Origin of the sequence: Pseudomonas sp. MIACH (assembly GCF_001269925.1) — a bacterium.
Classification (GTDB): domain Bacteria; phylum Pseudomonadota; class Gammaproteobacteria; order Pseudomonadales; family Pseudomonadaceae; genus Aquipseudomonas.
The window spans coordinates 226892-284562 of the sequence record NZ_LHVO01000063.1 but is presented as its reverse complement, the minus strand read 5'-3'; the positions used below and the strand labels follow the sequence as shown (position 1 = coordinate 284562).

General features: G+C 62.1%; 30 protein-coding genes and 1 pseudogene (2 of these 31 running past the window's edge). 13 read left to right on the top strand and 18 right to left on the bottom strand.

Going from position 1 to position 57671, the window contains the following annotated elements; all coding sequences use genetic code 11:
- From AD670_RS27975 to AD670_RS27965, 3 genes are all read right to left on the bottom strand, one after another.
- Nucleotides 1–532, bottom strand: the 5' portion of a protein-coding gene (locus AD670_RS27975; RefSeq protein WP_053139814.1) for a thioesterase II family protein. 230 nt of this gene lie to the left of the window's left edge; only the first 532 of its 762 coding nucleotides appear in the window; its start codon is at nucleotides 530–532; its stop codon lies off the left edge, out of view.
- Nucleotides 533–901: 369 nt separating this feature from the next.
- Entirely contained in the window at nucleotides 902–2095 is a 1194-nt protein-coding gene (locus AD670_RS27970) for an MFS transporter (RefSeq protein WP_053139813.1), read from the bottom strand.
- A 23-nt stretch (nucleotides 2096–2118) separates the two neighbouring features.
- On the bottom strand, nucleotides 2119–3672 hold the full coding sequence (locus tag AD670_RS27965) for an MFS transporter (RefSeq protein ID WP_053139812.1): 1554 nt from the start codon (nucleotides 3670–3672) through the stop codon (nucleotides 2119–2121).
- 95 nt (nucleotides 3673–3767) lie between these two features.
- Between AD670_RS27965 and AD670_RS27960 the strand changes: the two genes are divergently transcribed.
- The 3 genes from AD670_RS27960 to AD670_RS27950 all read left to right on the top strand — a co-directional run bounded on the left by AD670_RS27960 (nucleotide 3768) and on the right by AD670_RS27950 (nucleotide 6798).
- Entirely contained in the window at nucleotides 3768–4739 is a 972-nt protein-coding gene (locus AD670_RS27960) for a LysR substrate-binding domain-containing protein (RefSeq protein WP_053139811.1), read from the top strand.
- 238 nt (nucleotides 4740–4977) lie between these two features.
- A complete protein-coding gene (locus AD670_RS27955; protein ID WP_053139809.1) occupies nucleotides 4978–5496 on the top strand; it encodes an isochorismatase family protein in 519 nt (172 codons plus the stop codon).
- 117 nt (nucleotides 5497–5613) lie between these two features.
- On the top strand, nucleotides 5614–6798 hold the full coding sequence (locus AD670_RS27950; protein ID WP_053139807.1) for an MFS transporter: 1185 nt from the start codon (nucleotides 5614–5616) through the stop codon (nucleotides 6796–6798).
- Nucleotides 6799–6867: 69 nt separating this feature from the next.
- Here the strand turns inward: AD670_RS27950 and AD670_RS27945 are convergent, their stop codons facing one another.
- The 8 genes and pseudogenes from AD670_RS27945 to AD670_RS31560 form a co-directional block, all read right to left on the bottom strand.
- Entirely contained in the window at nucleotides 6868–7602 is a 735-nt protein-coding gene (locus AD670_RS27945; protein WP_053139805.1) for a UTRA domain-containing protein, read from the bottom strand.
- An 81-nt stretch (nucleotides 7603–7683) separates the two neighbouring features.
- Complete coding sequence (locus AD670_RS27940; RefSeq protein ID WP_053139803.1) at nucleotides 7684–9057, bottom strand: LLM class flavin-dependent oxidoreductase; 1374 nt, start codon at nucleotides 9055–9057, stop codon at nucleotides 7684–7686.
- Nucleotides 9058–9172: 115 nt separating this feature from the next.
- The gene (gene pnuC / locus AD670_RS27935; protein WP_053139802.1) at nucleotides 9173–9766 is read right to left on the bottom strand and encodes a nicotinamide riboside transporter PnuC; all 594 of its coding nucleotides are present in this window, start codon (nucleotides 9764–9766) and stop codon (nucleotides 9173–9175) included.
- A gap of 87 nt (nucleotides 9767–9853) precedes the next feature.
- Nucleotides 9854–12001 carry a TonB-dependent siderophore receptor gene (locus AD670_RS27930; RefSeq protein WP_053139801.1) on the bottom strand — a complete coding sequence of 716 codons (2148 nt, stop codon included), beginning with the start codon at nucleotides 11999–12001 and terminating at the stop codon, nucleotides 9854–9856.
- A gap of 127 nt (nucleotides 12002–12128) precedes the next feature.
- Nucleotides 12129–13001, bottom strand: a complete 873-nt coding sequence (locus AD670_RS27925; RefSeq protein ID WP_053139800.1) for a sulfurtransferase — start codon at nucleotides 12999–13001, stop codon at nucleotides 12129–12131.
- A complete protein-coding gene (locus AD670_RS27920) occupies nucleotides 12998–14110 on the bottom strand; it encodes a phosphotransferase (protein WP_053139799.1) in 1113 nt (370 codons plus the stop codon). The genes AD670_RS27925 and AD670_RS27920 overlap by 4 nt, the downstream gene beginning before the upstream one ends.
- The gene (locus tag AD670_RS27915; RefSeq protein ID WP_053139797.1) at nucleotides 14107–15027 is read right to left on the bottom strand and encodes an ABC transporter substrate-binding protein; all 921 of its coding nucleotides are present in this window, start codon (nucleotides 15025–15027) and stop codon (nucleotides 14107–14109) included. Before AD670_RS27915 ends, AD670_RS27920 begins: the two co-directional genes overlap by 4 nt.
- Nucleotides 15028–15266: 239 nt before the next feature.
- Nucleotides 15267–15440 (bottom strand): annotated as a pseudogene (locus tag AD670_RS31560) (XRE family transcriptional regulator); the annotation flags it as partial.
- Nucleotides 15441–15824: 384 nt separating this feature from the next.
- Here AD670_RS31560 and AD670_RS27905 point away from each other — a divergent pair.
- The 3 genes from AD670_RS27905 to AD670_RS27895 are packed head-to-tail and all read left to right on the top strand — an operon-like array spanning nucleotide 15825 to nucleotide 19806.
- A complete protein-coding gene (locus tag AD670_RS27905) occupies nucleotides 15825–17825 on the top strand; it encodes an ATP-binding cassette domain-containing protein (protein WP_156338326.1) in 2001 nt (666 codons plus the stop codon).
- A gap of 14 nt (nucleotides 17826–17839) precedes the next feature.
- Nucleotides 17840–18889, top strand: a complete 1050-nt coding sequence (locus AD670_RS27900) for a glycine betaine ABC transporter substrate-binding protein (protein ID WP_053139792.1) — start codon at nucleotides 17840–17842, stop codon at nucleotides 18887–18889.
- Nucleotides 18886–19806 carry a homocysteine S-methyltransferase family protein gene (locus AD670_RS27895; protein ID WP_053139791.1) on the top strand — a complete coding sequence of 307 codons (921 nt, stop codon included), beginning with the start codon at nucleotides 18886–18888 and terminating at the stop codon, nucleotides 19804–19806. Before AD670_RS27900 ends, AD670_RS27895 begins: the two co-directional genes overlap by 4 nt.
- 35 nt (nucleotides 19807–19841) lie before the next feature.
- On the opposite strand, the gene AD670_RS27890 is transcribed toward AD670_RS27895, so the two are convergent.
- Complete coding sequence (locus AD670_RS27890) at nucleotides 19842–20462, bottom strand: thioesterase family protein (RefSeq protein WP_082341060.1); 621 nt, start codon at nucleotides 20460–20462, stop codon at nucleotides 19842–19844.
- A gap of 392 nt (nucleotides 20463–20854) precedes the next feature.
- Nucleotides 20855–21589, bottom strand: a complete 735-nt coding sequence (locus AD670_RS27885) for an SDR family oxidoreductase (protein ID WP_053139788.1) — start codon at nucleotides 21587–21589, stop codon at nucleotides 20855–20857.
- Nucleotides 21590–21802: 213 nt separating this feature from the next.
- On the opposite strand from AD670_RS27885, the gene AD670_RS27880 reads away from it, so the two are divergent.
- The 6 genes from AD670_RS27880 (at nucleotide 21803) to AD670_RS27855 (ending at nucleotide 27960) form a co-directional block, all read left to right on the top strand.
- Nucleotides 21803–22720: an AraC family transcriptional regulator gene (locus AD670_RS27880; RefSeq protein ID WP_053139783.1), complete on the top strand. Its 918-nt coding sequence runs from the start codon at nucleotides 21803–21805 to the stop codon at nucleotides 22718–22720.
- 158 nt (nucleotides 22721–22878) lie between these two features.
- Nucleotides 22879–23790, top strand: a complete 912-nt coding sequence (locus AD670_RS27875; RefSeq protein WP_053139781.1) for a LysR family transcriptional regulator — start codon at nucleotides 22879–22881, stop codon at nucleotides 23788–23790.
- Between the two features lie 106 nt (nucleotides 23791–23896).
- On the top strand, nucleotides 23897–24826 hold the full coding sequence (locus tag AD670_RS27870; RefSeq protein WP_053139778.1) for a hydroxymethylglutaryl-CoA lyase: 930 nt from the start codon (nucleotides 23897–23899) through the stop codon (nucleotides 24824–24826).
- Nucleotides 24827–24850: 24 nt separating this feature from the next.
- Nucleotides 24851–26041: a CaiB/BaiF CoA-transferase family protein gene (locus tag AD670_RS27865; RefSeq protein WP_053139777.1), complete on the top strand. Its 1191-nt coding sequence runs from the start codon at nucleotides 24851–24853 to the stop codon at nucleotides 26039–26041.
- 12 nt (nucleotides 26042–26053) lie between these two features.
- Nucleotides 26054–26578, top strand: coding sequence for a gamma carbonic anhydrase family protein (locus AD670_RS27860; protein WP_053139775.1), 525 nt, complete (start codon nucleotides 26054–26056; stop codon nucleotides 26576–26578).
- A gap of 65 nt (nucleotides 26579–26643) precedes the next feature.
- Nucleotides 26644–27960 carry an MFS transporter gene (locus AD670_RS27855; protein WP_053139772.1) on the top strand — a complete coding sequence of 439 codons (1317 nt, stop codon included), beginning with the start codon at nucleotides 26644–26646 and terminating at the stop codon, nucleotides 27958–27960.
- Nucleotides 27961–28072: 112 nt separating this feature from the next.
- On the opposite strand, the gene AD670_RS27850 is transcribed toward AD670_RS27855, so the two are convergent.
- A complete protein-coding gene (locus tag AD670_RS27850) occupies nucleotides 28073–29776 on the bottom strand; it encodes an ABC transporter ATP-binding protein/permease (protein ID WP_053139769.1) in 1704 nt (567 codons plus the stop codon).
- Between the two features lie 221 nt (nucleotides 29777–29997).
- On the opposite strand from AD670_RS27850, the gene fhuF reads away from it, so the two are divergent.
- Nucleotides 29998–30663 carry a siderophore-iron reductase FhuF gene (gene fhuF, locus AD670_RS27845; protein WP_371263201.1) on the top strand — a complete coding sequence of 222 codons (666 nt, stop codon included), beginning with the start codon at nucleotides 29998–30000 and terminating at the stop codon, nucleotides 30661–30663.
- Nucleotides 30664–30713: 50 nt separating this feature from the next.
- Here fhuF and AD670_RS27840 read toward each other — a convergent pair whose 3' ends face one another.
- The 4 genes from AD670_RS27840 to AD670_RS27825 form a co-directional block, all read right to left on the bottom strand.
- Nucleotides 30714–32357 (bottom strand): cyclic peptide export ABC transporter, encoded by a 1644-nt coding sequence (locus tag AD670_RS27840; protein WP_053139767.1) that lies wholly within the window; start codon nucleotides 32355–32357, stop codon nucleotides 30714–30716.
- Entirely contained in the window at nucleotides 32354–36172 is a 3819-nt protein-coding gene (locus AD670_RS27835; RefSeq protein WP_053139765.1) for an amino acid adenylation domain-containing protein, read from the bottom strand. Before AD670_RS27835 ends, AD670_RS27840 begins: the two co-directional genes overlap by 4 nt.
- Nucleotides 36173–36212: 40 nt before the next feature.
- Complete coding sequence (locus tag AD670_RS27830; protein ID WP_053139762.1) at nucleotides 36213–45302, bottom strand: non-ribosomal peptide synthetase; 9090 nt, start codon at nucleotides 45300–45302, stop codon at nucleotides 36213–36215.
- Between the two features lie 87 nt (nucleotides 45303–45389).
- Nucleotides 45390–57671 carry the 3' portion of a non-ribosomal peptide synthase/polyketide synthase gene (locus AD670_RS27825; RefSeq protein ID WP_053139760.1) on the bottom strand. It continues 1653 nt past the right edge of the window, so the window shows 12282 of its 13935 coding nt (coding positions 1654–13935); the start codon falls outside the window, past its right edge; the stop codon is at nucleotides 45390–45392.

Genomic DNA, 57671 nt, shown 5'->3' with positions numbered 1-57671 from the left:
GAACCTCCACCGGGTCACCGGCAACGTGACGATATAAAGCGGCGGCCTGGAAGTCCTTGATAAGAGAGGGCAGCATGCGGTGCTTGGCCGCCGAGTGCTGGAGTACGAAATCCGGAACGGCACCAAACTTGGAAAGTGTTTGAATAAATTCCTCTTCAGAACCGTCAAGCGTCAATTGCGCGCAACTGAAAATGCGCGGAGCACGACAGGCTGCGACTACCAGCTTGCTCAGTCGTGGTCCAAATTCATGTTGGCGACGAGCAACTTCGTAGGCAACAATCGCACCCAGGCTATAACCAAAAAGAATGACCTCACGCGCCGCCAGGCCGTCGATAAGTGCAATGACTTCGTTCACCATGGCCTCGACAGTACCGGGGGCCTGCGTTAGATCTTTTTGATAACGACTTTTATAAGTAACGCCCACGACCGGCATGTGAGCGCTTACCGCACGCCGCAGGGTTTCAAAAGACAAACCACTGCCCCCGGCAAAGGGGACAAACACACACACTTTTTCAGAGTCGATGACAGTCATCGAAGACTCCTTGTTTGAGAGATCAAAAGAAGCCCAGAAACTAACGAACGCCCGGACCTTTCTGCCAAGTTGGAGCCTGCCTGATTTTTCCGAAAAATCTGTTTGCTGCGGGCAATTGTATTTCAGAGTATTTCAAAGCATTTGAGCGTTTTAGGCTCAACTGTCTGAACTATAAGTTCAAGGTCCAATCGTGCTAAATAAATCATTGCGCGCACGCCTCGGCGGGCGGACAGAAATACACATGACTTATTGAGTAAAAGGGAAGGAGCAGGCAGGACGAAACGAGTTGTACTGTGAACAACCAATACAACTAGTCAGTGCAGGAGGTGGATAACAAGTTACGAATGTGGCCGTTCAGTCATTCAATGATTAAACGGTGGCAAGTTGTTTGGGGCGAGGTCTAAGTATCGCCAACAAGGCGACCATTGCTAATACGGCGCACAGCAATCCCAGTAAGGCGCATCCGGTCCACCCGAAACGCTGCCAGAGATACCCTCCCATGGCACTGCCGAAGGCACCGCCACAAAAATTGCAGACCATATACACCGTGTTCAAACGGCTGCGACTGTCCGGGCTGAGGGAAAAAATACGCGTCTGGTTGGCCACCTGCCCCAACTGCAAGGCGAAGCTGAGCAGGTTGGCGCACGCCAGCAACACCAGAAAAGTGTTGGCCCAGGCCATCGACAAAGCGAAGCTCAGGCTACAGAGCACAATAGAGGTGAGGCTGATAGCGACTGTGCCGAAACGTTCACACAACTTACCGGCTGCGGGCGTCAGCAATGTGGCAAGAGCGCCCCATAAGCTGAACAGCCCGACATCGGCAGCATTCATGCTGTACGGCGACGCCATCAGCTTAAATGCGATGACCGACCAGAACGCACTGAATGCCGCAAAAACTGCTGCGCCCAGGGCGCAGGACAAACGCAGCAGCGGCTCATGCCAAAACAGATGCAGCATCGAGCTCAATAATCTGCCGTAGGCAACCGGCACTCCAGGCGCTTGGCGTCGGGGCAGAATGCTCGGCAGCGCCAGCGCACACATAAGCATGGCAGCCGCCGCCACCCAATAGACCGACTGCCAGCCGAGGTGGTCGGCCAACCATCCGGCAATGGCGCGCGACAGCAGGATGCCGGTGACCAGTCCCGTTTGCACCCAGGCAATGACACGACTGCGTTCTCCGGCTGTGGCCAGCCCGGCCAGGTAGGGCAGTAACACCTGGGGAATGCAGGTGCCCGTGCAGAGCAAGAAGCTGGCACCTGCCAGCATTGAAAGCAGGGTGGCCTGGCTGGCCAGCAGTAACAGGGCGGCCGTCCACACCAGCAATAAGCGACAGAGCCGCAAGGGCGCCACCCTGTCGCCCAACGGTACGATCAGCAACATTCCCAGGGCATACCCCATCTGCGATGCCGTAGCGATCCAACTGGTTTGCCCTGCATCCGCGTGTAAGGCCCCTGCAAAGACCGGCAGCAGCGCCTGGTTAAAGTAAACATTGGCCACCGACAAGCCGCACAGTAAAGCAATGCCCGCCAGAATCAGCGGCGTAAAGTGTGTATTGGGCGACATCAGGCATGGCTCCAGAGCGGCTCTCAGGTATCGGATGAAAAACGCACGGCATCGGGCGCGGATTCAACACCGGCCTCGCTTTGGCGCCCCAGGAACAGGAAGACCACGGCAGCAGTGAACAGCGTGAACATCGCCAATAGCTGCAACAAGGTGTTGAACCCCGAGGTATAAGCCGAGCGCAGCACCGCTAATGGAATTTGACCGGCGTCGGCGCTCGCGTGTTGGATATCACCCATTACCAGGCGTTGCGCGATACCCGAATAGTCGACAGCAGACAGTTTGACCGCGTCACTGAGACTCAGATGATGCGCCACCAGCGCCGTCAGCACCGCAACCGTAATTGCCAGGGCGACACCTTCGCTGGCCACCCGCGTCGTATTGAAAATACCCGCGGCCATCCCCGCTCGTTCCTTGGGAATAACACTGATCGACAAACCATCCATCAGGCCCCACGGCAAGCCGGTGCCGATACCGGTCAGCAGCATAGCCGCGATAATCTGCGCATGGGCGCCGACCGGAATCGTACTCAGCCAGTAGAGCCCGGCCGCCGCGATCACAAAGCCGATCGCGCAAAGTATCCCTGCCGACAGCCAGCGCGTCAGCGACGCGGCAGCCATCGGTACAATCAGCATTGGGGCAGAGAGTGCCAACATCATCAACCCCGCCTCAAACGCGCTGGCCCCTTCCACACCGATAAACCGAAATGGCAGCAAGACGATCAAGACGATGTAGCAGTAGCAGGTGCCGATCGGCAGGATCTGTACACCGACAAAGCGCGGAAACAGGAACAGCCCCAGTTCCAGCATCGGATGTTCCGCCCGATTTTCAACCATGATAAACAGCAGCAAAAACACCGCTGCCCCACCCAGCAACGCATGGATGATCGGCGAGCCCCACCCTTGCTCGGGTGCCAGGATCACCGCCGTGGTAAACAGGATCAGCAGGCCGGAAAACGTCAGCAAGCCGGGTGTATCCAGACGTCGTGCCTGCGGGTCGCGGCTTTCGCGCATTTTCGGCAGAGCAAAGATCAAGGAAAGGATGGCGATCAGGGCGGTGCAAAGGAAAATGGAGCGCCAGCCCATCAACTCGATCAATAACCCCGATAACAACGGACCGAAGGCCAGGCCAACCCCGAACGTGGTGCCCAAAAGGCTAAAAGCACGCGTGCGGTCATGCCCATCAAACTCCTGCGCCAGGGCCGCCGAACCACTGGCCAGGGCCGCGGCCGCAGCAATGCCCTGCACACCACGCAACAGGTCCAGCCAGATAATATCGGGGACCACCGCCAACAGGGTCGACACCAGTGCAAACAACGCCATCCCGCACATGAACAGACGCTTGCGTCCGTAGAGGTCAGCAAGCGTTCCCGCCGCCATCAAAAGGCTGCCGAAGCTGAGCATAAAAGCGTTAGTGATCCAGGCCAGTTCCGTGGGATGGGCAGCGAAGGTTTGGCCAATGAACGGCGTGGCCACTGCTCCGCCGGTAAAACTCATAGGCAACACCAAGGCTGCCAGGCAAATGGCAGCCAGGATGGAGTACCGGCCATGAGCCGGCAGCGGTTGGGTCGTTGCGTTCATTAGGTCATTCCCTGCATGTGTATGAAGTATCCGTGCCGGCCCGGCCGAGGCGCGCGAACGTTCACATACTCTAGTTAGGATACAATCGAAGATAAATGGGGTTTTATTCCACTTATAGTGAACCAAAAGGATGTAATAGATTTGTGGACAGTCTCAGTGGTGTGATCTCATTCGTAAAAACCGCCGAGGCGCTCAGTTTCATCAGCGCCTCCAGGACGTTGGGTATTTCTGCCTCGGCGGTGGGCAAAAACGTTGCCAAGCTCGAAGCTTCGCTGAATGTGCGGTTATTGCACCGCAGCACCCGCAAAGTCAGCCTGACCGCAGAGGGCCAGCTGTTTTATGAGCGCTGCCGAAAGGTCCTCGACGATCTTGAAGATGCCCGTGCAATGCTTTCCCATGCCACACAGCAACCCCGTGGAAAGTTACGCGTCAGCTTGCCTACTATCGGATATCGCTTTCTGTTGCCCCATATGGCGCGGTTCCGCAAAGCCTACCCGGAGATCGAACTGGAACTGGATTTCAACGACCAGTTGGTGGATGTGATCGATGAAGGCTTTGACGTGGTGATTCGCAGCGGCGGCCAGGTCGACTCCAAGCTGATGGCTCGAAAGTTGGGGCCTTTCAAGTTTGTCCTGTGCGCATCGCCCGACTATCTGCAGCGTAAGGGGCGCCCCGTCACGCTTATTGATCTTGAGCATCACGAGTGCCTGCGTTACCGATTCGTCACGACGGGTAAAATCATGGACTGGAGTATGTCTTCGGCGCCCCAGTTCACGCAGCTGCGCCTGCCCACCGCACTGACCTTGAACAACATGGAGGCCATGCTGATGGCCGTGGTGGATGGGCACGGCATCGCATTTGTCCCGGATTTCCTCGCGCGCGAAGCCATCGCCCAGGGGCGCCTGGAAACCGTGCTCGAGGGTTACAGTGAAGATCAGGGGCAGTTCTGGGCGCTGTGGCCGTCCAGTCGCCATCTTTCACCGAAAATTCGCGTATTCGTAGACTTTGCCGCCGAGCATCTATTTGCCACTCCCGGGGTAGACAATCCGGGAGCAACGCGTTTATGAAGCATTGTCGCCACCGTGCCGCCTAGGTCTCGGCCTTGTCAGCCCGCAACGATATTGCTAGTGTCGATTCATGACTCATTATTGCCTCACCTCGACAACCACCACCACGACCGCTGAAAGCGGAGCGTGCGAGGTGTCGTGAGCCAATAACAGACGAACACTTCAAAGGCCCGCCAGCGATGGACAGGGCCTTTTTTATGCCCTTGTGTCGCTGGTTCATACGCAAGGAGATGCACCTATGTACGCCCTGTTGATACTCGATATCCAAGTCGGACTCATCCACGGCCCGGAAAAACCATGGCGTTGCGACGAACTGTTGGAAACCCTGAATAGCCTGATGAACAAGGCACGCAGCGCAGGGGCACCGATTTTTATCGCACGCCACATCGGCCCCGCTGGCTCGCCAATCGAACAAGGCAGCCCGCTTACATTGGTTGCACAGGAACTGCAGTTGCTGGGTGGCGAAGTGGTGTTCGAAAAACGGCGGCCTAATGCGTTTGCGATGACCGACCTGGCTGACAATTTGCACGCCTGCGGCGCCACCGGCGTGGTAGTTACGGGGATGAAAACGCAATACTGCGTCGACAGCACCTGCCGTGCCGCGCGTGATCTTGGGTTCGATGCGGTGCTTATCGCCGACGGTCATACCTGTTCTGACACGCCCTTGATGAAAGCAGAGGCGATCGTGGCTCATCACAATGCCACGCTCAATGGGCCGTTCTGCCAGTTGGTGCGGGCGGAGGAGTGGAGCTTTTAGCAGCGTTTTCCGGCGTGTACCCAGGCATCATCTATGCCTTGTTTCACAAGCCTGAAGGTGAGCTTTGCGCGTGGCAGTTCGAACACTTTACCGCTGTCCAACCAAGGTCGCTCACGAATGGAAGATCCGAGTATTGAGTACACCGACAAGCAACGCTGGTGTGCGCTCACCAAGATAAACACCCTCTCGGCCCTGTCGCAGATCGTGCAGATCGGTACAGTCACTCCGTTGCTGTCGCTTTCGCTTGAGCAGCAAGGGGTCGAACCGGCAAAGATCGGGGTGATTGTCAGCGCCTCGTGGTTGGCGATCTTGCTGCTCTACAAATGGGTTCCGCGTTTGCTGGCCCATCTGGGGCTGGTCAAGACGAATATCCTCAGCGCAACGCTGACGATTGCTGCGCTGATCGGTATGACCCTGACAACCCATTTGGCACTGATTTTTTCGCTGAACTTCGTGCTCGGTATCGGCTTGATCCTGCGCTGGATCGCCTGCGATACGTGGATTGTCGCGGTTGCCTCGAAAGACGAGCGCGGTCGGGCGATCGGCGTACATGAGACCTTGATGGGCCTGGGTATTGCTATCGGCCCGCTGCTGTTGGTTGTATTCGGCGTCGGGAGCGCCGCGCCTTACTACGCCTGTGCCGTGATCGTGGTGTTGTCCGGCGCGCTGGCCTTAACCCTAAGGGACTACGATACGCGACCGCAAACCCCGGCAGAAAAACGCCATGGCAAGTTGTTCAGCATCATTCCAACGGCACTGTGTGGCGCGTTTATCGCAGGCTTTTCGGAAACCTCATCCGTATCGTTCCTTGCAGGCTACAGCCTCTCGGCTGGTTATCTGTTGACCGCCGCCACCCTGCTGATATCGACGTTCGGAATTGGCGGCACCCTCCTGCAACTGCCGATCGGCTGGATGGCCGACCGCACTTCGTACAAAGTCGGCCAATTAGTCTGCGGCTTGATACTGTTGCTGGGCACCCTGGCCATTCCGTTCAGCCAGCCGCTTCCTTGGCTGGCGACGATTGTCGTATTCCTCTGGGGCGGCGCCATTGGTGGCATGAACACCCTGGCGGTGATCGAGGCGGGAGACCGGGTCGGCGAACAGCAAGTGTCCACCGCCATGACGGCCATTGCGATGTTCTACACCTTGGGCAGCGTATTAGGTCCCATTGCCACGGGCGCCACAGTGTCCTATGTCAGCGAGCACGGATTGATGATCTCGGTGGGGATAGTCGGTGTGCTGTTCATCGCAATGTTGATTTTGCGCAGAGTCCCCATGCATGAACGTGCAGCACAGGATTGATGAGAGCTTGTGCGTGCACACGACCTGGTCCCTATCACGGGACTTGTCAGCGGCGTCTGTGTTGACGTCTCAGTGAGTTCCCGGATACCGAGTCTCCATCACAATCGACAACGCATCCGGGCGCCAGAATTCCTGGTCGAATTCCACCGGCCGGTTGTCCTCACCGAAATTCAAACGCTCCAGGTACACACTGGTGGAACCCGGCGACAGTTGTAGCAGCTCGGCCTGTTCTTCATTCACTGTGCCGATGTGCATCTCCAGCTCGCAACGCGATTGCACCCGTGCAAACCGCTCGCGCAGCAGTTGGGTCAGCGAGGTATTGAGGTCGGCTTCCAGCAGGCCTGGGCACCAACTGGCGAGCAGCGCGTTGAACTCCAGCAGCACCGGGCGACGATCGATCCAGCGGCGGCGTTGCAGGAAAAACATCGGTTCGTCCACCGAAGCCAAACCCATGCGCTTGGCCAGCCACGGGCCAGCCGGGCGCAGTTCGGCGTGCAGGCACTCGGTGCGCGGTGTGCGACCCTGGGCAGTGACGTAATCCATAAACCCGCTGATGCGCGTCGGGTCGTAGCGGATGCGCTGCGGGCTGACAAACCAGCCACGGCGATTTTCCCGATATACCAGGCCCTCGGCCTCCAGTTGCTGCAAAGCCTGGCGCAAGGTCACGCGAGTGCAGCCGAAGCGTTCGATCATGTCTCGTTCAGAGGGGAATTTCTCGTCGGCCTGGGGCCTACCTGCGGCGATGTCGTTGGCGATCTGTTCGCGGATACGCTGGTAGTGTGGGGAAATTGGGTCGAAAGGCATCCTGGGGTTCCGTGTGCAGGCATGACGTGGGGGTGACTCTACCGTTCCTGTTGGCGCAGGTCACCTGGTCCCACGCAGGCTTCAGGCAAAGCGGAACGAAGCGCCATGGGCCGAGCTTGGCAGGCGATCGCTGCCGTCGACGCTGAGGCGCGAGCGCAGTGTGCCGCTTTGCGCGTTGGTGCGGTACAGCCCGCGTTTTTGCAGGGCCGGGATCACCAGTTCGACGAAGTCATTCAACGAACCTGGGCTGATCAGCGGGTTGAGCATGTAGCCGCTGGTACCGGAGATGCGTGCGTGCTCCTCGATCTTTTCTGCGATCTGCTCCGGGGTGCCCACCAGGATCAGGTCGCTGCCACGGGTAACATTTGCAAAGCGTTGGCGCACCTCGCCTGCGGTCAATGGTTTGCCGCTGCCATCGGCTCGCATCACGTAAGAGGTCATGCCTTCGGTGTGGGTCGACAGCGCTTCGTTGTCGGCGTAGCGGTTGATGTCGATGCCGGTGTCGCCGGCATAGCTCACCAACTGTGCTTGCAGGTGATAGTTGCTTTGCAGGGTGTCGTATTTTTTCTGTGCCTCGATGGCGGTGGGAGCGGTGACGATACGCAGCACGGTCAGCGACTTCACATCGGCGGCCTGACGTCCACGGGCTTCGGCCTGGCGCCAGATATCTTCAAGGCCCTGGCGGATATCCAGCGGGTTGGACTTGGCGATAAACACCAGTTCCGCGTGCTTGGCCGCGAACTCCCGGCCGCGTGCCGACCAGCCGGCCTGGATCAGCAACGGCGTGCGCTGTGGCGATGGCGAGCTGAGGTGCGGGCCGGCGACGCGGTAATGTTCACCCGCGTGCTGGATCGGGCGCACCCGCGCGCCATTGGCGTAGGTCTGCGAGCGTTTGTCGGCAACCACGGCGTCATCGGCCCAGCTGCCTTCCCAAAGCTTGTAGACCACCTCCAGGAACTCTTCGGCGCGCTCGTAGCGGTCATCGTGCTTGATCATCTGCTCCAGGCCGAAATTGCGCGCGGCGCTGGACAGGTACGAAGTGACGATGTTCCAGCCGATGCGCCCATCGGACAAATGATCCAGCGTACTGAAGCGTCGGGCGTGGGTGAACGGGTGCTCGTAGCTGGTGGTGACGGTGACGCCAAACGCGAGTTTTTCGGTGAGGGCCACCAGCGCCGGAATGATCGTCAGCGGGTCGTTGGCGGGGGCTTCGACGGCCCATTTCAATGCCATCGCTTCAGAGCCGCCAAATACGTCGTAAAAGCCCAGCACATCGCCGAAGAACATCAAGTCCAGGTTGGCTTCATCCGCCGTGCGGGCCAGGTTCGACCAGTATTTGAGAGTGTTGATATTCAGCCGTTCATCGGCCGGGTGTGTCCACAGGCTGGGCGCGCCGCCGCAGCCGACACTGGCTTGTTCATAAAGGCCGAATAACAGCGGGGTGGGATCGGACATGGTGCTTCCTGCGGGCAAAAAGGTTGGGGGACACGCGGGGGGCGGGTCTGTTGCCTAAGAACAGCCGGGCGTTTGTTTATATTTAAACGTGATAAACGCTCTGTGTTTAATGATATTAAACGCTGTGAACCGACACTTTGGTTATATGCTCCTGCTGCTGCAGGTCACGTTGCCAGGCACGCAAACCGTAGGCTGCCAGCAGCACAAAACCGGCATACAGCGCAGCGGTCAGTTGCAGGTCCTTGTACAGGAACAAGCCCACGTAGGCCGCGTCCAGCACGATCCACAGCCACCAACTGACCACGTACTTGCGCGCCGCCCATAGGCTGGCGACCAGGCTGAAGGCCGTGAGCAGCGAATCCAGCCAGGGCAGGGCGGCGTCGGTGAAGTGGTGCATCACCGCACCCAGGGCCACGGCGCCGATCACGCCCGCGAGCACGTGCCGCCACGCTTCCTGAAGCGGCAGGCGTTCCACCCGCACCTTGCCGGCGTTAACGCGGCCGGTGCTCCAGCGCCACCATCCATAGCCTTGCAGCACGGCAAAGACCAGTTGCAGGAGCATGTCCGAATACAGCTTCACGTCGAAGAAGATCCAGGCATACAACACCACCGCGACCACGCTGACGGGCCAGCACCAGCGCACCCGTTGTGCGGTGAGCCAGACCCCGGCGATGTTGAAGAGTACGGCGACGATTTCGAGTGGCGACATAGGGTTCTCTCAAAAACCAATTTTCCAGGTGCAACGCCTGTTGCTTGAGCTGGCGCTTGCGTTGGTCGGCCAGGGTAACGCTCGGCCTTAAAAATTGACGGTGGCTGACAACCGCGCCGTGCGCGGCGCACCCAGGAACAGGTAGCCGTCGCCTGCGGATTCACCCACATCGCGCCAGTAGCGTTTGTCGAACAGGTTGTCGACAGTCAGGCGCAGCACAGTGGCGTAATCGCCCACCTTGGTGCTGTAGCGACCGCCCACATCGAACACCGCGTAGTCGTCGACCTTCACCGTGGCTTCGCGGTTGGCGTATTTGCTCGCGCTGTATTGCACCCCGCCGAGCAGCGCCAGCCCGGGGATGCCGGCAATGCTGTAGTCACCGTGGAGGCTGGCACGCAGCTTGGGCACGTTGATCGCCTGGTGACCGTCGTAGTCATCGGTGCCGCTGCCACTGACCCGGGCGCGGATCGCTGCAACGCTGGCCGACACTTGCAGGTCGGAGGTCACGTGGCCGTTGGCGGACAATTCGATGCCCACATTTTTCTGCTTGCCTTGCTGCACAAAGGTGGTAGTGCCGTCTTCGTTCGGTCGGTTGTATTGCAAATCCTGGGTGATCTGGAACAGCGCCGCGGTCAGGCTCAGGCGCTGGAAGTCACGCTTGATCCCGACCTCCAGCTGGCGCGAGGTGGTCGGCGGCAGCACCTCGTCGGCGTTGCTGCTGAACCACGCGGCCTCGCCACCCAGGGACAGGCCCTTGCTGTAGCTGGCGTACAACGAGGTGTCCGGGCGCGGTTTATAGATCAGCGCCACCTGGGGCAGGAACACGCTGCGCTGGGTGTGCCGAGTGGTGGCGCCGGCCTGGTTGTAAGTCTCTTCATCGAGGCGTACCTGGCGCCCGCCGAGGATGGTTTGCCACTGCTCGTTGAAGCTGATGCGGTCGCTGGCGAACAGGCCGTACTGGCGGCTGTCGAGGCGCCGGTAGGTGTGGCCAAGCGGGCCGTCGTAGGGTTCCAGTACCGGTGACGGCTGGTAGATATTGCCCTCGCCGATGTACGCGTTGACCGACGTGCGCCGGTCCACCAGGCGACGGAACGCGGTGGTGCCGAAGGTCAGGTCATGCTTGAGGAAACCAGTGTCGAACTGACCATTGAGCGCAGCCTGGGCCTCTTCGTTGCTGCGGGTGTCGTCCGGGCTGCGGTAGTCGGAAATGTCGTAGTCGCCCTCTGCGCTGAAGTGGTTGGGCACGGCGGTGCCCGCGCAACTTGTGGCGCCGTAGCAACCCCAGGCGAAGGTGCTGTAGTCGTCGATCACCACGCGGCTGCGGGAGGCGCTGAAGCTGGCCTTCCAGGCGTCGTTGAAGCGGTATTCGAACAACCCGTCGAGGTTCAGGGAACGGATGCCCACCGGGTTCGACCAGCTCTGGTACGCCAGCAGGTCCTTGGGCGAAACGTGATGCGGCACGTCGGTGCCACCGAGCAATTGATAGCCCGGCACCGAGCGCTGCTCGCGGTCCTGGTACTCGGCGTTGAGTTGCAGCAGGGCGCTGGGGCTGATGTTCCAATCCAGCGCCAAGGAGGCGAAGTCGCGCTTGCCATCGGCGTGGTCGACGTAGGAGCGGATGTCTTCGTGGGCCAGGTTGATGCGTACGCCCACCTGCTGCTCGGTGCCGAGCCAGCCGCCGATATCGGTGGCCAGGTAGCGCTCGCCCTGTTCGTTGGTAGACACCGTCACCGAGCGCACATTTTCCGGGCGCTTGCTCACGTAGTTGACCAGCCCACCGGGCTCGGAGACGCCACTTTGCAAACCGGCCAGGCCCTTGAGCACTTCCACTTGCTGCTTGTTCTCCAGCGCGACGTTCTGCTCGCCGGTGATGGTGCGGCCGTTGATTTTGTAGCTGCTGGCCGGGTTGAGGGCGAAGCCACGGATCACGAAATTCTCGTAGTAGCCGACCGGCGCGTAGCTGTCACCCACCGAGGCATCATTCTTCAACACCTCACTGAGCAGGCGCGCTTGCTGGTCTTTCAGGCGGGCTTCGGTGATCACTGCGACGGATGCCGGGGTGTCCAGCAACGGCGCGTTATCGAAGACGGCCACGGCGGCTTTTTTTGCCTGATAGTCGGTGGTTTCCTGGCCGACGACGGTGACGGTGTCCAGCGTCGCCTCCTGGGCATGGGCCGCCGCAGCGGCAAGGGTGATGCTCAGGGCGAGCAGCGTTTGACGATAAGGTGTAGCCATATAAAGAGCGCTCCAAAGGTCTGCCGGCCATTGCCGTACGCTTTTATCGGGCGCAAAGGGGCCCAGCGCTGCGCAACGGACGGGTTGCCAGTTCGTGATGAAAAAGCCGAATTCGCCGAAAGTGGCGTCAGGCCGGAGCTGCTCCGGTAGTCATTGGTAAACGTGCGTCGGCGGCCCATTCCTGCAAGGAACCGTCGTAGATCGCGATGTCCTGGCGACCCAGCAGGGTCAGGGCCAGCGCGTTGGCAGCCGCGGAGATACCGCCGCCGCAATACAGGATCAGTGGGCCTTCGCTGTGCAGCAGCGTGGGGCCAATCGCCAGGGCCAGGGCATCCTTGGGCAGGTAGCGGCCGTGGGCGTCGAACAGCAGGCGGGCCGGCAGGTTAAGGCTGCCGGGGATATGCCCGCGTCGGGCGTAGCGGGTGGCAGCGGTACCTTCAAAAAGGGCCGCGCCGAGGGCGCAGATCAGTTGTCCCCGTGCGTTGCCAGCGACGATTGCTTCTACGCCGCTGCGGTCAATCCACAGCTCTGGGCGTGGGTTGATTGACCAGGGTTGCACAGGCGTTATCGGCTTGGCAGGGCCGCTGTGTTCTGGCAGACCGGCTTTACGCCAGGCGTTGAAACCGCCATCCAGCACCCTGGCGTCGATACCTGTTCCACGCAGCATCCACCACAATCGTGCGGCCCAGAAGCCGTCGGCGCGGTCATAGATGACCACGGCTTTTCCTTCGCCGGCGCCAAGGTTTGCCAGCGCGTTCACCAGTGCCTCGGGGCTCGGCAAGGCAAAGCTGAAACTGGCCTGGGTGTCCGCCAGTTCAGTCAAGAGGTCGGCATGCCGCGAGCCTGGGATATGTGCCTGCAACCAGCCCTCGTAACCGCGCTCGACGCGGTAATCGCCATCGAACTCGGGTGACGGCAGCACGACGGTGGCATCCAGCACCACGACTCCAGGGTCGTCCAGATGCGCCTGCAGCCATTGGCTATCGACCAGAATACTCATACGGTTTTACGTCGGATATGGCCGAGCAGACGTTGCCCTTGCAGCCCGGCAAACCAGCGCAAATGGCCCAGCAGATACGTGTAGTACGCCACATCTGCACTGGCCGTGGAGCCCACCACATCCTGGTAATACGCCACTTCGGACAGCGCGAAATCTACATGCACCAACGGCAGTAAAGCGCTGAGGGTATGTAAATCCTTCGCGCCCAGTGGGCGCACCTGGTGATAACCGGTAAGCAGGGCATCGACGCTGTCGAGATCGGCGCGAGCCGCACCGCCAGTGTCCAGTTCCAGCCACGGTACGGCGTTGCGTTCGATGGCAGTGGCCAGGTCGAAGAGGGCGAAGGTGCGGTCGGCCAGGCCGAAATCCAGCACGCTCGAAACGCCACCGTCAGCATTCCATAACAGGTTGGAGGCGTGCCAGTCGTTGTGAGTCCACAACGGTGGTTGTTCACGTAGCAACGGGTGCAACGCGTTGTGCCACGGCAACAACAGTTCGCTGAGTTGGGCTCGCCAATCCTTGCCTGCCAGGTAAGGGCTGGCGATGTTGGCGATGGCTTCCAGGGGCGCAGACTGCCCGATCAGTCGTGCGTTGGCCAGAAGCACGTGGGTCTGGCGTTGGGGCGCGTCGTGGTGTTCGGCGGCCTGATGCAAACGGGCCAACGCCTGGCCGGCGGCGAAGGCATGCTGAAGATTCTGGAACGGCGACCACGACAGCGCATCGCGGTACAGGTCCAGGCCCTCGGCGACGTGGTGCACTTCATAGGTCCACTCACCTTGCACCGTGGCCGTCGCGCCATGTCGATTCGGTACTACCGCCGCCACCGGCGCGCCCCGGCGATGCAGGTGGGCGATCAGTTGGTGTTCTTCGTGCAGCCACGCGGCTTGGCGCACCCGTTGGTGATGTCGTTTGACGAACAGCGTCGCGTTACCGGTGGTGATCAATCCGGCGGCGGAAAACGGCCGTGGGCTGTGCCAATGCAGCCTATGCAGCGGACCCAGTTGCGGGTACTCCCGCAGCAGGTGTTCGATGTCGGTTTCGTGCAGGGCCGGCCAGTCGGCGGTAACCGGCTCCAGCCCCAGGCCGTGAGCGGTGCGTTGGGGATTCATGCGCTCACCTCGGGCAGATAAGCGTTGCTGGTTGCGCCTTGCCACACGTGCGGATTGTCGAGCACCGCATGCTCGTGCAGCCACTCGGCGTAGGGAGCCAGCAGCGTCTGGCGTTGCTCGCCCCAGCGGCCTTCATGCAGCCAGGTCGGGGCGATTTTATGCAGCGAGGCACTTAGCAATTCGGCCGGGAAATACGGCGTGGTGTGTTCGTAGGCGGCGAGGGCAATCGACGGATCCTGCGCCACGGCCAGGTAACCTCGGGCGGTGGCCGCGAGGAAGTCACGCACGACTTCAGGTTTGTCGGTCAGGGTGCGTTCATGGGTGCCGAGCAGGTAGCTGTGATAGGCCGGTGCGCCGATGTCGTCCACCCGCAACACCACGCGCCGCGCCGCTTCGATGGGGCTGTGCATCAACGCTTCCCAGGCCCAGTAACCGCCAAAACTGGCGTCGGCGATACCTTCGGCGAGCTGCTCGGGGCGCAGTTCGCGCACACCGCTGTCCACCAGGATCACCGCATCGAAGTCGCCTCCGTCGCGGCTCACCAAGTGGCGCACCATGGCAAGGCCACGTGGTGTCGGGTTGAGGGCCAGGCGCTTGCCGGCCAGGTCTCGCGGGCGACGGATGCCGGAATCGGTGAGGGTCTGGATCGACTCCAGGCCCGCATGGTTGATCGCCGCGATGCCTTGCAACGGTTGGCCCAGGGCACGGCGCACCAGCAGGCGGTTGCTGGGAAATACGCCAAAATCCGCCGCACCGGCCAGCAGGTGCTGCAGGGTGTCGCCACGGTAGGGGTCGTGCACCACCAATTCCACATCCAGGCCCAGCTCTTCATACCAGCCGCGCTCCCGCGCCAGGTACAAACCCGCCGAATTCGGCCAGGGATGGAAGTACTCGAGCATTACCTTTACCGACACCATCGCTTGCCACTCCAGTCCAACGTCTTTTGATGGAAGCGATTTATAAGGGAGTGATCTGGTATATACCAATATCCTTTGTTGCTATGGATATAACCGCACCGCGCGGTCTGAATTCGACGTTCTGGACCCTAGGGCGACAACCGAGGAGCGTCAATCATGTAGCTCAACGTCATCCGACTCAGTGCCCGGATCCCCACCGCCAGGCTCGGGTCATCCACCTGGAAGCCAGGCGAATGGGGAGGGCTCAGGCGCAGTTCATAGCGTTCCGATTGGCGCGTCACGTCGAAGGGCAACAGCGCGCGGCTGATAAATGCACCGTTGGCGCTGACCAGGCGTTTGCTCCGGCTCGCCGACAGCACGACCACGCCTTCGAAAGCCTGATGCTCGAGAAACGCGGCCATCGATATTTTTATAACGATAAATGCATATTTTTTATTTATTGATACCTTTTAGTTATTTTTGATTTCAATAATCAGACGCAGATAGCCGGGGCGAGAAGGCTTAAGTTAATTCCAAAAAGATATTTATTTGTTCTTTTTAAGATCGATTAGCTTTATGTCTCTGGAAAGCGTTGCGCTCCGTGCGCGGCGCTTTTTTTGCTTCAGGCGACGGTGTTCGGATCATGGCCTGGGGCTCAGCCAATTTTCTACTCTGGGGCGAGCGCGTTGCCCGCATCCAGGGGTCGCTTGCCCGGAGCTCCTGTGACACTTATTCAAACCTCTTTGGCAACTGCCCGGATCGACTCATCTCAACAGCGTGCGCAACCCTCCAGCGATCACGCCAATGAGGCCGATGTTGTGCTTGAGTTGCGAGACGTCACCAAAGCCTATCTGCGCAAAGGTTCGTCAGTGCTGCCGGCCGTCAGCAATGTCAGTTTGAAGGTGCGGCGCGGTGAAGTTCTGTGCCTGATGGGCACATCAGGAAGCGGGAAATCCACGCTGCTGCGGCATATCAATCGCTTGATTGAGCCCTCGAGTGGCGAGGTCTTGATCGAAGGGCAGGCCATCAGCGGCTTGAGCCACAAAGCTTTGCGTGACTTGAGATCGCGCCGCATCGGGATGGTGTTCCAGCATTTTGGCCTGTTGCCCCATCGTACGGTGCTGGACAACGTCGCACTGCCCCTCGAGTTGCGTGGTGAACCCGAGTCGATTCGTCATGCGGCGGCTATTCTGCAGTTGCAGGCGGTAGGTCTGGAGGGGTGGGGCGAGCATTATCCCCATGAGTTGTCCGGTGGCATGCAGCAACGGGTCGGCCTGGCACGCGCATTGGTGACTGATCCGGACATTCTACTGATGGACGAGCCGTTCAGTGCGCTGGATCCGACCATTCGACGCGATCTGCAACGTCATTTCCTGGCACTGGTGCGTGAGCGCGGTATCAGCACATTGCTGGTCACCCATGACCCGGCCGAAGCCATACGCCTCGCTGACCGCATCGCAGTGCTGCGCCGAGGACGGCTGGTGCAATTGGGCACGCCCAAACAGTTGCTCGAGCATCCGGTTGACGCCGAAGTTGCCGACTTTTTCCGGGACTTCAGTCCAACCCCTACACCCCTGCACAGCGTCGACAGCGTTGGCCTTCAGCCCCCCGAAACCGCTCCTCGTGGGCCGCACGTCCGCCCCGGCTTGCGCGGGTGGCAGGCATTGTTGCTGGGACCTGCGGCGCTTGCTGCGCGAGGCAAGGGCGGTTTGTTTTGGCTCGGCTTCGCCGTTGAACTCGCAGCGCTAGCGGCATTGGCCCAGGGCATTGCCAGTTCATCATGGCTGGCGATTCTGGCGGCGGTGATGGTGTTCGCGGCCAGTCGTTTCACCGCGTTCTCGTTGAGCCGCCAGCCAGTGCTGCGCAACGTATCGGGTTGGGGGCTGCCTTTGGCTGTGCTGGTGGTCAGTCAGGCACTGGTGATCTGGCGCGTCGTCACACCTGACGCCACCGGTGTGCTGCTGCAGTTCCCGGCCAATCGCCAGGCCTTGCTGCTGGCGGCACAGAGCATTGATGAATTCATTGGCTGGTCGCAGGTGACGTTCGAGGGCGCATTCGTCGGCGTGATCGTTGCCGTTCGCACCGTCATCGAAGGCATTGAAAATCTCCTAGGTTGGTTGCCATGGCCGGTTTCGGCACTGGCGCTGGTGTTTCTGGCGTGGCGTTCAGCTGGCTTGGCGCTGGCACTGACCAGCAGCGCAGCCTTGTTGTACATCGGCCTGTTTGGCTTTTGGGAGCGAACCATTGCCACGCTGGCGCTGGTCGGTTCTTCGGTACTGATTGCCCTGGTCATTGGCGTACCCACCGGCATCCTGCTGGCGAAGCGTCCGCTTGTACGGCGGGTGATTACGCCCCTGCTGGACGTCATGCAGACCCTGCCGACGTTTGTGTACCTGATTCCTGCCGTGGCGTTCTTTTCTGTCGGCAAGACCCCCGCCGTGATCGCGACCGTGATTTTCGCCCTGGCGCCGATGATTCGTCTGACGTCGCTGGGTATCCAGGAAGTTGCGAAGGATGCTGTGGAAGCGGCGGTGGCACACGGTGCCAGTCCTTGGCAGACCCTGATCAAGGTGCAGCTGCCCTTGGCTCGCCGCTCGCTGTTATTGGGGATCAACCAGACCATCGTCATGAGCTTGTCGATGGTGGTGGTCGCTGCCCTGATCGGCGCCGGCGGCCTGGGTTATGACGTGATGACGGCGCTGCGCAACATCAAGGGCGGCGAAGGCGTGCTCGCCGGCGTGGCGATCGTCCTGTGTGCATTGATCCCTGACCGAATCATTCAATCGAGCTTGCGCAAGCAAGACCACCGGCACAACTAACTGAGAGATTTATCGTGAAGACACATCTGTCGCGTACCTTCGGTGCGGCCGCATTGCTGGCATCCTTGATTCTCCCGGCCACCGTCTTCGCCAAGGACAAAATTGTCATTGGCGAGCAGAACTGGACGGGGGCTATCGCCATTCAACACATCCTTGGTGAGGTAATCAAAAGCCGACTGGATGGCGATGTGTCGTATCTGGCCGGGGATGTCGCGGTGCTGTTCAGCGCAGCCGCCAAAGGCGACGGCTCGGTCGACGTACTGACCGATATCTGGCTGCCTAACCAGTCGGCTGCCTGGGCTAAATACGTCACGGGCGGCACCCGGTCATTGGTGCCGAACACTCATCCGTATGCGGGGGAACAAGGGTTTTACATTCCCGGTTATTTGCAGGACAAGTACGGGGTCAAATCCATCTACGACCTGAAAAAACCTGAAGTGGCCAAGCTCTTTGAGCCACTGGGCGGCGGTAAGGCGGAGTTGCTGGTGGGGCCGGCGGGCTGGGAGTCGACTTACATCGGCCAGATCAAGGCCAAGGATTACGGGTTTGCCGATAAATTCGAGTCGGTGTCCACCGAAGCCTCGGTGACCTACGCCAAACTCGCCTCGGCGTACAAGGCGCAACGTGGCGTGGTGTTCTATGCCTACACCCCGGACTGGATCTTTTCGGCCTTTGACCTGCGTCGCCTGGAAGAGCCGGCATTCGACGGTTACGCCCAGGACAACAAAAAAGATGACCCGCTGTACAAGGCTGATGGTTGCTGGAAATTCATCAGTCCGACCGTCGACCCGGACTGGCTGAACAAGAGTCAGATCACCTGCGCCTTCCCGGATGCCAAGGTGCATATCCTGGCGTCCGCTGCCTTGCAGAAGCGCGCACCGAAAATTGCCGAGTTCCTGCGTAATGTCGCGATCGAACCTGCGCAACTCAATGAGCTGATCCTGAAGATCGAAAAGGAAAAACAGCCAGCGGACGTCGCGGCCAAGGCGTGGGTACAGGCGAACAGCGCCACGGTTGATCAATGGCTCGCCGCCTCGGCGCCGAAAGTGAGCGCGATCCAATGAGCCAGGCGTCCTTGCGTTTGCTCGATGGTGGCATGGGCCGCGAATTGCAGCGTATCGGGGCACCGTTTCGCCAGCCTGAATGGTCGGCCCTCGCGTTGATCGAGGCGCCTGACTATGTGCTGCAGGCTCATCAGGCATTTATTGAGGCCGGTGCGCGAATCGTCACCACTAACAGCTACGCGGTGGTGCCGTTTCACATCGGTGATGAGCGCTTTGCCGAGCAGGGCCGTGCGCTGGCCGAACGGGCCGGACGCCTGGCTCGTCAGGCAGCGGCCGGCAGCACCGAACCGGTCACGGTGGCCGGATCGTTGCCGCCGGCGCTCGGGTCTTATCGACCTGACTTGTTTGATCATCAACGTTCGGTCGTGATCCATCGCGAGCTCATCGCCGGATTGCAGGCGCACGTTGATGTGTGGCTGGCGGAAACCCAGAGTTCCATCGCTGAAGTCCGGGCGGTCGTCGAGGCGCTTGGCGCAGAATCGAAACCGCTTTGGCTGTCGTTCACGCTGCTTGATGAAGCCGGCGAGCCACCGCGATTGCGTTCCTCGGAGTCAGTCGCCCAGGCGGTACATGTAGCGGTCGAATTGGGGGCGAGGGCGGTGCTGTTCAATTGCAGCCAGCCGGAAGTCATGGCGGCGGCGCTGGCGGTGGCGCGGGATGTCCTTCTGCACCTCGATCAAAGCATCGAGCTGGGGGTTTACGCAAACGCGTTTCCGCCTGTCAGCACCGAGGCAAAGGCCAACAGCACGCTGCTGGAGATTCGCCGCGACCTGGGCCCTGAAGCCTACCTGCACTGGTCCAGAACCTGGGTAGCGGCGGGTGCCAGTATTGTCGGTGGATGCTGCGGTATCGGGCCTGAACACATTGCGCAGTTGCATGAGCATCTGCTGCCAAACGGAGCGGTTGTCAGCGCATGACTGATTTTCGCCAAGACGTGATTGTTGATGGTCTGTCACTTACGGTGACTTCTGCCGGAAAAAATCGAGGGTTGTTTCGTTTTTACTGGGCTGGCCGGCACGTCAAGTCGATCATTGGTGCTTTCTTCATCTCTGAGTTGGCCGCTCATGGCATCGCAGCTCTGCGACCACGACATCAGCCAGTTCGGCATCTCGGGTGACTGTTCGGGCAGTCCCAGTTCTTGAACAAATTCGCTTGGCGGAATAATACCTTTCGCCGAGCGAAACAGACCTCGCATCACGACAACGCCGATCACCCTGCCTTGGCTCACAAACCGATGCTCCATGAAGCTCCACTTGTCGTCCCAGCCAAGCATCCTCGTGTGGATTTCAAAAGCTTCAAACAGTCTGAGTTCACGGCGAAATTTACCCCACGTGTCTCCGACGATGGGCAGCGCCTTTGCTTTAATGGCTACTCTGTAGGCGCCACTGCGCAAAACGAAATCCATGCGTCCGACATCTGCCAGTGTGAAGTATCGGCCGTTGGTGACGTGTCGATTGAAGTCGAGATCCAGTGGCCAGACGCGCATTCGGATGACGGTCGATTCCAGCGCTTTTACCGGTTTGCGCCAAGGTCGACGAAGCAGCATGAGGAAAAGTCGAAACCAGAGATTCATAAAGACGCCGATAGTTGAATGATTGGCGTACTTTAAAGTGCTGAGGGCTGAGCCAGGTAGGTCCGTAAATGACTTAATTCTCCGTAAAAGTACATTCTGATCACTCGTTATAGGCTTTAAGTTTTTCTAGCGGGTCTCGTAGGTCGCTATCGCGATATAGCCGGTTCAAACCATTTTTCGTTCCTATCAACCCTGCCTCAGGGGCCGGCAGCCAGTTATCTTGGAGGCTGGCCGATGATCCCGGGGAGCGATGCAGACGTGGCCGCTGAACCAGATTGTGTGCAAGGTCGCACCGGCTATTGCCGCCGATGCACCGTGCTTTTGATATCCAGGATGATGAGTTCTTCGGGGAGGCGCTGTTCGAGCAGGTGCTCACCGTCCTCCCATGCCTCTCAATGTGGACTGGCCGTCGGACGCACCACAATCTCACTGACATCAACATCGTCGGGCTGTTCGATGGCATAGACGAGCGCTCGTGCAATGGCGTCTGCGGTGATCGCCACACGACGGAAGGCTTTCATTGTCTCGCGCGCCACCTCATCGGAAATCGTATCGGCCAATTCAGACTCGACAACTCCCGGGCACACCACGGTGACCCGAATCTTGTCCGTTTCCTGCCGCAGGCCGTCGGAGATAGCCCTGACTGCGAATTTGGTCGCGCAGTACACGGCGGCTGTCGGAGAGACTGCGAGGCCGCCGATCGACGAAATATTGATGACCTGGCCGGATCCTTGCGCCTCCATGTTCGGCAAGACGGCGGCAATACCGTGCAGCACCCCGCGAACGTTGACATCGAGCATCTGGTTCCACTCGTTGACCTTTAACGCGGCCAAGGGAGACAACGGCATCACGCCTGCATTATTGATGATGACATCCACTTTGCCATGTTGCGCCTTGGCGAACGCCACGAACGCACGCATGGACTCCAGATCCGTGACGTCCAGCGCGCAGGCCGCTGCGGAGCCACCGTCGGCCTGGATCTGGCTCACCAGTTTTTCCAGGCGGTCGGTACGGCGGGCACCGAGTACCACATGGGCACCTTTGGCCGCGATCAGTCTGGCCGCCGCTTCGCCAATCCCGCTGCTTGCACCGGTAATCAGTACGACTTTATCTTTGATGTTCGACATATCCGTAGCTCCTGCTGTATGCATTGACGTTCAGCGTCTACCGCTGAAGACGCGGTATAGCTGTGGGGTACGTCGCAAAGGTTAGGGGCACAGGCCGGGTCGACGCGTGCCAAAACCTGCACAACGTTTGCCTATTCGTGTCTGTATGCTCAGGACAATGTGCAGCCGGATGATGTCGGGCGGATGCCTATCAACACGTGTGAGAGCCTTGGAATGGAACAGAGCGATGCTTGCGCCCTTCAAAACACAGCCCTATACCGTAACGAACTGGTTCGCTTACTGACACAACGGTTTACGACGCCCGGGATCTATGAAACCGCCATCGCGCCCCTGCATGTCATTCGTTTTGACGCGCCCTCAGAACTTATCCATACCGTCCACAAGCCGGCACTTTGCCTGATCGTGCAAGGGCAAAAAGAAATCGGCCTGGGTGACGACCGTTACCTGTACGACCCGCTCAGTTACCTGGTGGTATCGGTGACACTTCCGGTGTCCGGTCGCGTGCTGATCGCCAGCCCGGAGGCACCGTACCTGTGTATCCGTGTTGATTTCGAGGTCACGGAAATTGCCCAGGTCATCGCCGATGCTCCCCCGATGGGTGTGCCGGACGAGCCGGAGCTTGGCCTGTTCCTCGAAAAGGTTGATGTGCCCCTGCTGGAAACGATACTGCGTCTGGTACGGCTGTTGGAGACGCCAAAGGATATCGGCATGCTGGCTCCGCTCGCCCTGCGAGAACTGCATTACCGCCTTCTGCGAGGCGTACACGGAAGCCGTCTGTATGAGCTTGCCCTCGGTGATTCGCTGACACGGCGGGTGACACGGGCAATCGATTGGTTGAATAGCCATTACACCCAACCCTTACGTATCGACGAACTGGCACGGGTAGCCAATGTGGGCAGCTCTACTTTGCATCACCGCTTCAAGGCAGTGACCGCAATGAGTCCGCTGCAATATCAGAAACAACTTCGTTTGCAGGAAGCCCGCCGATTGATATTCGGTGAAGGGCTGGATGTGGCGAGTGCATGTTATCGAGTGGGCTACGAAAGCCCATCGCAATTCAGCCGAGAATACAGTCGCCAGTTCGGGTATCCGCCCTCCAAGGATACCCGCCGGGCTCGCCGTCCTGAGTGAACGTCTGATTGCACTCACTACGCTGCAACGCAGTGATCGGTAGTAGGCCGCAGCCAGTACGCCATTGCGCATAGCCAGCGTATCTGCGAAAACCTCAAGGATATTAAAAGGCGAAGAACAACGTTCGGCTCACGCCACGTTGCAACCGAGGGGGCGTAATGCAGCACCTGGATCACTTATCCCTGCACTTGTTTATTCTGGTCTGCGAAGAAGGCACGATTGCGCGCGCCAGCGAGCGAGCATTCATTGCGCCGTCGGCGGTCAGTAAACGTATTTCCGACATTGAGGCGCGGTTTGGTACGCCGCTGCTGAACCGCAGCAAGCGCGGGGTTGAACCGACGCCGGCGGGGTTAGCGCTACTGCGGCACGCTCGGTCTCTGACGCGGGCGATGGAGCGGCTCGATAGCGAGCTCAGCGAATACGCTGAAGGCGCCCGAGGGCATGTACGGGTGTTGGCAAACATCTCGTCAATCATGGAGTTCCTACCGGAAGAACTGTCCGAATTCATGATCGAGCACCCAAGAATCCAGGTAGACATCGAAGAACGTTTCAGCCCGGACGTGGTGCGAGGAGTAGCCGAAGGCAATGCCGATTTGGGCATTTGTCGGCGCTCAATGGCCATCGGCGATCTCGAGTTCCTGCCCTACCGTCGGGACCATTTGGCCGTCGTCGTAGGGTCGAACCATTGCTTGGCTGATCGCCCCCGTATTGCATTCGCCGAGACCCTGGCCTTTGATCACTTGGGGTTATCCGCCTTCGCCACGTTGAATAACTTCATGCGCAGTGAAGCGACGAAGGAGGGCCGTGAGCTGCGGTTTCGCTCCTATGTATCGTCGTTCGACGCGGCATTCCGCCTGGTGCAATTCGGCTTGGGGCTTGCTGTATTCCCACTGGAAGCCGTGGCGCGGTATGCCTCGTTGTTTGACTTGCGCATTATTTCCCTGACCGACGATTGGGCGTTGGGTGAGTTTGTTATCTGTGTCCGTGATCGGGATGCACTTTCGCTGTCGGCACGGCGACTGCTGGATCATCTGCTTTTGCGCGCAGCACCGCTTCACTCCCAGCCCTGATTGCATCCGTCGCGGTTGACGATGGATCAACCCGTAAATCACGTCTTTTTACTCCCTCTATGGCTCTCTAATCTGCAGTGACGCTTGAGCCTGTGAGAGCTTTTTCATGACAACAATAACAATCAATGAAGTCGGCATGCGGGATGGCTTGCAAAGCCTGCAAGCCATAATGCCTACGTCTGCCAAACGACAATGGATCGATGCCGCCTATGCCGCTGGCGTGCGCTACATGGAAGTCGCGTCCTTTGTGCCCGCCAAACTGTTGCCGCAGATGGCCGATGCCAAAGAGGTCGTAGCCCATGCCTTGGGTTTTCCGGATTTGGTGGTCTCGGTCCTGGCGCCCAACCTGCGCGGCTGTCGCGATGCGCTGGAATCCGGGGCGCACCGGATCATTGCGCCTGTATCGGTCAGCGCGGCCCATAGCCTGGCCAATGTGCGCCGTACTCCGTTGGACATGGTCGAAGAGCTGGCGCGAATGTGCCAACTGCGCACCGAGCTTGGCTTGCACAACGTTCAGGTGATTGCCGGAATGTCTGTGGCCTTCGGCTGCACCCGCCAAGGTGATGTGCCATTGAGCGATCTCTGCGCGTTAACCGGGCATGTGCTGCAAGCCGGCTGCGACCTGGTGTCCCTGGGGGACACCACGGGCTATGCCAATCCTGGCCAAGTGGCGACCACCTTGCAGGCGGTCCGCGCCATCGCGGGTGACAAGCTCAGGGCTGCGCACTTCCACGACACGCGAGGCCTGGCGCTTGCCAATAGCCTGGTCGCCGTTCAGCAAGGTATCACCGAGCTTGATTCGTCACTGGCCGGGTTGGGCGGTTGTCCGTTCGCACCGGGTGCATCCGGCAATACGGTCACAGAAGACCTGGTGTTCATGCTGCAGAGCATGGGCTACGAGACCGGCATCGACCTGGCAGCCCTGATCGCCTCTCGAAACGTGCTCAGCGAAGCACTGCCGCGCGAGACCCTCTACGGCTGCATTGCACGAGCTGGCCTGCCACTCAATTACGCATCCGTTGCCGCTCGCGTCTGAACCTACCCGATCAAGGAGAACCCTATGTCCAGGCTTCCATTGGACGGCATTCGTGTCGTTGAAATTTCTCACATGGTGATGGGCCCGACCTGCGGAATGATCCTGGGTGACCTCGGTGCCGAGGTGATCAAGATTGAACCGATCCGCGGAGACGGTACACGCCGTCTGCTGGGCGCCGGTGCCGGTTTTTTCCGCACGTTCAACCGCAACAAACAGTGCATCGCCATTGACGTCAATACTCAACAAGGACGAGATGCGGTACTGGAGCTGATCGATACCGCTGACGTATTCATCGAGAATTTCAAGCCCGGCCGCATGAGCGAGCTCGGCTTCGGTTACGACGCGATTCGTGAGCGTAACCCGCGCATCATCTATGCCTCGCACAAAGGCTTTCTCAACGGCCCCTACGACAATCGCCTGGCCCTGGACGAAGTGGTGCAAATGATGGCAGGCCTGGCCTATATGACCGGCCCGGTAGGCAGACCTCTGCGCGCCGGCAGTTCGGTGAACGACATCATGGGCGGTATGTTCGGTGCTATCGGTGTGCTTGCTGCGCTCAACGACCGTCATGTCAGCGGCGTCGGTCGTGAGGTGCAAAGCGCGCTTTACGAAAACTGCGTATTGCTCGCGGCTCAGCATATGCAGCAGTACGCCGTGACCGGCCAAGCGGCTGCTCCGATGCCAAACCGCATCAGTGCCTGGGCTATTTACGATGTATTCGAGTTCGCCAATGGCGAGCAGATGTTCGTCGCCGCCACGGGTGAGGGGCAGTGGACCGCCTTGTGTCAATTGCTGGGCCAGACCGCACTGCTGGACGACCAGACCCTCGCTACCAACAATGATCGCGTGCTGCAGCGGCCACGTCTGCTGGCTCACTTGGCGCAAGTCTTTGCCAGCATGGACGCTCAAGCGCTGGCCCTGGAACTTGAGGCCAGCAGTATTCCGTTTGCGCCGATTCGACGGCCCGAGGAACTGTTCGAAGACCCTCATCTACTGCAAAGCGGCGGCCTGGCAAATCTTGAGCTCGAAGATGGATCGTTCACCGCCATGCCATTGCTGCCGTTGTCCCTGGATGGCGAGCGTCTGCAACCCCGTCGATCGATTCCACGCGTCGGCGAGCACACCCACACAGTCATGCGTGAACTGGGCTACAGCGACGAACACATTGCCGAGCTGTGTGCTGCCGGTGTTCTGAAAACCGATGCTCAGGCCTGAGGAGAAGTTGCCATGGCTATCTATCAATATGACGCGCTTATCCCCGCCATCCACGCCGAAACCTTCGTCGCGCAAGACGCTACCGTCATCGGCAATGTCACGCTGGCGCAGGGCGTCAGTGTCTGGCCCCAGGCGGTTCTGCGTGGTGATAACGAGCCGATTCGCATCGGTCAGCACAGCAATGTGCAGGAGGGGGCGGTGCTGCATGCCGACCCGGGATTTGCGCTGACGGTGGGCGAGGGCGTCACCATCGGCCACCAGGCGATGTTGCACGGCTGCACCATCGGCGACGGAGCGCTGATTGGGATTCAGGCCGTTGTGCTCAATGGTGCGGTCATCGGCAAGAACTGCCTGGTCGGTGCCGGAGCCATTGTCACCGAAGGCAAGGTGTTCCCGGACAACTCACTTATTCTCGGCGCCCCTGCCAAAGTCGTGCGCGAACTGACGCCTGAAGCGATTGCCAGCATGCACCGAAACGCCGCCGACTATGTCGTCAGAGGTCAGGCTTACAAGAACAAACTGATTCTAATCAGCTGAACCCGTTGAGCAGGGTTCCTGAGGACCTTGCCTCTCTCCAATAATTACAACAATGGAGAAACATCATGGTCGCCATGACGACTGATATCGCGCTTGCGCGCAGCGAAGAAACGATTAACGAGCTGTTGCTTTATCGGCGTGTGGCCTGGCGAATCATGCCGCTGGCCATTATCTGCTTTCTTTTTTCTTATTTCGACCGGATCAACATCAGCTTCGCCAAGACCCAGATGCAGCACGAATTGGGTTTGTCCGACGCGGCGTACGGCCTGGCCGCGAGCATGTTTTTCTTCGGCTATGTGCTATTCGAAGTCCCCAGCAGCCTGGGTCTGAAGCGCTACGGCGCACCTGCCTGGATCTGCCGGATCATGATCTCCTGGGGGTTGGCGACGGCGGCGTTGATGTTCGCCTACACGCAATACACCCTGTACTTCCTGCGTTTTCTGATCGGCGTCATGGAAGCCGGTTTTGGCCCCGCGATCCTGTTCTACCTGGCGTGCTGGTTTCCCAAGAAGCACTTGGCGAAAATGAATGGCCTCTGGTTCCTCGCAGTGCCTCTGGCAGGCGCCGTCGGCGGGCCAGCGGCGGGAATCCTGTTGGGCACGATGGATGGCGTATTCGGTTTGGCTGGCTGGCACTGGCTGTTCCTGATGTCCGGACTGCCCTGTGTGGTACTCGGCCTGCTGGTGCTGTGGAAACTGGATCGAGACATCGAATCGGCCAAATGGTTAAGCCGCAGCGAGAAGGACCTGCTGGCGGGTAATCTGGCGCATGACAAAGTCAACCAGAAACCGGTACTGGGGTCCTTGTGGCGTGTGTTGCTGACCCGCGAAGTTGCAATCATGGCGTTTATCTACTTCGTGATTAAGACCGCTTCCTATGGCCTCAACTTCTGGATGCCACACCTGATCAAATCCTCTGGTGTGCAGAGTTTGTTCTGGGTCGGGATGCTTTGCGCGCTGCCGTACATCGTGGCGTGTATCGGCATGATAGGGATGACCCGGCGTTCCGATCGCACCGGTGAGCGTAAGACTTACCTTGTTCTGTGCCTGATGGCGGCGGCAGTCGGCTACCTGCTGGCCTGCCTGTTTTCCGACTCGTCATGGGCCATGATGGCAGCGCTCGTACTCGCTACCGCGGGCACCTTTATTGCGATCCCGATTTTCTGGACTATCCCGCAATCGACCTTCTCCGGGCTGGCAATCGCTACCGGGACTGCAGCCATCAACTCCATCGGTCAATTGAGCGGCATCGTTGCACCTGTGATGGTGGGCAAGATCAACGATCTGTCCGGCTCCACGTACATGGGAATGCTCTCCATCGCACCGCTGATTCTGATCGCCTGTTTTGTCGTCATGCGCTACGTCAAGAATCCCAGGCCCTGACGAGACCGGACTTATACCGAGGTGGTACTCAAGGCCACAACGGGTCGCGAGATGCTGTCGACGTCCCCTGGCTCCTAAGCCAGTGGACGCTGAACCCAACGCCCGAGCGACCTCATGTCGTTTGCCTTACCGTTCGATGCACCCACTGAGTCTCGCGCTGCAGCTCCAGGACTTGCCAATGGAAGCGCTCCAGCGACGTATTGTGGCCGACGCTGATCAGTATCGTGTCCGGCAGGGTCTGTTTCAGCAGTTGATAGCAGCGCGCCTCGTTTGTCGCATCCAGTGCCGAACTGGCCTCGTCGAGGAACAGCACGGCGGGGCGGGCCAGCAGGGCTCGGACGAATGCGCAGCGTTGTTGTTCGCCCACGCTCAGGATCTGCGCCCAGTCATGTTCCTGATCCAGTTGATCGCCCAGGTGCTGCAGGCCGACTTGCTGCATGGCCAGGTGCAGCGCCGTGTCTGAGTCATGGTCCGGTGGGCTGGGGTACCACAGGGCTTCACGCAGGCTGCCCAGCGGCAGGTAAGGTTTTTGCGAGAGGGTCAGGGTCCGCTCACGATCGTAACTGGCCGAGCCGCGGGCGTGCGGCCACAGACCGGTGACCGTGCGGATAAACGTCGACTTGCCACAGCCCGAGGGTGCGCTGATCAACAGGCTGTCACCCGGCTTCAGTGAAAGGTTGAAGCCCTTGAGCAGGCTGCGGCCGTTGGGCAGCCAGATATCCAGGTCGTTGATCTGAAGGCCTTCAGTTTGCTGGCCAGCGACGACCTGGGACTGGACTTCGACAGTGTCCAGGCGCTCCTGGAAACCGATCAATCGGTCGATGACCGACTTCCATTCCGACAGCTCCGGGAACACCTCCACCAGGTAAGCAATCGCCGCGTGCACCTCACCGAAGGCAGCGCTGACCTGGGTCAGGCGCCCGAGGGGGAACATACCGGCGAAGAACTGGGGCGCCATGATGAACATCGGAATGACCGTGGCACTGCGCAGATAGAAGGTCGAGTAGCCCATGATCAGCTTCTGCTTTTTTACCAGCGCCCAGAAATTTTCCAGGGCCGCGTCCAGGCGTTGGGTGAAGCGGGCGTTCTCCACCGCTTCACCTTGGTATTGGGCCACCGAGTCGGCATTCTCCCGCAGGCGCATCAGGGCGAAACGAAAGTCGGCTTCGCGGCGCTGTTGCATAAAGTTGAGTCGTGGCAATGCACGCCCTAGCCAGAAGGCCACCCCAGTGCCCAGCACCGCGTAGACCAGAGCGATCCAAACCAGCAACCCAGAAATGACAATGGCTTCACCGGCGAACGGCACGCTCACCAGGGCAGAGGCCTGCCAGAGGATATGCAGGAAGGAAAACAGCGACACCACCGACGTCAGCAACCCCAGGCTCAACTTGAGGGATTTGATGATGAACAGGTCGATGTCCTCGGCGATCCGCTGGTCGGGGTTGTCGACGTCGGTCTCGGTCAGCTTCAGCTTCTGGTAGCGTTGGTTGCCCAGCCATTGAGCGAGCAGGTTATGGGTGGCCCAACGGCGCCAGCGCAGCGTGAGTTTTTGCTGGAAGTGGAAAGCGGCCACGGTAAAGACCGCCGTCGCGATCTGCAGCGCGATAAATTGCACGCTGCCGAGGATAAAACCGGCGTAGTCCAAGGCCTGCAAGGCGTTGTAGAAATGCAGGTTCCAGAAGTTCGTGAGGATATTCACCCCTACCATGCACAGCGTCATCAGCACGGTGGCCACCAGCAACAGCAAAGCGGGGTACCTTTGCTCGCTGGCCCAGAAAGGCCCTGCGAGACGCCAGAAATTACGGAGAGTTTGCATGCGGTCTTGATGAGCCCCGTCGCTGACGACGTTGAGTTTGCAATGGAGGGGGGATAGGATCGGCCAATGCTAATCGTTTGCAATAATTAGGGAAAGTCGGGAGACCTGTTATCGAATTTCCACAATGGCTGAGTCAGGCTTGGCCGCCCATTCAGCGGGTCATCCGGACGGACGCCGGCGATCAAACCGCAATACCCTTGAACCGGGTGTGCGATCCTGCCGTGCTGCAACCCTTGCTGAACCGTTTTGCCCTGCTTTATCCAGGGGTGAATCGCGCGGCGGTGGTCTCGCAGTGGTCGATGAATTACATGGCTATCGTCCTGCCGGCCGCCCTGGCCTGTGGGCTGACCCTCGATTGCGCGATCGACTTCCAGGACCCGGAATCAGTGCTGCTCCACGACAACGGTGAACCTCAGGCGCTGTGCCTGGCCAAGCATCTGCCGACACTGGCCGCCGAAGATCGTGCAGCCTACTGGTCGCAGTTGGTCCACGGGCATCTGGCGCCGCTGATCGTCAGCCTGGCCGCTGCCGGTGGCCTGGCCCAGAAAGTCTTGTGGGGCAACATGGTTGCGATCTGGGACGGCGCGTTCACCCGAATGGATGCCGATCTGTCGAAAGATGGCTTTGCCCAAGCACATCAGTGGCTGGAACCGGTCCTCGTCAACAACGGGCGCCTGAAGCTGCGGGGCCTGCAACGCACGGTCGCGTCACCTGCGCCGCAGATTTGTTCCACGTTGCCGTTGCGCCGGCACTGCTGCCTGCATTACCAGTTGCACGCGCCCGTCGAAGGCGAGCCGCCGGTCCTCTGCGAATCATGCCCCAAGCTGCATCGATTGCCGGTTGCAGAGCAGGTGAGCTACCTGCATTACATCTATCAGGACAGTTGAGCGGCGCAACCGCCCCATTCTTGCCCGGGCGCCGACGTTACGCCGTCGCATCACGCATAGGCCGCATGGGCCTCGACTTGGGTAAGACGACCGTTTTCGACCTTCAATACCCGGTCGGCCTGCTGGAAGTAGGCATCGTCGTGAGTGATCACGATCACCGTCTTGCCACGGGCCTTCAGCTCCGGCAGCAGCTCCATGTAGAACACGCGCTTGAAGGTCGGATCCTGGTCCGCAGCCCATTCGTCAAACAGGTAAAACGGCTTGTCATCCAGATAGGCTGACACCAGCGCCAGTCGCTTGCGCTGCCCGGTGGACAGCTCGACGGTCGAAAAGCGGTCGTCAACAATGCTGACCTTGTGTCCCAGGCCCAACGCTTTCACGTAGCGGGTCGCTTCGCTGGTGCGGTGTTCGGCGCCGGGCCCATCGTCGCCCAGCAAATGTTCGAACAAATGAAAGTCGGCAAACACGGCAGCAAAGTGCTGGCGGTACTGCTCGCGATTATCGTCGTCGACTTCCACGCCATTGAGTACGACGGCGCCGGACTCCGGTGAGTACAGGCCGAGCAACAGCATCGACAGGGTGGTTTTGCCACTGCCGTTGCCGCCGACCACGAACACCAACTCGCCCTGTTCCAGGCTCAGATCGACGGGTCCGAGCATGAAGGGATGATCTTCGTGTTCGCCGGGATAACGGTGACACACACCGTTCAGCACCAGGCGCATCGGCCCCTTGCAGGCGAACACATCGTGTGTCGGCGTCGCCACTTGGGCCTGGGCACTCAGCTCAGCGTCGAGTTGGCGAATGCGGTTCAGCGCGATACTGGCCTGACGCAGTGAGGGCAGGGCGATCATCAGGTCGGATATGGGCCGCACCAGATACAGCAACGTCACGGTGAAGCTGGTCAGGACCGTGATCGATTGCGGCAGCCAGAACGGAACAATAAACAGCAGCACGCCAAGGTTGAGATAAAACAGCAGCGTGCCGAGGTTGGCGACCACCGAATACCCGGCCATGCCTCGCAGAAAACGCACACGAAACTCATCGGCGCCAGGACGGATAACCTTGTCGACAAAGGCCTCCCCACGGGCGTTGTTCAGTTGCAGCTCCTTGCTGCCTTCAATCAGGCTGCGAAAGTGCTGGTAGAGCACATCCTTTTGCTGGCGTACCCGTTCCAGATGGCTCAACGGGCCGCGTTCGGCCAAATGAAACGCTACCAGGCCGACCATCAGGAACAGCGCCAGAATTGCCAGCAGCGACCATGATAACCAGGCCAGATAGGCGAAACAGGCCAGGGTCACCACGGCGTTGACGAACAGCAAGGGCACCCACTCGAAGGCGGCGGTGAAGGTATGTACGTCATCGGTGAGGATCACCAGCAACCGGTGCTTGCCCATCGTTTGCAGACGCTTGAGCGGCGTAGCGAGCAGCTTGCGCGAAAGATCGATGCGCATCTGGAAGATCGCGCTCTGGGTCAGGTGCAGCAGGGACAGTTCCGAGCACAGCTTGCTCAGCAACATACCGGCACACAACCCGAAAAAGCCCAGGGCCAGTTCCGGCAGTTGCTGCGGATTGGCCAACCCGCGGTTGATCAGGATCACCAGCCCGGCACTGGCCAGGCCGCCCAGTGCGCCGGTGATCGAAGCCAGTGCCAACAGGCGGGCCGATTGGCGGTAGAGATACAAAATCAGGTTCATGCGAGGGTTTCCGTCGAGGGCGAGGCCAGCGACTTGCTGAGTTGTTCGTGGAAGGCAGTTTGACCCAGGATCGTGTCGTGATCACCTGCTACATGATAGTGGCGGGTTCGCTGGCTGGCCGCGTCCCACTGCACCGGCAGGCTCGGGCGCTCGATTATCGTCTGCTCGGCCCACCACAAGTGCAGCACGGTGTTCACCGCCGGCACCGAATATGCGCTGACCCAGCGTCGAGCATCGGCCATCACGTTCAAGGTCTGCTCGACATATGCCCTCGGCGCGCTGAGTTCGAGGCCATTGGCATCCACCCATTGCAACAGGGCGAAGCGCAATTGTTCCACCCGCCCGAACCCTGCAGTTGCCTTGCGTAATTGGGCCAGGCTCGGCGCCGTCAGGCGCGAGCGGCTGTCGCTGCTCAACTCCTGCTCAACCAGGGCGTACAGGGCTTCCCAATCCAGGCTTTCGTCTTCGGCGTGCAACGTGCTGTCGAACAGCCCCAGCCATTCGACGGCCTGCCCCTGTGCTTCCAGTTGGCGTGCCAGCTCCAGCGCGAGCAGACCTCCCATCGACCAGCCGCCGAGGCGATAGGGCCCTTGCGCCTGAATCTGGCGAATCTGCGGCACATACTCGCGGGCCAATGCTTCTATGTCCTGATCGCGCAGGGTGTCGGGCAGTGGAATGCCAAACACCGGCATCGTCTTCGGCAGCCCGGCAACCATCGGCATGTAGTGATGCACGGTGCCTGATGGTTGATGCAGGCAGAACAACGGCGTCTGTCCGGGCTCACCGGCCTGCAGGGTGATCACCGCCGTGCGGTCGTGCGGCCGGCTGATCTGGCCGGCGAGGGCGATCAGCGTCGGATGCTGGAAAATCACGTTGACGGGAACCTCAACGCCGAGGATGGCACGCAGTCTGGCCGTCATGCGCACCACCAGCAAGGAGTGGCCACCCAGGGCAAAAAAGTCGTCGTGACGACCGATCACTTGCGCGTCCAACAGCTCTTGCCACACCGCCACCAGCACGTGCTCGACATGCCCTTCAGACGCTTCATAGGCCGCAAGGCTACGGCTTGGCGCTCGGGCCAGCAGGGCGCGATGGTCAATTTTGCCGTTGGCGGTGCGGGGCAATTGCGCCAGCCACTGGATATCGGCAGGCACCATGTGCGCCGGCAGCAGCGTCGCCAGCGACTCACGCACGGCACTGGCCTGAGGCGGCTCGGCGGACTCGATGAAGGCGCGCAGGCTCGGTTCGGCCTGCGAGGTATCGAGCAGCACCGATGCCAACGTGGCACCGCTGACCTTGCACAGTGCGGACTCGATCTCGCCCAGCTCGATACGATAACCGCGCAGCTTGATCTGCGAATCGGTACGCCCCAGGAACAGCAGTTGCCCATCGATATCCTGCGAGACGAAGTCGCCGGTGCGGTACAGGCGTTGGCCGTCGAGAGAAGGGTGGCAAGCGGCGACGAACTTCTCGGCGCTCATCTGCGCAAGGCCCAGGTAACCTTGCGACAACCCCGGCCCGGCGATGTGCAGCTCACCTTTGAGGCCACGGCTTACGGGAGCGCCCTCACTGTCGAGTACGTACACCCGGGTATGCGCGATGGCGCGACCGATCGGCACGTAGCCGGGGTTTTGATCGGCCTGGCACAGCGCGACGGTGCTCCACACCGAGGCTTCGGTCGGGCCGTATTCGTTGTAGAGCTGTGCCTGCGGCTGCCGGCGGTGATGGCTGGCGACCAGGGCTGGCGGGCAGCTTTCCCCGGCGACAATCGCCGTGTTCAGGCTACTCGGAATATCGCCTAACTCGTCGAGAATCAAGGCGTACAGCGAAGGCAGCGCCAGCAGGTGCGATACACCCTGTTCGCGAATCACGCGAGCCAGTTGCACCGGGTCTTTCTGTTCGGTTTCGCTGGCCAGGTGCAGGCAGCCACCCTGCGCCAGGCTCCAGAACAGCCCGGCGATGGAACTGTCGAAGGCAAACGACGACAGCAGCAGGAAACGTTGTACCGGATGCGGATACCCCGCCAGCCGCGCCGCCAAGGAATGCAGAGCGTTGGCGTGGCTGATCACCACGCCTTTGGGCTGGCCGGTGCTGCCGGAGGTGTAGATCAGATAAGCCGGTTGATCACGTGCCACGCTCGGTTCGCGGCGTAACGGCACCGCGGGCAGTGCCTGATCCATCGCCAGCGCGCTCGACTGCCAATCAGCAGGCAGCTCAGCGATGCGCGCCTGATGGGTCAATACCAGGCGCGCCTGGCTGTCGCGCAGAATGTGTTCGATGCGTTCGCTCGGGTAGCTCGGGTCAATCGGCACATAGCAGGCCCCGGCCCGCAGGATCGCCACCAGCGCCACCACCGCATCGCTATCACGCGGCAGGAAATGGGCGATGCGTGCACCGGGCTCCAGCTGTTGGGCGAGCAGTTGCTGGGTGAGCGCGCTGACCCGTTGTTCCAGGTCGGCGTGGCTCAACGTGCCGCCAGGGCCGGTGACTGCCGGGCGCTGGCCGTTGGCGCTCGATCCCTGGGCAAAACAGGCTGCCAGGTTGGGCAGGGCAAACGTGCTGGCGTACTGCTGTTCTTGCTGCGCACTCAATACCGGCGACTGCGCGAGTGCACCCGTGACCCGCTGTTGCTCGGCGACGTTGCAGGTCGTCATTCGGCCCAGGCTGGTGGACGGTTCACGCAGGCTATGCTCGATCACGCTCAGCAATTGCCCGGCGAGGACCTCGATGTGCTCGGCGGTGTAACGCGCAGCATCAAAGTGCAGCGTCAATGCCGTGGCCGAACACGGCGCGTATTGCAGCAACAGCGCGCAAGCGGCGCTGGAACTGTCAGCCAGAGTGATGTGCCAGCCAGCATCGTTCAGCGCGCTGTCGGGTGCCGTGCCCAGTTCACGAAAGCCCACGCCCGCCAGTACGGGGGTATTGCTCAGGTGGCTCGGATAGGTGTCGCGTGCATCGTCGAGCACGCTGGCACGTTCATGCACCTGCTGGCAAAGCGCGGTGAAAGACTGCTCAGCAGAAGTATCGAGCGTGAGCGGCAGCGGTTCGCAGAACAAACCGAGGGCATCGCCCAGCACCTCTGCACGCGTCTGGTTGTCGTACGCCAACGTCAGGCGCTCGGCTTCGCTGTAGCGTTGCCACACGGTGACCCAGGCGGCGAGGACCAGCGTCGCCGGGCTGACACCCAGGTTCAGCGCCTGCTGTTCCAGGCGTTGCAGGGTGGTGGCGTCCAGCGTCAGGGCAATCTGGTCCGGTTCCAGCGGGCCGCTCGGTGCAGGCGTCTGCCGCTGCCAGGGCAACGGCACGTCAGCGATCATCGCGTTGAACTGTTCGGCCCAGAACTGGCGCGTCTGATCGTCCATCGATTCCAGGCGCCATGCCGCGTAGTCCGCGTATTGCAGCGGCGGTTCCCCAGGCGCGGCTTGCAGGTAGGCGGCGGCCCACTCCTGTGCCAGATACCGCAGGCTGGTGCTGTCCAGGTGCAACGCCGGCAGGCGCAAGGCTGCCGAATGAGCGTCGGTGTGCAATTCGATGTCCAGCGCTTGCCAATCCGTGCTCGACGCCTCGATCACCTGCATCGGCAGAGACAACCCCGGCAGTTGCTGATAGCGGGTGCGCAGAATCTCGTGACGCTCGATCAGTGTCAGCAAGCTGTTTTTCAACCGCACCGCGTCCAGCGGCTGCCCGCTACGAATATGCAGGCTGGCGCGCTGGGCAGTCGGCGCCAGGCGCGTATGTTGCAGTCGCCACAACTGCGCCTGCTGCGGGGACAGTTCGAAGCCTTCAAACGGTGTGTCTTCGTGAGTCTGAGTCATGCTGAGACCTGTACAAAAAAGTGAGACGTGAGGGCGAGCATCATTGGCCGGCATCCGGTACAACACTGCGCCGACGGGCCTGGCCAAGCGCGCTTTGACGCGCACTGCCGGCTTCACGCAGCGCCGTTTGTGCCTGCTCACGGCGAACCTGTTGCAGTTGATTGAGCGCGGCCAGCAACGCGGCAACCGAGACGTCGGCATTCAGGGCCAGTTGTTCCAGCAGGCAGACGAAGAGGCTGTCGAGCAGTTCGATGTAGCTACTGGCATAACGCCCGGTGTCATAGTCGTACACCACCAGCAGGCCGTCGCCGTCATCCACCACGTTGATCAGCAGGTCCACGTCCGAGGCTTGTGGCTCAAGTTCGCGCTCGCTGATCGCCAGCCCTGGCAAATGCAAGTCTTGCTGACGGGTGTTCTGCACCACCAGCTTGACCTGGAAAAACGGCGTGTAACGCGCATCCCGTTGTGGCAACAGATCAGCCACCAGGGCGTCGAAGGGCAGGTCCTGGTGAGCAAAGGCGTCCAGTGCCACGCGACGGGCTTCGCTGAGCTGTTCGCTGAAGGTCTGTTGCGGCGTGACTCGGCAGCGCAGCACCAACTGATTGACGAAAAAGCCGACCATGTCTTCGGTCTGTTGCTGGTGACGGTTGGCGATGTCGGTGCCCACCAGCAGGTCTTCGCGACCCGTCTGTTGATGCAGCAGCACGTTCAACGCGCTGTGCAGCACCATGAACGGCGACGCTTCACGGGCAGTCGCCAGCGCGCCAATGGCGTGTGCCAGCGTCACCGGCAGGCGGCGGCGATGACGTGCGACACCGGCGTGCTCGCGGGGCTGTGCACCGGGCAACAACAGCGGCGCGGGGCTGGCGTGCAACTGTTGACGCCAGTAAGCCAGTTGCTGCTGCCAGACCGGCCCCGGCAGGTGCGTGCGCTGCCACACCGCAAAGTCGGCGTATTGCAGGGCAGGGGCTTCAATACGCGGTGCGTCAGTGCCGAAGCCGATGTAATCGTTCGCCAGTTGCTCGACCAGTTGCGCAATCGACCAGGCATCCACCGCGATATGGTGCAGGGCGATGGCCAGCACATGGGTCTGCGCGTCCAGTTGCAACACGCGTGCACGGATCAGTGGCGCGCGGGTCAGGTCGAACGGCTCGCCGAACACCTGCGCCAGTTGCAGCCCAATGGCCGCTTCCTGCTCTGGCGTCGGGACCTGCCGCAGGTCAGCGACCGGCAAGTCAAATGCCTGCGGTGCTTCGATTCGCTGCCATGGCTCGCCATGGGCGCTGTGCACGGTACTGCGTAGCACCTCGTGACGGGCGATCAGTTGCTCGAAAGCCAGGCGCAGGGCTTCGACATTCAGCGCACCGGTCAGGGTCAGGGCGAACGGAATATTGAAGCCGCTGGAGCCCGGATTCAGCTGCTCAAGGAACCACAAGCGTTGCTGGGCAAACGACAACGGCAAGGGTTGCGAACGCGAGGCCTGGGTGATTGCCGGCAAGCCCACCGGGGCGGCCTGCAAGCGAGCGTTATCGATGGCGCGCGCCAGATTTTCCAGCACCGGGTGATCGAACACTGCACGCAGCGGCAGCTCCACCGCCAGTTGGCTGCGAATGCGTGAAACCACCAGCGTCGCCAGCAACGAGTGTCCGCCGAGGGCGAAGAAGTTGTCGTCGGCGCCAAGGGTGGTCACGTTGAGTATCTGTGCCCAGATCGCGCCCAATTGCTGCTCGGTGTCGCTGTTCAGCGGTTGCCGTTCGGTGACCCCGTTACTGTCCAGCGCTCGCGCTGTCAGGTGCTTGCGGTCGACTTTGCCGTTCGTGTTCAACGGCAATGCTTCCAGCTGTTGCCAGTGGGCCGGCACCATGTACGACGGCAGTCGCTTCGCCAGCCACTCGCGCAGCTCGGCCACCGGTGTATCGGCGCCGGTCCAGTAGGCGATCAGTTGCAGCTCGCCGCGTGGATCGGCGTTGACAATCACCGCCACCGATTGCAAGGCGGGATGACGACCCAGATGATCTTCGATTTCCCCCAATTCGATGCGGTGGCCACGGATTTTCACTTGCTGATCGCGACGCCCCAGGAACTCGATCACCCCGTCCGCACGCCAGCAACCCAGGTCACCGGTGCGGTAGAAGCGGGCACCGGGTTCGAATGGATGCGCGACGAAGGCTGCACGGGTTTTCTCTGGATCATTGAGGTAGCCGCGACCCACGCCGACACCACCGACGCAGATTTCACCTGGCACACCCACCGGCACCGGGCGCAGCGCGGCATCCAGCAGGTACAACTGATTGTTCGCCGTCGGGCGGCCAATCGGCATGGCGTTGCCGCTTTCGTCGGACACCGTGGTCAGCGGGTGGAACGCCACATCATCGGAGCATTCCGCAGGGCCGTAGGCGTTCATCAGCGGTATGTGGGCAAAGCGGCTCAGCCAGGCGTGGGCCAGTGCTGGAGGCAGGGCTTCACCGGTCGGCAGCAACCAGCGCAAGGCCGACAGGCGCGTGTTGGCAGTGGCAAGGTCGAGCAGGGCACGGATCATGGTGGGCACGGCTTCAAGTACCGATAACTGCTGATCCTCCAGTGCTTGCAGCAGGCGTTCCGGGTCGTGGGCAATCACGTCCGGCAGAATGTGCACAGTGGCGCCCAGGAGCGGGGCCGCGAGGAACTGCCAGACCGAAATATCGAATGCCGGGGACGCGGTCTGGGCGATGCGGTCTTCGCTGCACAGGCCCAACGTCGGTACTTTGCCGAAGATGTTATTGAGCATGCCGCGTTGCTCGACCATCGCGCCTTTCGGCGTGCCGGTGGAGCCGGACGTGAAGATCACATAGGCCAGGTCATCCGGGCTGGCGGCACTCTCCAGCGGCGATGCGTCGCCGGCCAGCCACAGGCTTTCGCAGCGCAGACGGTAGGGCTGGGCCGAACTGGCCGCCAATGCCTGCTCGATCACCGCGTCGGCGCTGTCACTGCTCATCAGAAGGGTGGCGCCGGACAGTTCGAGGATTTCACCCAAGCGCTGCGGCGGATGTTTGATGTCCAGCGGCAAGTACGCGGCGCCGGCCTTAAGCACGGCAATCATCATGCTCAACAACGGCAGGCCACGCTCGCCGGCCAACGCTACCAGGGTATCGCGCCCGGCGCCGGTTTCCACCAGTGCACGGGCCAGACGGTTTGAACGCTGATCCAGTTCGGTGTAGCTCAGGCTGTCAGCGCCACACACCGCCGCGATACGCTGCGGATGCTCGGCCACTTGCCGGGCGAACAGTGCGGCGTAGGACTGGTCCAGCGGGAACTCCAACGTGCTGCGGTTCCAGTCCACCAGCATCGTCTGGCGCTCTTGCGGCGTCAGCAATGACAGCGAGGCCAGGGGGGCGTGAGGTTCGGCCACCATCTGTGTGAGCAACTGGCGCAGGTGCCCGAGCATGCGCTCGACGGTGTCGGCGTCGAAGCGCGCGGCATCGTAGGTCAGGCGAATGCCCAGCCGGTCACCCGGATACAGCACGACGGTCATCGGGTAGTTGGTGTGCACGCGGTCTTCATATATGTCGATGCTGAAGTCCACCTGGCGATCCGACAGGCCAGCGTCGAACGGTGCGTTTTCGAACACCACCAGGCTGTCGAACAGCGAGCGACCGTGCTCGATTTCACTCCAGCGTTGAATATCCACCAGCGGCGCGTGCTCATAGGCGCGCAACTCGAAGTTGTGCGCGAACAAGGCTTGCAGCCACGGCACCACTGTTTGCGCATCATCGACCTTGACCCGCAGCGGCAGGCTGTTGATGAACAGGCCGACAATGTCTTCCACACCCGGCAAATCGGTTGGACGTCCTGACACGGTGACACCGAACAGCACATCATCGCTGCCGCTGTAGCGCGACAGCAACAAGGCCCAGGCGCCCTGAATCCAAGTGTTGGGTGTGAGCTGGTGTTGTTGGCACAACGCAGTCAAGGCGCGGGTGTCGGCAATTGACAGGGTGACGTCGAGGTTGGCCACGGTTTCGACTGCTTGCTCGGCCAGGGCCGGGCGGTCCACCACCAGCGGCGTCGGAGCGCTGAACCCGGCCAGTTCGCGGGTCCAGAATTGCTCGGTGATCGCGCTGTCCTGGCATTGCAGCCAATGAATGTAGTTGCCGAACGACGGCAGCAACGGGCGTGCTGCCGGCTGGTCAAGGACGCGGGCCTGATAGTGGGCGAACAGATCCGCCATCAGCAGGCCAAAGCACCAGGCATCGGTCAGGATGTGATGGAAGCTGCGCACGATCAGGAACTCCTGATCAGCCACCTGGAACACCCGCAGGAACGTCAGCGGTGGGCGGCGCATGTCAAAGCCCTGGCGGCATTCGGCGTCCAGTACGGCGTCAAGCTGACGCTGGCGGCTGGCTTCATCGAGGTGGCGCCAGTCGTACCAGGCGAACGCCGCATCGGTGTCGTGGTAGACGCATTGCAGTGCGGCTTTGCCATCCTGCCACCAGAACCCGGTGCGCAGCATTGGATGCCGGGCCAATTGTTGCGCCCAGGCATATTCGATGGCGTTGCGGTCAAGGTCGCCGTCCCAGCGATAACGTTGCTGCATCAGATAGATACCGCTGTTGGGACGCAGCAGGGTATGCAGCAACATGCCTTCCTGCATGGGCGACAGCGGCAGCAAATCGTCGATGCCTGCCCAGTCGAAGCCAGCCCCCAGTGCGGCGAGGTCATGACCCGCCGCGCGGCACAGCGGGAACGCGTGGGCGCCCGGCGTGGCGTGCTCGGCGTCGGCCGCCAGCAGGTCCAGGCGCTGCGCCAGTGCGGTAGCCCAGTGTTCAGCGCCATTGCCCCGGCACTCAATGTGCAATTGCCCCCTGCGCAGGCTGACGGCGATGGTCAGCCTGCTGGCATCGACAGGCGTGCTGCTGGCGATGACGTCGCCCAGCGGCCCTTCATGAACCGACCAGACACCGGCCATGACGATGTGCACGTCAGGCTGCGGCAGGCTCAGCAGCGGCTCGCGCAGATAGTCGTTATCCGCCAGATAACGCAGCACGCCGTAGTCGTCACCGGTGTTCGGCGCGGCGGCAAGTTGTGCGTCCACCTGGGCAAGCCACTGCGCTGGGCGGGTGGCGGGGGCGATGCTCAGGCGTAGCGGTACGGCATGGCTCAGTGCACCCAGCACGGTGGCCGGGTCGAAATCGGTGCGGCTCAGGGGGCTGGACAGCGGCAAGCGGGCGCGCTCGCAGCGACCGCGATCAAGGCTCAGCCACACGTCGTGTACGCCACTGTGCTCTGCCAACTGCGCGGCAACCGCCGTGGTCACCAATGACGCCCAAGGTGCATGGCTGCGGCGTTGCAGCAGCACCAGCCGTTCGTTCAGCGCTGGCGAAATCGGCACCTGGCTCGCTGCCGCCGGGCCTTGTGCGTTGCTCGGCAGGGTTTCGCCGGCGTACTGCAGCCAGTACTCCCAGGCGGGCTCCAGGCCATCCTCATCACGTGCGCGCTCGTTTTGCAGCTCGGCCCATTCATCCACATGCCCACCGTGGCGCGGCAGCTCGATGGTGCGCGTGTATTGCGCCTGGGCAATGGCCAGTCCCAGGTCCGTCATCAGCAATGCCCAGGATGCCGCGTCCAGGCGCAATGCATGGCTGACCAGCAGCACTGCATCACCGGCTGCCGACAGGCACGCGTGCCAGCCTTCGCCCGCGGCGTGATCCATGGCTGCTTCGACGGTCGCGGCCAGGGTGGCTGCATTGTCCGGGTTGAAAGCCTGTTGGCTGGCACTCGCCGGCTTGGGCGTGGTGGGCAGGGTTTGCGCCCACGTGCCATCGGCGTGTTGAACGAGGCCCAGCTGCAGCGCTCGGTGCTGTTGTTGCAGGGCGAGCACCGCGCGGCTCAATACCTCCAGGCTGATGGGCGTGGTCAGGGCCACGTAATACCAGTCTGCGCTCAACGGGCCGGCTTGCAGGCGCGCATGTTGACCGGCGGTCAGCGGCACTTGCCGCGCTGTGCCGGTGGTCGTGCGGCTGTACCCTGCGCCTTGGCTGATCACCGCCGAGATGTCGGCGATGGTACGGTTCTCGAACAGTTGCTTGGGCGTCAGTTTCATCCCGCGCTGGTGGGCGCGTGCGATGATTTGCAGGTTCAGAATCGAGTCGCCGCCCAAGGCAAAGAAATTGTCATGGATGCCTACCCGTTCGATCTGCAGCACGTCCTGCCAGATCTCGGCGAACGCCGCTTCCACCGCATCGCGGGGGGCTTCGTAGGTGTCCTGGCGGGTCGGCGCGTCGGGCAATGGCAGGCGGGCAATGTCCGGTTTGCCATTGGCGTTCAGCGGGATCGCATCCAGCGCGATGAAGTCGGACGGCACCATGTAATCCGGCACGCGCAGCGCCAGGTCGTAGCGCAGCTTGTCGGCCGACATCGAGGTACTGGCCACCAGCCAGGCGATCAGGCGCGGTGTTTCGTTGGCCGGTTGCACCACGCGCACCAGCACCTGGTGGATGTTGTTCGACAGGCGCTTGATCTGCGCCTCGACTTCGCCCAGTTCGATGCGATAGCCGCGCAGTTTGATTTGGTTGTCCACGCGTCCGAGGAACGCCAGCTCACCGGATTCCAGCCAGCGCACGCGGTCGCCGGTACGGTAGGCGCGGGGCAGGTCGGCAACGGCGGTGAAACGCGCAGCGGTTTGCGCCGGGTCGCCCAAATAGTCGATGGCCAGACCTTCACCGCCGACCCACAGCTCACCCGGTACGCCGACCGGCACGGCATGACCGTGGCTATCGAGGACGCGCAGTTGCCGGTTCGGCTGTGCGTGCCCCAGCGGTTGTACGCCAGCCAGGGGCTGCTCGATGCGGGACAGGCAGATACCCACCGCACTTTCGGTCGGGCCGTAGTGGTTGTAGACCGCCAGTTGCGGACTCAGCCCGCGAATCGTCTCCAACAGCGCACCTGGCAAGGCTTCACCACCGAGCAACAACGCACGACGTGGCAACAGGCTGGCGTCGGGGTGGGCGGCGAGCAAACCGTGCAGGTGGTTCGGTGTGAGCTTGACCAGGTCAGGCGTGAAGTGCGCAAAGCACTGCGCCAGGGCGTTCGGGTCGGCGCGGGTGTCGTCGTCCACCAGTAACAGACTGCCACCGCTGGTGAGTGCACCGAACAATTGGCTGTAGCCCAGGTCCGCCGCCAGGGTCGACAGCAGCGCGTGGCGCCATGGCTGCGGCGCTTCGGCGCAGCCCAATTCGGCGAGAATGCCGCTGATGTAAGCGACGATGGCGCGATGTGACACCCGCACACCTTTAGGCACGCCCGTGGAGCCGGAGGTGTAAATCACATAAGCGCAGGCCTGTTGATCCACGCTGGGCAGGTCGATGCCGTTGGCGCGAGCGGTCGCGTCGATCACCTGCGCCGACGCCGTATCGAACGTCGGCGCACCAATGATGAAGTCCACGTCGGCACTGGCGATCAGTGCACTCAGGCGCGAGGCGGGTTGGCCGAGGTCCAGCGGCAGGAAACAGCCGCCCGCCTGCATCACCGCCAGCAATGAGATCACCGCATCGTTATTGCGCGGCAGGGCCAGGGCGACACGATCACCCGCTTGCAGGCCGCGCAGGCGCAGGGCGCCGGCCAGTCCCGTCGAGGCTTCCAGCAACTGGCCGTAGCTCAACGCACCGAGGCTGTCGCGGACGGCTTCGCGTTCGGGGTGACGACGCGCCTGCCGGGCGATCAGCTCATGCAACGTCTCGTCCGGCACTGCCAGCGTGACGCCGTTACCCCAGGTGCGGGTCAGGTTCAGCTCGTGGGCCGGGCACAGCGGCACATCCGCGAGTGCGCGGTTGGCGTCGTGGCTGAGCGCGTCGAGCAGCGTGATCAATTGTTCGAGCAGGCGTGCGCCAGCGGCATCGCTCAGGCGTTTGCGCTGATGCACCAGATGCAAATGCAGGGTGTCGCTTTCCATCGACGCGATCAGCGACATCGGATAGTTGTTGCGCCCGCCGGTGTGGCGCAACGCGGCAGCGTGTTCGGCGTCGGGCAAACCGACGAGGCCGTCGTCGATCTGGTCGAGTTCTTTCGGGAACGGGAAGTTTTCAAACACCATGATCGCTTCGAACAGCTCGCCACCGGGCGGCAGCGCGGTCAGGGCGCGCAGGCTGGCCAAGGGCGTGTGCTCGTGTTCGCGCATTTCGGCGTTCCAGTCCTGAACACCGGCCAACCACTGGCCTACGGTCGGCGCATCATCCCAGCGCACGCGCAGCGGCAAGGTATTGATGAACAGGCCAACCATCCGTTCGACACCGCCAAGGCGTTGCGGGCGGCCAGCCACGGTGACGCCGATCAGCGCCTCATCGCTGCCGTTATGGCGACCCAGCAGATACGCATAAGCCGCTTGCAGCAACGTGTTGAGGGTGAGGTTGTGGTCACGGGCGAACGTGCTCAGGCGCGCCGTGGTGGTGGCGTCCAGCACGCGCAGATGCTCGGTGCACGGCAGGCTTGCATCGACCGTGGCGGCGAGCAGGCCGCGCGGGTCCGATTCGGGCACGCGGGTGGTGCTGGCAAAGTCAGCCAGGCGACTGCGCCAGAACGCCTCGGCGCTGGGGCGCTCACCGAGATAAGCCACATAGTCCTGGAACGGCCGCACGGTTTCCAGGGCGGCAGGCTGTCCACGGCGGACTGCGCGGTACAACTCACGCCAGTCGGCCAGCAGTAAACCCACGCTCCAGCCATCGAGCAGCAGGTGATGATGGGTCCACACCAGCGACCAGTGAGCCTGGCCGTTGACGTCGTCCAGGCGCGCCAAGGTCAATCGCATCAGCGGCGCGGCGCCCAGTTCGAAGGCGCGTGCATGATCTTCTGCCGCCACGCTCGCCAGCCCTTGCGGATTGCCGCGCAGATCGACTTCGCGCAGTGGCAGATCGACGGCCTTGAGGACGACCTGAAAAGCGTCGTCCAGTTCTTCCCACAGAAACGCCGTGCGCAGCACCGCATGACGCTGTATCAGGGCGGTCCAGGCCTGGCGGAAGGCGTCCAGGTCGAGTTCACCGGCAAGCGCGATGCGCATTTGCTGGTAGTAGACCCGGGATTCGGGCGCATAGACCTCGTGGTACAGCAGGCCTTTTTGCAGTGGCGTCAGCGAATAGATGTTTTCGATTTGGTCATGCATGGCGGCAGTGTTCAATCCAGAAAAACCCAGAGGCACGTGCGCCGCGAGCGGCGCACTCCGAAGTCAGATAGCGGTCGAGGGCGGGGCTCATTTCTTCGGCCCCAGGCGTTTGAGCAAGGTGTCGAGAGTCGCCTGATTCATGCCCTTGGCCAGCGGGAAGTCCGACGGCATGAGCGTCCCGGCCTGCGGATCGAGGCAGTGTTCGACCAGCGCTTGCAGGTGTTCCAGCAAGCGCGCAGGCAAGCGGCTGTCGGCATCCGGCGTGACGCTGTGCCACTCGATGCGCAGCTCGCCGTCTTCCAGCCAGACCACCACTTCACGGCCGTGGGTCACACGGTTGCCCGTCGCCACGTCCGCCGGTGGCGTCAGGCGGCTGGCGCGCAACCATCCCGGTGGCGTCTGCGCATGGCCCAGATAGTTGAACAACACGTCGCCACGGCTCGGCGGCAGTTCGCCGCGCTGGCGCAACAGCCCAAAGCCGAGGCCTTGGCCCGGTACGCTGCGCAAGGCTTCCTTGGCGTTGCGCACGCGGTCGCCCGGCGCGCCACTGGAGTTCACGCGCAGCGGGAACAGGGTGGTGAACCAACCGACGGTGCGGCTGACATCCAGCCCTTCAAACGGCGCATCGCGGCCATGGCGCTCCAGATCGACGACGATGTCGGCGCGGCTCTCGGCTTGCGCCAAGGTTGCGGCGAGGGCCGCGATCAGCAGTTCTTCCGGTTGCGTGCGATAGGCCGCGTGAGACTCGGTCAGCCATTGATGGGTGCGGTGAGCGTCCCAACGTGCGGCCAGTGTCTGCCGCTCGGCAACCGTGGCCAGCGGTTGGGCAGTGGCCGCAGCCTGGGCATTCCAGTAGCGCCGTTCGGCACTGACGCTGGCCGCATGGGCGTCCAGGTGTTCGGCCCATTGACGGTAGGACGTGGTTTTTGCCGGCAGAGTCGGGTTCTCACCGCGCTCCAGCGCTTCATAGACCTGTTGGAAGTCTTCCAGCAGTGGCGTCCACGACACGGCATCGATCACCAGGTGGTGCGCCACCAGGTACAAACGCTGTGGTGCGCCTTCGAGCAATGCGGCCGCGAACAGCGGGCCGTTTTGCAGGTCCAGGCTTTGCGCGACGTTGTCCAGTTGCTCCAAGCGTTCGCAGCGGACCAACCGCGCCGGTTCGACGGCGGCGATCTGCGCTTGCCAGGCGCCGTCGACTTGATTGAAGCGCAGGCGCAAGGCGTCGTGATGGGCCACCAGTCGGTCCAGCGCCGCTTGCACCTGATCCGCGTGCAGTCGGCGCTCACTGTCGGCCAGCACCGATTGGTTCCAATGTGCGGCGTGCGGTTGCTGTTGATCGAAGAACCACTGATGCAGCGGCATCAGCGGCATCGCGCCGATGACATCGCCCTGTTCGGCCAGGGTCAGCAGTGGGCTCGCCACTTGTGCCAACGCCGCCGGTGTCGGCGAGCGGAACAGGTCCTTCGGCGTGAGCGAGTAACCCTGTTCGCGCAGGTGGGAAATCAGCTTCAGGCCGAGAATGGAATCGCCCCCCAGTGCGAAGAAACTGTCCGAGGTGCCGACTTCACGGCCAGCGCTGAGGTTTTCGCCGAGCAGTTCGCCGAACAACCGGCAGAGCAAGGTTTCCAGCGCATTGCGCGGCGCAACGTAGTCTTCCTGAGACTGCGGCAACGGCAGGGCGGCCAGGGCTTTGCGGTCGATCTTGCCGTTGCTGGTCAGTGGCAGCGCCGGCACCTGGACCCAAACCGCAGGCACCATGTAGGCCGGCAATTGCGCGGCGAGGGCGGTGTCGAGGCCGTTCACGGCGGCGCTGCTGCTGTAGAACGCCACCAGGCGGTTGTCGATCACCAGGGTGCAGGCGCCGGTAACGGCGGGCAGATTCAACAGCGCCGCATCGATCTCACCCAGTTCAATACGCTGTCCACGCAATTTCACCTGATGGTCGAGCCGCCCGAGGTATTCGATGTTGCCATCGGCGAGGAAGCGGCAGCGGTCGCCGGTACGGTACAGGCGATCACCCTCGACAAACGGGCTGGCGAGGAAGCGTTCCTCGGTCAGGTCCGCACGCTTGAGGTAACCACGCGCGACGCCGACACCACCGATGTACAACTCGCCGATGCTGCCGATGGGCAGCGCCTGCATGGCCTCGTCGAGGATGTACAGGCGCAGGTTGGCAATCGGTTTGCCGATCGGCACGATCACGTCGTCCACCGCGCAGCGCCAGACGGACACGTCGATGGCGGCTTCGGTCGGGCCGTACAGGTTGACCAGCGCGGCCGGGTGTTGGCTCATGAAACGGCGCACCAGGTCCACCGGCAATGCTTCGCCGCTGGCAAACACCTGGCGCAGTGTCGTGCAATTGGCAAGGCTTGGCTCGTCGACAAATACACGCAGCATCGACGGCACGAAGTGCAGGGTGGTGACCTGCTCCTGCTGGATCAACTGGCTGAGGTAGGCCGGGTCGCGATGGCCGTCCGGGCGTGCCACCACCAGCGTCGCACCGGTGATCAGCGGCCAGAAGAACTCCCACACCGAGACATCGAAGCTGTAGGGGGTTTTCTGCAGCACGCGGTCGTTCGGGCCAATCGGGAAGGCGTCCTGCATCCAGTGCAAACGGTTCATCAAGGCGCCGTGTTCGTTCATCACCCCTTTGGGCTGGCCGGTGGAACCGGAGGTGTAGAGCACGTAGGCGAGGTCATTGGCGCTGACGCTGATCGGCTCGCCCGTCGGGGCGTTCGGCAGCGTGTCGAGAGTCCAGGCGCGGTGCCCGGCGGGCAAGTGTTGCAACCACTGCGCTTGCGTCAGGGTGACGTGGGCGTCGGCATCGCCGATCAGGAAGGCCAGGCGCGCGGGCGGCAATTGTGGATCGAGCGGCAGCCAAGCCGCGCCGGCATGCACGATACCGAGCAGGGCAACCACCATCTCGACCGAGCGCTCCATGCACACCGGCACGATGGCGCCGCTGCCGATCCCGGCGCCGCGCAGGGCACGGGCGACAGTCTGCGCACGCTGATCCAGCTCGGCATAGCTCAGGCGCTGGCCTTCGAATACCAGCGCCGGCGCGTGGGGCGTCAGCGCGGCTTGTTGGCTCAGGGCCGTGTGCAGGTTGGTCGGGCCGCTGTAGGCCCGTTCGGTGGCGTTCCAGCGCTCCAGTTGCTGTTGATCCTGCTGCTGCGGGAACAACTCGACCAAGGCGCGCGCCGGGTTTGCCACCAGGGCATCCAACAGTTCACACCACTGCGTACTCCAGCGCTGCATTGTCCTTTCGTCAAACAGCGCCGCCTGATATTCCAGCGCCAGGGTCATGTCGCTGCCGTCATCCTGAACTTCCCAGCTCTGTTCGAATTTGGCGTCGATCAGGGGTGGCGCCTGTTCCTCAAGGGTCAGCCCGGGCCATTGACTGCTGTCCATGCGGCCATGATTGAGGGAGAACAACACCTGGAACAGCGGCGTGCGATTCAGGTCGCGGCGCTGGGCCACGGCGCCCACCAGTGTGGCGAACGGCAGGTCGGCGTGGGCCTGGGCGGCGCGCAGGTCGGCTTCAAGGTCGGCGAGCAATTGCTCGGCCGGCGCTTGTTGATCGACTTCGCTGCGAATCACCAAGGTGTTCACCAGACACGCCAGCAGCGCCTGGGACTGCGGCTGGTCGCGCTGATCGGCCGGCGTGCCGAGGCGAATTTCACGCTGGCCGCTGTAGCGCGCCAGCAAGGCACTCAACGCGGTTGCCAGCACCACATACGGCGTGGTCCCGCGTTGACGGGCGAACTGGCGGATCGCTTCGGCGCGCGTGGCACCGAGGCTGACGCTCAGCAGGTGCGCGCGACGATCCGCCTCGGCGCCGCGTGGGCGGTCGAGCGGCAGGTCGAGTTGGTAATCGTCCGGGCCGAGGTGGTTTTTCCAGTAATCCAGGCTGTCGTTGCGACGGGCAAGGGTCTGTGGGTGCTGTTGCCACAGCGCGAAGTCCACATAGTCGATGTCCAGCGCTGCCCAGTCCGGGGATTGGCCATTGAGGCCGGCGCCATAGGCTTGCGCCAGTTCATCAATGAGCAATTGCATCGCCCAACCGTCGGTGGCGCTGTGGTGCAGGCACACCAGTAGCAGGTGCTCATCACTGCCCTGACGTTGCAGCAGGTGCGCGCGCCAAGGTGCGGCGAGCGCCAGATTGAACGGCGACATCAGCTCGGCCTGCGCCTCGCTGCACGCCGAGGCCCAGTCGTGTGCCGCCACCGAGGTGACTGTCAATGCGGGGCCATGATCGTCGATCAGCAACTGCGGCTCGCCGTCGACTTCGATGATGCGGCTGCGCAGCACCAAATGGCGCTCGCTGACCAGCTCAAAGGCTTCACGCAAGGCGTGTACCTTGAGCTCACCACGCAGGCTCAGGGCAAACGGCATGTGGTATTCGCGAGAGTCCGGCACCAGACGGCTGAGCATCCAGAACCGCTGCTGCGCCAGACCCAACGGCAACACGGCCGGGCGTGGTTGTGCCGTGATCAGCTCGCCTGGCGTTGCTGCGCGCAAGTGATCGGCCAAGGCCGCCACGGTCGGTTGCGCGAACACCAGCGCCAGCGGCAGGCTTGCACCCAGGCGTTCACGCACCCTCGCCACCAGGCGGGTGGCCAGCAACGAGTGACCGCCAAGTTGAAAGAAGTGATCGTCGATCCCGACAGTCGGGCAATCCAGCAATTCGGCGAACACTTCGCACAGCACGGCTTGCGTCGCATTGCGCGGCGCGCTAGGCGGTTTGTCGTGGTGTGCATCGGGTAATGGCAGGGCGGCGAGTGCCTTGCGGTCGAGCTTGCCGTTGCTGTTGAGCGGAAGGCTGTCGAGTTGCACCAACAGGCTGGGCAGCATGTGTCCCGGCAGGGTGTCGCTCAGGTGTGTGCGCAGCGAGGCTTCTTCGGCGTTGCCGCACCAGAAACTCACCAGGCGTTCATTAAGCAACAGCGTTGCCGCGTCACGCACAGCGGAATGCGCCAGCAGTTCGGCGTCGATCTCACCCAGTTCAATACGCTGGCCGCGCAATTTCACCTGATGGTCGAGCCGCCCGAGGTATTCGATGTTGCCATCGGCGAGGAAACGGCATCGGTCGCCGGTACGGTACAGGCGATCCCCCTCGACAAACGGGCTGGCGAGGAAGCGTTCCTCGGTCAGGTCCGCACGCTTGAGGTAACCACGCGCGACGCCGACACCACCGATGTACAACTCGCCGATGCTGCCGATGGGCAGCGCCTGCATGGCCTCGTCGAGGATGTACAGGCGCAGGTTGGCAATCGGTTTGCCGATCGGCACGATCACGTCGTCCACCGCGCAGCGCCAGACGGACACGTCAATGGCGGCTTCGGTCGGGCCGTACAGGTTGACCAGCGCGGCCGGGTGTTGGCTCATGAAACGGCGCACCAGGTCCACCGGCAGCGCTTCGCCGCTGGCGAACACCTGGCGCAGTGTCGTGCAATTGGCAAGGCTTGGCTCGTCGACAAATACACGCAGCATCGACGGCACGAAGTGCAGGGTGGTGACCTGCTCCTGCTGGATCAACTGGCTGAGGTAGGCCGGGTCGCGATGGCCGTCCGGGCGTGCCACCACCAGCGTCGCACCGGTGATCAGCGGCCAGAAGAACTCCCACACCGAGACGTCGAAGCTGTAGGGGGTTTTCTGCAGCACGCGGTCGTTCGGGCCAATCGGGAAGGCGTCCTGCATCCAGTGCAAACGGTTCATCAAGGCGCCGTGTTCGTTCATCACCCCTTTAGGCTGGCCGGTGGAACCGGAGGTGTAGAGCACGTAGGCCAGGTCATTGGCGCTGACGCTGATCGGCTCGCCCGCCGGGGCGTTCGGCAGCGTGTCCAGGGTCCAGGCGCGGTGCCCGGCGGGCAAGTGTTGCAACCACTGCGCTTGCGTCAGGGTGACGTGGGCGTCGGCATCGCCGATCAGGAAGGCCATGCGCGCGGGCGGCAACTGCGGATCGAGCGGCAGCCAAGCCGCGCCGGCATGCACGATACCGAGCAGGGCAACCACCATCTCGACCGAGCGCTCCATGCACACCGGCACGATGGCGCCGCTGCCGATCCCGGCGCCGCGCAGGGCACGGGCGACAGTCTGCGCACGCTGATCCAGCTCGGCGTAGCTCAGGCGCTGGCCTTCGAACACCAGCGCCGGAGCGTGGGGCGTCAGCGCGGCTTGTTGGCTCAGGGCCGTGTGCAGGTTGGTCGGGCCGTTGTAGGTCCGTTCGGTGGCGTTCCACTCGACCAATTGGCGCCGGCGTTCCGGCACGGTCAACGGTGACCAGTCGCCAAGGCGAGCCTGGGGAGCGTCGAGCATGGTCTCCAGCAGTTGCTGCCATTGCGTGAGCCAACGCCGCGCCGTGGCTTCGCTGAACAGCGAAGCCCGATACTCAAGCAGTACCGACAGCACGTCGCCGTCATGCACTTCCCAGTTCAGGTCGTACTTGGTGGATTGCGCCGTGACGGCCCGCTCGCGCACCTGCACCTGTGGCCAATCACTGGTCGAGGTCTGGGCGTTCTGCATCACGAACAGCACTTGGAACAGTGGCGTCTGGTGGAGGTTGCGTTCCGGTGCGAGGTGTTCGACGACCTGGTCGAACGGCACATCCTGACGCTGCTGGGCATCCAGTACGGTATTGCGCACCTGTTGCAGCAGGCCTTCGAAATCCAGTTGTGGATCAAGGTCGGCGCGCATGACCAGGGTGTTGATGAAGCAACCGATCAAGGGTTGCAGCTCAGCCAGAGGCCGTTGGGCCACCGGGCTGCCGAAGCGCACATCGCGCTGGTTGGCGTAACGACCCAGCAGCAACTGCGCGGCGCCGAGCATCAGCATGTACAACGTCGCGCCACGTTGCCGGGCGAACTCACGCAAGCGCCCGACCAATTGTGCCGGCAGTTGCACCTGCACGGCGCCGGCAATGGGATCGAGCTGAGTGGGGCGGCCTTGCTCGGTGGGCAGGTCCAACAGGTAATTGCCATCCTCCAGTTGTGCGCGCCAGTACTCCAGCTGACTGGCGAACAGCGCTTGCTGGGCGGGTTCACGCTGCCAGAGCGCGTAGTCCGGGTATTGCAGCGCCAGGTCCGGCAGTGTCGCCACAGTGCCCTGGCATTGCGCGGTATAGAGCTTCGCCAGTTCGTCCAGCAGGTTCTGGCTGGACGCATCGTCGATGGCGCAGTGGTGCACGGTCAGCAACAGCAGCGCCTGGGCATGCTGATGGCGCTGAATCAGCGTGGCACGCACCGGCGTCTGGGCGGCGAGATCGAAACGGTGCCCGGTTTCCGCGTGGATGGCCTCGTCGGTCAGTTGTTGCCAGGCTTCGTCGCTGCTGGCGTCGAGCGTAGTTTCACGCACGATGAGGTTGGCGTTGGCTTCGATCACCAGCGACAACTCGCCGCCGGATTCGCGCACGATGCGGCTGCGCAGGATCTCGTGGCGTTGGATCACGCGGTTAAGCGCCGCTTGCAAGGCAATGGTATTCAGCGCGCCGTCGAACTGCACGGCACTCACCACGTTGTATTCGCCTGCGCCGGTGCTCAATTGTTCGAGGAACCACAGGCGTTGCTGTTCGAACGACAACGGCAAACGGCTTGGGCGCATGGCCGCAACAAAGGTCGCTGCCGGCGTTTTCAGCGGCTGCCCCAGGAGGGCGGCCAAGGCGCTGAGGGTCGAGTGTTCGAACACCGCGCGCAGAGGCGGCACCGTGGCGAATTGTTGGCGCAGACGCGCAAACAGCACCGCCGCCAGCAACGAATGCCCGCCGAGGTAGAAGAAGTGACTGTCGCGCCCGATCTGCGCCAACGGCACATTCAGCAGCTCGGCCCACAAGGCCGCGAGTTGTTGTTCGGCAACGCCGCGTGGCGGGTCTTGCGCGTCCGGCTCGGCCTGGATGTCCGGCGCCGGCAAGGCCTTGCGATTGAGCTTGCCGTTGTCGGTCAGTGGCAATTCGTCCAGCAGCACGAACGCCGATGGCACCATGTAATCGGGCAGGGCGGCGCCAATGGTTTTGCGCCAGGCATTGAGGTCTGCGGGTTGATCGCAGGTGACGTACGCCACCAGGCGTTTGTCGCCGGGCACGTCTTCACGGGCCAGCACCACGGCTTGACGCACACCCGGCTGGGCGCCGATCAAGGCTTCGATTTCCCCCAGTTCTACGCGGAAACCGCGGATTTTCACCTGATGGTCCATGCGCCCGAGGTATTCGAGCTGGCCATCCGGCAGCCAGCGCACCAGGTCACCGGACTTGTACATCCGCGCACCGGCCTGAGGCGAAAACGGATCGTTGATGAACACCTTGGCGGTCTGTTCGGTGCGGTTCAGATAACCCCGCGTCACGCCGGCGCCGCCAATGTGCAGTTCCCCTGGAACGCCCACCGGCATCGGATTGAGGAAGGCATCGAGGACGTAGGTCCGTACGTTGGCTATCGGGCGGCCAATGATCGGGCGGGCCGGGAAGTCATCCACCGCGCAAGCGGTCGCATCCACCGTGCATTCGGTCGGGCCGTAGGTGTTGAAAAAGCGGCTGCCGGCAATCGCTGGCAGTCGTTGCCAGAGCTGCGCGTCCACGGCGTCGCCGCCGAACAGCACAAAGCGCGGCAAGTACACTTCGCCACGGCGCACGCCATCGCTTTCCAGCAACGCCTTGAGTTGCGCCGGGGTGCATTCGAAGGCCTCCAGGCGGGTCTCGCGGAAAAACGCTGCCAGGGCGTCGGGGTCGTAGCGCACCGCTTCCGGGGTCAGATACAGGCTGTGGCCGTCGAGCAGCAGAATCAGCTCGGCCACCGAACTGTCGAACGCGAACGAGTAGTTGAAACTGGTGCGCATCGGCTGATCGGTATAGCGGCGGTACAACCCATGAATTCGCGCCCACGCCAGGTTGACCACCGACCCCTGGGTGACGAGGGTACCTTTGGGCTTCCCGGTCGAACCCGAGGTGTACATGATGTAGGCGAGGTCGTCCGGCCCGGCCAGCGGCACGGGGTTGGCATCCGGTTGATCGGCGAACAGGTTCGCATCGCTGTCCAGGCGCAAGCGTGGCAGTGCGGCGCCCAGGTGCTCCAGCAAACCGTGCTGGCCGAGGAACAATGCCGGTTGCGCGTCTTCGAGCATGTAGGCCAGGCGGTCCACCGGGTAGCTCGGGTCCAGTGGCACATACGCGCCACCGGCCTTGAGAATGCCCAGCAAACCGATCAACAGCTCCAGCGAACGTTCGACACACAGTGCCACCGGACTGTTGGCCACGACGCCGCGGCTGCGCAGGTAATGTGCGACCTGGTTGGCGCGGCGGTTCAGTTCGGCGTAGCTCAGGCGCTGCCCTTCGAAGCACAACGCATCGCGTTCTGGCGTGCGTTCGGCCTGTTGCTCAAACAATTGGGCGAACGTCAGGTGCCGGGGCACCTGCATGTCGGTGCGGTTCCACTCGACCACGGTGCGCTGCCATTCCGCCGCCATCAGCAGCGGCAAGGCGGCCACCGGACGTTGCGGTTCGGCGAGCATCTGTTCGAGCAGGTGTTCCAGGCGCGCAAGGGTCTGGCGCGCACTGTCGGCGGCGAACAGGTCGAGGGCGAACATCAGCTCCAGTTGAATAGGGGCATTGGCCGGACAGAGCACGTGCAAGTCCAGATCGCATTCGCTGTGGCGTAGCGGCGTGTCGAGGGCGTTGAAATCCAGCCCGGGGAAGCGCAACTGCGACTCCATCGCCAGTTGCTGCGCAACCATCACCTGGTAAAGCGGTGCATGGCTGAGGCTGCGTGGCAGTTGCAGGCTATCGACCAATTGCTCGAAGGGCAGGTCCTGATGTTGCAGACCTTCGCCCAAGCGTTTGGCCACTTGACCGACCACTGCGGTGAAGTCGGCTTGGGCTTCGAAGTCGGCGCGGATCGCCAGGTTGTTCAGCAAAATGCCAAGCAAGCCTTCGGTGCCCGCTTGTTCGCGGTGGGTGACCGGGGTGCCGATCAACACGGTGGCATCGCCGCTCAAACGGTGCATCAACACGGCAAAACCGGCAAACAGCACAGTGAACGGCGTCGTGCCCAAACGGCTGGCAAAGGCTTGCACCCGGCCACTGAGCTCGGCGCTGAGCTCACGTTGCACGAGGCCGGCGCGGTAGGTTTGCACCGATGGCCGCGGGTAGTCTGTCGGCAGGGCCAGCAACGGGCTGCCTTCGCTGTCGCGGCGCTCCAGCGTGGTGGTCCAGTAATCGAGTTGACGCGCGAGCTCGGCACCTTGCAGGTGTTCGCGCTGCCACAGGGCGAAGTCAGCGTATTGCACCGGCAGGGGGGCAAGATCGGCAGGTTTTCCAGCGCAGCGGGCTTGGTAACCCAGCGCCAGTTCGCGCAGGGCGATGGTGGCTGACCATGCGTCCGACACCATGTGATGCAGGGCGATGCCCAACACGTGCTCCCCTGGCGCCAGGCGCAACAGGCGTGCGCGCAGCAGTGGCGGCTGGGTCAGGTCGAAAGGCTGCTCGAAGGTGTCTTGCAACGCCTTGAACTGCGCGCCTTCGCGAGCGGTGCTCGCCAGCGCGGACAAATCCTCGAACGGCAGCGCAATGCTCAGCGCATCGCTGATGTGCTGGCACGGCACACCGTCGTTGCTGCGAATGCCGGTGCGCAGGATTTCATGGCGCACCAGCAAGTCATTGAGGCTGGCGTGCAGCGCGTCGACGTTGAGTTCACCGTTGAGGTGCAGGGCGAACGGAATGTTGAACAGCGTCGTCCCCGGCGTCAGTTGCTCGATGAACCAGAGGCGTTGTTGTGAAAAGGACAGTGGCAGCAGCGCAGGGCGATTGTGGGCTTTCAGCGCGTGGGAGGCGCTGGCGGGCGGCGTTGAAGCTGCGGCCTGACGTGCGGCGATGGCCACGGCCAGCAACGCGACCGTCGGTTGCTCGAACAACACGCGCAACGGCAGGTCGAGTTTGAAGTGCGCACGCAGGCGCGCCACGATCTGGGTGGCCAACAGCGAGTGGCCGCCCAGGGTAAAGAAGTTGTCTTCCACGCCCACGCTGTCGCGCCCAAGCACTTGAGCCCAGACGTTCGCCACGGCAGCTTCCAGTTCGTTTCGCGGTGCAATGCTTTCCCGGGTGTCGGCTTCCCAGTGCAGTTCCTGGGCCGCGAGTGCCTTGCGATCGACCTTGCCGTTGTTGTTGAGCGGCAAGCGCTCCAGGCACACGAAGGCCGCTGGCACCATGTAGGGCGGTAATTGCGCGCGCAGGTGCTCGGTCAGCCCTTCGTTGCCCAGTGTCGCGTCATGCGCCGACCAGTAGGCGACCAGCCAGGCTTCGCCCGAGGCGTTTTCGCGGAGCAGCACAGCGGCTTCACGCACATTCGGGTGTTGCGCCAGACGGTGTTCGATTTCGGTCAGTTCGATGCGGTGGCCGCGCAGTTTCACTTGTTGGTCACGCCGCCCCAGGTATTCGATCACGCCGTCCGCACGCCAGCGGCCGAGGTCGCCCGTGCGATAGATGCGGTCTTGCAGTTGCGGGTGGTCGATGAACGCCTCGGCGGTGCGCTGTGGATCGTGCAGGTAGCCACGGCCCACGCCCACGCCCCCGACACAGATTTCCCCGGCCACACCGACCGGTACCGCACGCAGGTACTCATCCAGGACGTACAGGCGGTTGTTGGCGGTTGGCCGGCCGATCGGCATGTGGCTGACGTCGGCGTGCGGCGCTTGGAAGATCGGTTGGAATGCCACGTCGTCGGCGCACTCGGCCGGGCCGTAGGCGTTCATCAGGGCGATATCGGGGAAACGTGCGAACCAGTCCCGGGCCACGGTCGGCGGCAGGGCTTCACCGGTTGGCAGTACCCAGCGCAGATCCGGTAAGTGCAGATCGCAGGGGCACAGGGCGAGCAGGGTGCGCATCAGGCTCGGCACAATTTCCAGCACACTCAGGCGTTCGCTGGCGAGTACATGCAGCAGGCGTTGCGGGTCGTGCGCGACTTCGTCCGGGAGGATGTGGACGGTGGCGCCGAGCGCCGGCGCGGCGAGTAACTGCCACACGCAAATGTCGAAGGCCACCGATGCGGTCTGTGGAATCCGCGCCTCGGCGTTCAGTCCCAGGGACGGCACCTTGCCGAAGATATTATTGAGCATGCCGCGCTGCTCGATCATCACGCCTTTGGGCGTCCCCGTCGAACCGGAGGTGAACAGCACGTAGGCCAGGCTGTCCGGGCGACCGAGCCATGGCAGCGGTGCATCGTTGCCGGAGGCAAAACACGCTTCGGCGAACAACGCCTCGGGCGCCTGGTCGAGACCGCCGAGCACCTGATCAAGCAACGCACTGCACGCGTCGCTGGCGACCAGTAACGGCGCGCGGGACAGGCCAATGATCTCGCGCAGACGCTCCGGCGGATGATTGATCTCAAG

Bases quoted from the DNA above. Each gene is read 5' to 3' on its own strand.
- AD670_RS27970 (WP_053139813.1), bottom strand. From the start codon at position 2,095: ATGTCGCCCAATACACACTTTACGCCGCTGATTCTGGCGGGCATTGCT.
- AD670_RS27965 (WP_053139812.1), bottom strand. From the start codon at position 3,672: ATGAACGCAACGACCCAACCGCTGCCGGCTCATGGCCGGTACTCCATC.
- AD670_RS27960 (WP_053139811.1), top strand. From the start codon at position 3,768: ATGGGGTTTTATTCCACTTATAGTGAACCAAAAGGATGTAATAGATTT.
- AD670_RS27955 (WP_053139809.1), top strand. From the start codon at position 4,978: ATGTACGCCCTGTTGATACTCGATATCCAAGTCGGACTCATCCACGGC.
- AD670_RS27950 (WP_053139807.1), top strand. From the start codon at position 5,614: ATGGAAGATCCGAGTATTGAGTACACCGACAAGCAACGCTGGTGTGCG.
- AD670_RS27945 (WP_053139805.1), bottom strand. From the start codon at position 7,602: ATGCCTTTCGACCCAATTTCCCCACACTACCAGCGTATCCGCGAACAG.
- AD670_RS27940 (WP_053139803.1), bottom strand. From the start codon at position 9,057: ATGTCCGATCCCACCCCGCTGTTATTCGGCCTTTATGAACAAGCCAGT.
- pnuC (WP_053139802.1), bottom strand. From the start codon at position 9,766: ATGTCGCCACTCGAAATCGTCGCCGTACTCTTCAACATCGCCGGGGTC.
- AD670_RS27930 (WP_053139801.1), bottom strand. From the start codon at position 12,001: ATGGCTACACCTTATCGTCAAACGCTGCTCGCCCTGAGCATCACCCTT.
- AD670_RS27925 (WP_053139800.1), bottom strand. From the start codon at position 13,001: ATGAGTATTCTGGTCGATAGCCAATGGCTGCAGGCGCATCTGGACGAC.
- AD670_RS27920 (WP_053139799.1), bottom strand. From the start codon at position 14,110: ATGAATCCCCAACGCACCGCTCACGGCCTGGGGCTGGAGCCGGTTACC.
- AD670_RS27915 (WP_053139797.1), bottom strand. From the start codon at position 15,027: ATGGTGTCGGTAAAGGTAATGCTCGAGTACTTCCATCCCTGGCCGAAT.
- AD670_RS27895 (WP_053139791.1), top strand. From the start codon at position 18,886: ATGAGCCAGGCGTCCTTGCGTTTGCTCGATGGTGGCATGGGCCGCGAA.
- AD670_RS27890 (WP_082341060.1), bottom strand. From the start codon at position 20,462: ATGAATCTCTGGTTTCGACTTTTCCTCATGCTGCTTCGTCGACCTTGG.
- AD670_RS27885 (WP_053139788.1), bottom strand. From the start codon at position 21,589: ATGTCGAACATCAAAGATAAAGTCGTACTGATTACCGGTGCAAGCAGC.
- AD670_RS27880 (WP_053139783.1), top strand. From the start codon at position 21,803: ATGGAACAGAGCGATGCTTGCGCCCTTCAAAACACAGCCCTATACCGT.
- AD670_RS27875 (WP_053139781.1), top strand. From the start codon at position 22,879: ATGCAGCACCTGGATCACTTATCCCTGCACTTGTTTATTCTGGTCTGC.
- AD670_RS27870 (WP_053139778.1), top strand. From the start codon at position 23,897: ATGACAACAATAACAATCAATGAAGTCGGCATGCGGGATGGCTTGCAA.
- AD670_RS27865 (WP_053139777.1), top strand. From the start codon at position 24,851: ATGTCCAGGCTTCCATTGGACGGCATTCGTGTCGTTGAAATTTCTCAC.
- AD670_RS27860 (WP_053139775.1), top strand. From the start codon at position 26,054: ATGGCTATCTATCAATATGACGCGCTTATCCCCGCCATCCACGCCGAA.
- AD670_RS27855 (WP_053139772.1), top strand. From the start codon at position 26,644: ATGGTCGCCATGACGACTGATATCGCGCTTGCGCGCAGCGAAGAAACG.
- AD670_RS27850 (WP_053139769.1), bottom strand. From the start codon at position 29,776: ATGCAAACTCTCCGTAATTTCTGGCGTCTCGCAGGGCCTTTCTGGGCC.
- AD670_RS27840 (WP_053139767.1), bottom strand. From the start codon at position 32,357: ATGAACCTGATTTTGTATCTCTACCGCCAATCGGCCCGCCTGTTGGCA.
- AD670_RS27835 (WP_053139765.1), bottom strand. From the start codon at position 36,172: ATGACTCAGACTCACGAAGACACACCGTTTGAAGGCTTCGAACTGTCC.
- AD670_RS27830 (WP_053139762.1), bottom strand. From the start codon at position 45,302: ATGCATGACCAAATCGAAAACATCTATTCGCTGACGCCACTGCAAAAA.